Origin of the sequence: Xanthomonas sp. NCPPB 3005 (assembly GCF_041228095.2) — a bacterium.
In the GTDB taxonomy this organism is placed as follows: Bacteria; Pseudomonadota; Gammaproteobacteria; order Xanthomonadales; family Xanthomonadaceae; genus Xanthomonas_A; species Xanthomonas_A bonasiae.
On the sequence record NZ_CP166096.2, the window covers coordinates 111,931 to 169,481 of the forward strand.

Annotated in this window: 48 protein-coding genes (2 of these 48 only partly in view); 25 read left to right on the plus strand and 23 right to left on the minus strand. The window is 70.1% G+C overall.

The features are described 5' to 3' along the window. A protein-coding gene (locus AB8810_RS00545) for a sigma-70 family RNA polymerase sigma factor (protein WP_206258926.1) crosses the window boundary here: on the minus strand, positions 1-496 show its 5' portion. The gene continues 68 nt to the left of window position 1, outside the view; only the first 496 of its 564 coding nucleotides appear in the window; the start codon lies at positions 494-496; its stop codon lies beyond the left edge, outside the window. A gap of 498 nt (positions 497-994) precedes the next feature. Between AB8810_RS00545 and AB8810_RS00550 the strand changes: the two genes are divergently transcribed. The 7 genes from AB8810_RS00550 (at position 995) to AB8810_RS00580 (ending at position 5,353) form a co-directional block, all read left to right on the plus strand. Further along, on the plus strand, positions 995-1,282 hold the full coding sequence (locus tag AB8810_RS00550; protein ID WP_145704495.1) for a DUF2282 domain-containing protein: 288 nt from the start codon (positions 995-997) through the stop codon (positions 1,280-1,282). Between the two features lie 16 nt (positions 1,283-1,298). Next, entirely contained in the window at positions 1,299-2,141 is an 843-nt protein-coding gene (locus AB8810_RS00555; RefSeq protein ID WP_369915208.1) for a DUF692 family multinuclear iron-containing protein, read from the plus strand. Continuing rightward, the gene (locus AB8810_RS00560; protein ID WP_369915209.1) at positions 2,138-2,899 is read left to right on the plus strand and encodes a putative DNA-binding domain-containing protein; all 762 of its coding nucleotides are present in this window, start codon (positions 2,138-2,140) and stop codon (positions 2,897-2,899) included. The genes AB8810_RS00555 and AB8810_RS00560 overlap by 4 nt, the downstream gene beginning before the upstream one ends. Then, positions 2,896-3,354: a DoxX family protein gene (locus AB8810_RS00565; RefSeq protein ID WP_191826371.1), complete on the plus strand. Its 459-nt coding sequence runs from the start codon at positions 2,896-2,898 to the stop codon at positions 3,352-3,354. Before AB8810_RS00560 ends, AB8810_RS00565 begins: the two co-directional genes overlap by 4 nt. Positions 3,355-3,440: 86 nt before the next feature. After that, positions 3,441-3,716: a hypothetical protein gene (locus AB8810_RS00570; RefSeq protein ID WP_191826372.1), complete on the plus strand. Its 276-nt coding sequence runs from the start codon at positions 3,441-3,443 to the stop codon at positions 3,714-3,716. A 66-nt stretch (positions 3,717-3,782) separates the two neighbouring features. Beyond that, complete coding sequence (locus tag AB8810_RS00575; protein WP_206258928.1) at positions 3,783-4,619, plus strand: DUF692 domain-containing protein; 837 nt, start codon at positions 3,783-3,785, stop codon at positions 4,617-4,619. Beyond that, positions 4,616-5,353: a putative DNA-binding domain-containing protein gene (locus AB8810_RS00580; protein ID WP_369915210.1), complete on the plus strand. Its 738-nt coding sequence runs from the start codon at positions 4,616-4,618 to the stop codon at positions 5,351-5,353. The genes AB8810_RS00575 and AB8810_RS00580 overlap by 4 nt, the downstream gene beginning before the upstream one ends. A 40-nt stretch (positions 5,354-5,393) precedes the next feature. Here AB8810_RS00580 and AB8810_RS00585 read toward each other — a convergent pair whose 3' ends face one another. The 4 genes from AB8810_RS00585 to AB8810_RS00600 all read right to left on the minus strand — a co-directional run bounded on the left by AB8810_RS00585 (position 5,394) and on the right by AB8810_RS00600 (position 9,747). Continuing rightward, positions 5,394-6,410 (minus strand): TIGR00266 family protein, encoded by a 1,017-nt coding sequence (locus AB8810_RS00585; RefSeq protein WP_206258930.1) that lies wholly within the window; start codon positions 6,408-6,410, stop codon positions 5,394-5,396. A gap of 280 nt (positions 6,411-6,690) precedes the next feature. Beyond that, complete coding sequence (locus tag AB8810_RS00590; RefSeq protein ID WP_369915211.1) at positions 6,691-7,542, minus strand: phosphatase PAP2 family protein; 852 nt, start codon at positions 7,540-7,542, stop codon at positions 6,691-6,693. 366 nt (positions 7,543-7,908) lie between these two features. Next, positions 7,909-8,697: a rhomboid family intramembrane serine protease gene (locus tag AB8810_RS00595; protein WP_369915212.1), complete on the minus strand. Its 789-nt coding sequence runs from the start codon at positions 8,695-8,697 to the stop codon at positions 7,909-7,911. A 96-nt stretch (positions 8,698-8,793) separates the two neighbouring features. After that, positions 8,794-9,747 carry a TerC family protein gene (locus AB8810_RS00600; protein WP_206229771.1) on the minus strand — a complete coding sequence of 318 codons (954 nt, stop codon included), beginning with the start codon at positions 9,745-9,747 and terminating at the stop codon, positions 8,794-8,796. Positions 9,748-10,003: 256 nt separating this feature from the next. Between AB8810_RS00600 and AB8810_RS00605 the strand changes: the two genes are divergently transcribed. The 10 genes from AB8810_RS00605 (at position 10,004) to AB8810_RS00650 (ending at position 24,066) form a co-directional block, all read left to right on the plus strand. Next, complete coding sequence (locus tag AB8810_RS00605) at positions 10,004-11,185, plus strand: class I SAM-dependent rRNA methyltransferase (RefSeq protein ID WP_179570444.1); 1,182 nt, start codon at positions 10,004-10,006, stop codon at positions 11,183-11,185. 729 nt (positions 11,186-11,914) lie between these two features. Then, positions 11,915-15,082, plus strand: a complete 3,168-nt coding sequence (locus AB8810_RS00610) for a TonB-dependent receptor (RefSeq protein ID WP_191826379.1) — start codon at positions 11,915-11,917, stop codon at positions 15,080-15,082. 137 nt (positions 15,083-15,219) lie between these two features. Further along, positions 15,220-15,984 (plus strand): SapC family protein, encoded by a 765-nt coding sequence (locus AB8810_RS00615; RefSeq protein WP_369915214.1) that lies wholly within the window; start codon positions 15,220-15,222, stop codon positions 15,982-15,984. A 5-nt stretch (positions 15,985-15,989) separates the two neighbouring features. Continuing rightward, entirely contained in the window at positions 15,990-17,009 is a 1,020-nt protein-coding gene (locus tag AB8810_RS00620; protein ID WP_369915215.1) for a cupin-like domain-containing protein, read from the plus strand. Between the two features lie 69 nt (positions 17,010-17,078). Then, positions 17,079-18,602 (plus strand): tryptophan halogenase family protein, encoded by a 1,524-nt coding sequence (locus tag AB8810_RS00625; protein WP_369915216.1) that lies wholly within the window; start codon positions 17,079-17,081, stop codon positions 18,600-18,602. 284 nt (positions 18,603-18,886) lie between these two features. After that, entirely contained in the window at positions 18,887-19,342 is a 456-nt protein-coding gene (locus tag AB8810_RS00630) for a hypothetical protein (RefSeq protein WP_369915217.1), read from the plus strand. A 142-nt stretch (positions 19,343-19,484) separates the two neighbouring features. After that, positions 19,485-20,735, plus strand: coding sequence for a dipeptidase (locus AB8810_RS00635; protein ID WP_369915219.1), 1,251 nt, complete (start codon positions 19,485-19,487; stop codon positions 20,733-20,735). 160 nt (positions 20,736-20,895) lie between these two features. After that, positions 20,896-22,047, plus strand: a complete 1,152-nt coding sequence (locus AB8810_RS00640; protein ID WP_369915220.1) for a glycerate kinase — start codon at positions 20,896-20,898, stop codon at positions 22,045-22,047. A 217-nt stretch (positions 22,048-22,264) separates the two neighbouring features. After that, positions 22,265-22,669, plus strand: a complete 405-nt coding sequence (locus AB8810_RS00645; protein ID WP_179570456.1) for a DUF2628 domain-containing protein — start codon at positions 22,265-22,267, stop codon at positions 22,667-22,669. 185 nt (positions 22,670-22,854) lie between these two features. Next, positions 22,855-24,066 carry an MFS transporter gene (locus tag AB8810_RS00650; protein WP_191826386.1) on the plus strand — a complete coding sequence of 404 codons (1,212 nt, stop codon included), beginning with the start codon at positions 22,855-22,857 and terminating at the stop codon, positions 24,064-24,066. Positions 24,067-24,301: 235 nt separating this feature from the next. Here the strand turns inward: AB8810_RS00650 and AB8810_RS00655 are convergent, their stop codons facing one another. From AB8810_RS00655 to AB8810_RS00685, 7 genes are all read right to left on the minus strand, one after another. After that, positions 24,302-25,018 (minus strand): DUF6882 domain-containing protein, encoded by a 717-nt coding sequence (locus AB8810_RS00655; protein ID WP_369915221.1) that lies wholly within the window; start codon positions 25,016-25,018, stop codon positions 24,302-24,304. Then, entirely contained in the window at positions 25,015-26,439 is a 1,425-nt protein-coding gene (locus AB8810_RS00660; protein WP_191826388.1) for an amino acid permease, read from the minus strand. The genes AB8810_RS00655 and AB8810_RS00660 overlap by 4 nt, the downstream gene beginning before the upstream one ends. A gap of 146 nt (positions 26,440-26,585) precedes the next feature. Next, entirely contained in the window at positions 26,586-27,197 is a 612-nt protein-coding gene (locus AB8810_RS00665; RefSeq protein WP_369916720.1) for a response regulator transcription factor, read from the minus strand. A gap of 8 nt (positions 27,198-27,205) precedes the next feature. Next, entirely contained in the window at positions 27,206-28,279 is a 1,074-nt protein-coding gene (locus AB8810_RS00670) for a sensor histidine kinase (RefSeq protein WP_369915222.1), read from the minus strand. A 43-nt stretch (positions 28,280-28,322) separates the two neighbouring features. Continuing rightward, entirely contained in the window at positions 28,323-29,051 is a 729-nt protein-coding gene (locus tag AB8810_RS00675; RefSeq protein ID WP_235049181.1) for an MgtC/SapB family protein, read from the minus strand. Beyond that, positions 29,051-29,479, minus strand: coding sequence for a hypothetical protein (locus AB8810_RS00680; protein ID WP_369915223.1), 429 nt, complete (start codon positions 29,477-29,479; stop codon positions 29,051-29,053). The genes AB8810_RS00675 and AB8810_RS00680 overlap by 1 nt, the downstream gene beginning before the upstream one ends. A 476-nt stretch (positions 29,480-29,955) precedes the next feature. Further along, the gene (locus tag AB8810_RS00685; RefSeq protein ID WP_369915224.1) at positions 29,956-30,579 is read right to left on the minus strand and encodes a glutathione S-transferase family protein; all 624 of its coding nucleotides are present in this window, start codon (positions 30,577-30,579) and stop codon (positions 29,956-29,958) included. A 199-nt stretch (positions 30,580-30,778) separates the two neighbouring features. Between AB8810_RS00685 and rmuC the strand changes: the two genes are divergently transcribed. From rmuC to AB8810_RS00700, 3 genes are all read left to right on the plus strand, one after another. Then, positions 30,779-32,371 carry a DNA recombination protein RmuC gene (rmuC, locus tag AB8810_RS00690; protein WP_369915225.1) on the plus strand — a complete coding sequence of 531 codons (1,593 nt, stop codon included), beginning with the start codon at positions 30,779-30,781 and terminating at the stop codon, positions 32,369-32,371. Positions 32,372-32,598: 227 nt separating this feature from the next. Continuing rightward, complete coding sequence (locus tag AB8810_RS00695) at positions 32,599-32,988, plus strand: hypothetical protein (protein WP_369916721.1); 390 nt, start codon at positions 32,599-32,601, stop codon at positions 32,986-32,988. 240 nt (positions 32,989-33,228) lie between these two features. Continuing rightward, positions 33,229-33,774 carry a glutathione peroxidase gene (locus tag AB8810_RS00700; protein WP_369915226.1) on the plus strand — a complete coding sequence of 182 codons (546 nt, stop codon included), beginning with the start codon at positions 33,229-33,231 and terminating at the stop codon, positions 33,772-33,774. A 1,407-nt stretch (positions 33,775-35,181) separates the two neighbouring features. Here the strand turns inward: AB8810_RS00700 and AB8810_RS00705 are convergent. The 6 genes from AB8810_RS00705 to AB8810_RS00730 form a co-directional block, all read right to left on the minus strand. Then, positions 35,182-36,243, minus strand: coding sequence for an MlaA family lipoprotein (locus AB8810_RS00705; protein ID WP_369915227.1), 1,062 nt, complete (start codon positions 36,241-36,243; stop codon positions 35,182-35,184). Positions 36,244-36,247: 4 nt separating this feature from the next. Then, complete coding sequence (locus tag AB8810_RS00710; RefSeq protein ID WP_179570474.1) at positions 36,248-36,562, minus strand: lipid asymmetry maintenance protein MlaB; 315 nt, start codon at positions 36,560-36,562, stop codon at positions 36,248-36,250. Then, positions 36,552-37,217 carry a phospholipid-binding protein MlaC gene (locus AB8810_RS00715; RefSeq protein ID WP_179570475.1) on the minus strand — a complete coding sequence of 222 codons (666 nt, stop codon included), beginning with the start codon at positions 37,215-37,217 and terminating at the stop codon, positions 36,552-36,554. Before AB8810_RS00715 ends, AB8810_RS00710 begins: the two co-directional genes overlap by 11 nt. Next, positions 37,214-37,762 carry an outer membrane lipid asymmetry maintenance protein MlaD gene (mlaD, locus tag AB8810_RS00720; RefSeq protein ID WP_179570476.1) on the minus strand — a complete coding sequence of 183 codons (549 nt, stop codon included), beginning with the start codon at positions 37,760-37,762 and terminating at the stop codon, positions 37,214-37,216. The genes AB8810_RS00715 and mlaD overlap by 4 nt, the downstream gene beginning before the upstream one ends. Before the next feature lie 101 nt (positions 37,763-37,863). Next, positions 37,864-38,613, minus strand: coding sequence for an MlaE family lipid ABC transporter permease subunit (locus AB8810_RS00725; protein WP_003466288.1), 750 nt, complete (start codon positions 38,611-38,613; stop codon positions 37,864-37,866). Continuing rightward, positions 38,613-39,404, minus strand: a complete 792-nt coding sequence (locus AB8810_RS00730; RefSeq protein WP_179570478.1) for an ABC transporter ATP-binding protein — start codon at positions 39,402-39,404, stop codon at positions 38,613-38,615. The genes AB8810_RS00725 and AB8810_RS00730 overlap by 1 nt, the downstream gene beginning before the upstream one ends. Positions 39,405-39,809: 405 nt before the next feature. On the opposite strand from AB8810_RS00730, the gene AB8810_RS00735 reads away from it, so the two are divergent. After that, a complete protein-coding gene (locus AB8810_RS00735; protein WP_179570480.1) occupies positions 39,810-40,097 on the plus strand; it encodes a hypothetical protein in 288 nt (95 codons plus the stop codon). Here AB8810_RS00735 and AB8810_RS00740 read toward each other — a convergent pair. From AB8810_RS00740 to AB8810_RS00755, 4 genes are all read right to left on the minus strand, one after another. Beyond that, complete coding sequence (locus tag AB8810_RS00740) at positions 40,090-40,662, minus strand: N-acetyltransferase family protein (protein WP_369915228.1); 573 nt, start codon at positions 40,660-40,662, stop codon at positions 40,090-40,092. The two genes, AB8810_RS00735 and AB8810_RS00740, sit on opposite strands and share 8 nt — an antisense overlap. A gap of 7 nt (positions 40,663-40,669) precedes the next feature. After that, a complete protein-coding gene (locus tag AB8810_RS00745; protein ID WP_369915229.1) occupies positions 40,670-41,206 on the minus strand; it encodes a phage tail protein in 537 nt (178 codons plus the stop codon). A gap of 60 nt (positions 41,207-41,266) precedes the next feature. Continuing rightward, positions 41,267-41,794 carry a phage tail protein gene (locus AB8810_RS00750; RefSeq protein WP_369915230.1) on the minus strand — a complete coding sequence of 176 codons (528 nt, stop codon included), beginning with the start codon at positions 41,792-41,794 and terminating at the stop codon, positions 41,267-41,269. A gap of 72 nt (positions 41,795-41,866) precedes the next feature. Then, positions 41,867-42,412 (minus strand): phage tail protein, encoded by a 546-nt coding sequence (locus AB8810_RS00755; RefSeq protein WP_206229803.1) that lies wholly within the window; start codon positions 42,410-42,412, stop codon positions 41,867-41,869. Positions 42,413-42,676: 264 nt separating this feature from the next. On the opposite strand from AB8810_RS00755, the gene AB8810_RS00760 reads away from it, so the two are divergent. From AB8810_RS00760 to recD, 4 genes are all read left to right on the plus strand, one after another. Further along, entirely contained in the window at positions 42,677-47,437 is a 4,761-nt protein-coding gene (locus tag AB8810_RS00760; protein ID WP_369915231.1) for a putative Ig domain-containing protein, read from the plus strand. 468 nt (positions 47,438-47,905) lie between these two features. Further along, the gene (recC, locus tag AB8810_RS00765) at positions 47,906-51,319 is read left to right on the plus strand and encodes an exodeoxyribonuclease V subunit gamma (RefSeq protein WP_369915232.1); all 3,414 of its coding nucleotides are present in this window, start codon (positions 47,906-47,908) and stop codon (positions 51,317-51,319) included. Next, the gene (gene recB, locus AB8810_RS00770; protein ID WP_369915233.1) at positions 51,316-55,131 is read left to right on the plus strand and encodes an exodeoxyribonuclease V subunit beta; all 3,816 of its coding nucleotides are present in this window, start codon (positions 51,316-51,318) and stop codon (positions 55,129-55,131) included. Before recC ends, recB begins: the two co-directional genes overlap by 4 nt. Positions 55,132-55,312: 181 nt before the next feature. Further along, positions 55,313-57,340 (plus strand): exodeoxyribonuclease V subunit alpha, encoded by a 2,028-nt coding sequence (gene recD / locus AB8810_RS00775; RefSeq protein WP_369915234.1) that lies wholly within the window; start codon positions 55,313-55,315, stop codon positions 57,338-57,340. A gap of 74 nt (positions 57,341-57,414) precedes the next feature. Here the strand turns inward: recD and AB8810_RS00780 are convergent, their stop codons facing one another. Further along, on the minus strand, positions 57,415-57,551 hold the end of the coding sequence (locus AB8810_RS00780) for a type II toxin-antitoxin system RelE/ParE family toxin (RefSeq protein ID WP_369915235.1). It continues 172 nt past the right edge of the window; the window shows 137 of its 309 coding nt (coding positions 173-309); its start codon lies beyond the right edge, outside the window — the gene reads right to left on this strand; it ends in the stop codon at positions 57,415-57,417.

Consider the following 57,551-nt stretch of genomic DNA (forward strand, 5'->3'; position numbering starts at 1 on the left):
ATTCGGACATGCCGGTCAGCCTGGCGGTCTCGCTGACCGACAGGCCTTGCAGCTTCACGTGCACGATCGGCAGGCGGTGCCGGTCCGGCAATTGCTCCAGCAGCCGGCCGATCTCATGGCGGGCGTGCGCCGGAGCGTCGTCCGCATGCGCGAACAGGTCGTCGGCGGCATCCAGCGGCAGCTGCAGCGGACGCTTGCGCGCGTGCGCCCGGTAGAAGTCCAGCAGCTTGTACCGGGCGACCGCATATACCCACGCGGTCAACGGTTCGCTGCGGCGGTAGGTGTGGCGGCTGTTGTGGATGGCCAGCAGGGTCTCTTGCAAGATGTCCTCCACGTCATCGGGCGCGTGGGTCAGGCGTCGGCGCAGGAAGCCGCGCAAGTGGGCGCTGAGTTCGTCGAGGAAGGCGCGGTAGTCGCGCGCGTCGCCATCCAGGCCGGCCACGAACAACAGGCGCAGACGCACCTCCACCGCCTGCAGCGCGTCCAGGCGGCTCATCGCGCCACGCGGCCGGCGGCCGGGCGAGGGGCGCGGCGGGAACGGCGGAGGACGGACATGCGGCGTTCTCCAGGGCGGCCTGGCGGACGCCGGACAGGCAGGATACGACGGCGCTGTCCTGGCCGCAGGACCGGCCCCCCGTGCCCGCCCGTCATCGCTGCCGCCGCCAGGCAGCGCCAGGCGCCGCAGCCGGTCGTGCAAGGCGGGCAACGCACGCGCCCGCCGCCGCAATGGATCGCGCTGCAGGCGCAGCCCGTCCGTCCACGGCCGCCACCGGCGTCTGGCTGTTCACGGTTGCTTCCCCGTCTATGGTCATGTCAGCGGTAGTTCGCCGCATCCGCGGCGGCGGTTACAGCCGACGCCGCCTTCTTTCTTTTTCGCCCGCATCGGCGACCGGCTGTAACCGCGGCGGCGTTCGCCGCGAATGCAGAAGGGTTCCGGCCGCCGCGTGCACTCGCGGCCCGGTCCGTCCCTTCCCTTTTCCGCAGGAGCATTCCCATGAACGTACGCAACGCTGCAACGGCGGCCCTGACCCTGGCCGCTCTCGTCGCCGGAGCCGCGATGGCTCAGGGCGCCGATCCCGCTGCCCAGCCCAAGCCGATGGAGAAGTGCTACGGCATCGCCAAGGCCGGCCAGAACGATTGCAAGGCCGGCGCGGGGACCAGTTGCGCGGGCACGTCGAAGCGCGACTACCAAGGCAACGCCTGGAAGAACGTGCCGGCCGGCACCTGCGTCGGCATCAAGACGCCGAAGGGCCATGGCACGCTGACCCCGGTCGGCGCCTGAGCGCGGCGCCGCGGCCATGCAGCTCGGCGCCGGCATCGGCCTGAAGCCGCAGCACTACGCGCAGGCGCTGGATTGCACTGCGCCAGGGCTGTGGTTCGAGGTGCACCCGGAGAACTATCTGGTCCAGGGCGGGCCGCGGCTGGCCTGGCTCGAGGCGATCGCCGCGCGCCACCCGCTGTCGCTGCACGGCGTATCGCTGTCGCTGGCGGCCGATGTCGATCCGGACGCGCGGCACCTGCGCCGTCTGGCCGCGCTCGCCGAGCGGGTCCGGCCGTGGCAGGTGTCCGAGCACCTGGCCTGGTCGGTCTGGCGCGGCCGCTACCATCCGGACCTGTTGCCGGTACCGCGCAGCGCCGCGGCGCTGGCGCGCGTGGTGAGCAATGTCCAGCAGGCGCAGGAGGCGCTCGGCCGCCCCCTGGCGATCGAGAACCCGAGCCATTACCTGGCGCTGCCCGGGCACGCGTGGAGCGAACCGGAGTTCCTGGCCGAACTGGTGCGCCGCAGCGGCTGCCGGCTATTGCTGGACATCAACAATGTCCATGTCAGCGCGCACAACCTCGGTTTCGATGCCTACGCCTATCTGCACGCCTTCCCTGCCGATGCGGTGGTGGAAGTGCATGTGGCCGGCCATGCCGAGGATGCGGCGGACGAGCGGACCCTGCTGATCGATTCGCACGATGCGCCGGTGGACGACGCGGTCTGGGACCTGTACGCGCATTTCCTGGACCTCGCCGGGCCGCGGCCGACGTTGATCGAGCGCGATGGCGACGTGCCCGCGTTCGAGGCGCTGCTGTTGGAGCGCGATCGCGCGCAACGGCTGCTGGAGCGGGCCGCGACGCGTCGGCGGTGGGCGGCATGAATGCGTTGGCGCAGTTCCAGGACGGCTTCGCGCGCGCGCTGTACGGCGATGGCGACGCCGGCGGCCTGGCGGCGCAACCGGGATTCCGCATCTATCGCAACACCGTGCTGCGTGCCTGCATCGACGCGCTGCAGGCGAATTTTCCGAGCGTGCAGCGGCTGGTGGGCGCGGCATGGTTCGAGGAGGCGGCGCGTGCCTATGCCCGGCGCTGCCCACCTGACGATGTACGCCTTTTGAACTACGGCGGCGACTTCGATGCGTTTCTCGCCGCGCTTCCCGAGGCCGGGCAACTGCCCTACCTGCCGGGCGTGGCGCAACTGGATCGCAGCTGGCGCGAGGCGCATGTCGCGGCCGATGCCGCGGTACTCGATCCGCAGGCCGTGGCCGCCTTGCCGCGCGAACAACTGGCCGGCGCGCGCGTGGCCGTGCATCCGAGCGCGCGCTGGCATTGGTTCGAGGCGCTGCCGGTGTACGCGATCTGGTGCGCGCAGCGCGATGCGGCGCCCGTGCCCGAACTTGCGTGGCGCGGCGAAGGCGCGTTGCTGCTGCGGCACGGCGGCCAGGTGCATCGGCAGGCGCTGGGCCTGGGCGGTTGCGCGCTGCTGGAGGCCTGCCGCGGCGGCGCCACGCTGCAGGCCGCCGCAGCGCGGGCGCAGCAGGCCGAGCCGGCGCTGGCCTTGGCGGACACGTTCGCGACGCTGCTGCGCGCCGGCGCGTTTTCTTCCCTCGACCTTTCTTCCACGCAAGGAATTCCATGACGCCCCCTCTCGCATCTTCGGACCCGCGCGCAGCGTGGAATCGTCTCGCCGCCGCGCTGTCGCAGCGGGTCGGCCACTCCGCACTGGCCCTGCTGTTCCGGCTGTCGATCGCCGCGATCTTCTTCCTGTCCGGACGTACCAAGGTCAGCGGCGTGCTGACCATCACCGACAGCACCTATGCGCTGTTTCGCGAGGACTACCGCGTGCCGCTGCTTCCGCCGGAACTGGCCGCGCACCTGGCCACCTATGCGGAGCACCTGTTCCCGTTGCTGCTGGTGCTGGGCCTGTGCACGCGCCTGTCGGCGCTGGCATTGCTGGGCATGACCGCGGTGATCGAGATCTTCGTCTATCCCGATGCCTGGCCCACGCACCTGAGCTGGGCCGCGCTGTTGTCGTACCTGCTGGTGCGCGGCGCCGGCACGCTATCGCTGGACCGTGTGTTGCGCATCGCCTGACATGCGCAGCGCGCTGTAACCGCGGCGACGCTTGCGGCGAAGTACCCGCTGCCAATTCGGCATCTGTCCATCCCCGAGGAACGTCCATGATCGCTACCCGTACCGTCACCGGTTTCGCCGCCACCGCCGCCCTGCTCGCCGTCGCCGCCGCCAGCGTTCCCGCTACAGCCAGCGCCGCCGCCAAGGGCGATGCCAAGCTCGTCGCCTGCTATGGCATCAACAGCTGCAAGGGCCAGTCCGATTGCAAATCCGGCAGCCACGAGTGCAAGGGCCAGAACGCGTGCAAGGGCCAGGGCTTCAAGGACGTGACGGTGAAGCAGTGCACGTCGGCCGGCGGCTCGCTGACCGCACCCGCCGCCTGAGGCGACGCTCCTGTTCCGGCCGGCGCCGCGCGCCCGGCCGGGACGACGCACGAGACCTTGCGCCAGATGGACACGATCGCCCCTTTCCACGGCTTCGGGCTGGGCCTGCGCCCGCCGCACTATCCGCTCTATCTCGAGGAACCGCCCGCGCTGGATTTCGTCGAGGCGATCTCGGAGAACTTCATGGTCGCCGGCGGCCGGCCGCTGCACGTGCTGGACCGCGTGCGCGAGCGCTACCCGGTGGCGCTGCACGGCGTGTCCATGTCGCTGGGCTCGGCCGATGGACTCGATCGCGACTACCTGCTGCGGCTCAAGCGCCTCGCGCGGCGCGTGCGTCCGTTGTGGGTTTCCGATCATCTCAGTTGGAGCGCGGTCGGCGGGTTCAACGCGCACGATCTGCTGCCGCTGCCCTACGACGGCGAAGCGCTGGACGTCGTCTGCGCCAACATCGCCCACGCCCAGGACGTGCTGGAACGGCCGCTGCTGCTCGAGAATCCTTCCACTTACCTGGCCTTTTCGGGCGCCAGCATGAGCGAAGCGGACTTCTTGCGTGAGATATGCGCGCGGACAGGCTGCTATCTGCTGCTCGACGTCAACAACGTCTACGTCAGCGCCAGCAATCACGGTGCCGACCCGCAGGCCTATCTGGATGCGCTGCCCTGGGACCGCGTGCGCCAGGTGCACCTGGCCGGCCACAGCCAGGGCCGCGAGTTGCTGATCGATACCCACGACCAACCCGTCTGCGATCCGGTGTGGGCGCTGTACGCGGCGGTGTGCCGGCGTATCGGCGCGATGGCGACGATGATCGAGCGCGACGACCGGATTCCGCCGCTGCCCGAGTTGCTGGACGAGCTGCGGATCGCACGGCGCATCGCCGCCGACGCGGCACGCGCGGCCGCATGAGCCTGCTGGAGTTGCAGCGTCGCTTCTCGGGTTGGCTGCGCGATCCCGAGGCCGATGCGGACGCCTACCTGGATGCGCGTCAGCACCCGGGCCTGCGCGTGTATCGGCACGCTTACCGCGCGCAGCTCGGCGACGCGTTGCGCGACACCTACGCCACCACCCTGGCCTGGCTGGGCGAGGCCACGTTCGACGCGGCTGCGGCCGGCTACGTGGCGCGGCATCCTCCGTCTGCCTGGAACCTTGGCGCCTACGGCGATCGGTTCGGCGCGCACCTGGCCGTGTGCCATCCCGAGCGCCCGGAACTCGCCGACCTGGCCTGGCTCGACCTGGCCCTGCGCCGCGCCTTCGACGGGACCGACGCGACGCCGGTGACGCTGGCGTCACTGGCCGGCGTGGACTGGGAGCAGGCGCGCCTGCGCTTCGTGCCGACCCTGCGCCGCCGCCGCATGCGCAGTAACGCCGCGGCGATCTGGCTGGCCCTGTCGGAGGGGCGTGCGCCGCCCGCGGCGGTGCGCCTGCCCGAGGCGGTGACGCTCCGGGTCTGGCGCAAGGGCTTGTCGCCCTATTTCCAGAGCATGTCGCCGCTGGAGGCGTGCATGCTGCGCGATGCGCTCGCCGGGGTTCCGTTCGGAGTGTTGTGCCGGCACGCGCCTGGCGACGATCCGGCGGTGATCGGGCAGATGCTGGAGCAGTGGCTGCGCGACGAACTGCTGGAGGCGGTCGCACCGGCGTAAGTGGCGCACGCTTGCGCCGCCGCGACCGCGCCGGCACGGCTCAGAAGTTGTTGTCGCCGTCCAGCATCCGGCCCAGGCCGCCGAGCACCGAGCCTTCGCCGCGGTTCTGCCCGCCGCCCTGCGGCGCGGCGGCGAACATGCGTCCGGCCAGGCGCGAGAACGGCAGCGACTGCAGCCATACCTTGCCCGGGCCGGTCAGCGTGGCCAGGAACATGCCTTCGCCGCCGAAGAACATGCTCTTGATGCCGCTGACCGGGCGCACGTCCATGTCCACCGTGGAATGGAACGCGACCACGCAGCCGGTGTCCACGTCCAGGCGCTCGCCGGCGGCCAGCTCGCGCTCGACCACGCAGCCGCCGGCATGCACGAACACCCAGCCGTCGCCTTCCAGCTTCTGCATGATGAAGCCCTCGCCGCCGAACAGGCCGGTCATGATCTTGCGCTGGAAGTGGATGCCCAGCGACACGCCGCGCGCGCCGGCCAGGAAGCTGTCCTTCTGGCAGATCAGGCGGCCGCCGTGCTGGTCCAGCTTCATCGCCAGCACCGTGCCCGGATACGGCGCGGCGAAGGCGACCTTGGCCTTGCCCTGGCCCTGGTGGGTGAACACGGTGGTGAACAGGCTCTCGCCGGTGACCAGGCGCTTGCCGGCCGAGAACAGCTTGCCCATCAGCCCGCTGCCCTGACTGTTGGAGCCGTCGCCGAACACGGTGTCCATCTGCACCACGGCGTCCTTGAACATCAGCGCGCCAGCCTCGGCGACCGCGCTCTCGCCCGGATCCAGCTCGATCTCCACGAACTGCATCTCGTGGCCGACGATGCGGAAGTCGATGTCGTCGGCACGACCGCTGCTGCCGGGCGGGGGCGGCAGGCCCGGCGGCAGGCTGGCCGCGCTCGCCCCGCGCAGCTCGTCGATCTGGTTGGCCGGCTTCCAGCCGCTCTGGCCCTGGCGCCAGGCCATGGCGGTGGGGTTGTTGCGGGCGAAGGCGATGGCGTCGGCGTCGTCGAACGGGCCGGAGCGGGTCTGCTCGCTGCCGGTCAGGAAGTACCACTGGGTCATGGCTGCGGGTCCTTGGCGGAAATCTGCGGCGAGTCTAGCCCGCCGGCCCGGTCGGTTCGCATCTGCCCAAAGGCATGGGGCGGGATGTTCGCCGAATGTTTCATGTATGAGCAACGTCACTCGCGACGAAACGACGCGGCACGATCCCTGGATCGAAACGCGTCGCGGCTGAAGCCGCTCCTACAGAAAAGCGTGCCTGGATCGGTACAAGCGACACGCACGCTTTTGTAGGAGCGGCTTCAGCCGCGACCGGGCGCCAGGAATGCCCGCGACAGCACGCCTACAGCGCGCTTTCCGGCCGCACCTGCAGGGTCGTGGTTTCCGCGGCGCAGTCCTGGGCCGGCGTCAGGCCCTGCGCGCGCGCGTCCGCGATCTCCGTGCGCGCGCCCTCCAGATCGGCGCGGAACGCCGGGTCGGCATGCAGCCGGGCCACCGTCGCCGCGCCCATAAAGCGGCCGGCCAGCACGTCGCTCTGCCAATGCACGTTGCACACCAGCCGGCTTTCGCCGTAGTTGCGGCCGCGCGCGATCAAGGCGTCGGCGCGGTCGGGCGCGATCTCGCCGAGGATCAGCGCCCAGGCCCAGCCGATGGCGCTGTGCCCGGAGGGATAGGAGCCGCTGTGGCGCAACCCGTCCTCGTCGTCCGGGGTGCAGACCGGCAGCTGGTTGAGCATGAACGGGCGCAGCCGCCGGTAGTGGTTCTTGGCCGCCTTGGTCGCGGCGCTGGCATCGATGCGGCTGCGTTCCAGCAAGGTGTACAAGTGCGGAGTGCGCTGCGCATCGATCGGCACGCCCAGCGCGCAGGCGAACTGGCCGGCGCCGGCCGGGAAGCTCAGATCGGCGTCGCGCGCGGCCTGGTGCCAGCGCGCACTGCCGCGCAGCGTCAGCGCCTCGCGGTTCACCGCCTGGTCCAGCGCCTGCCCGGGCGAACCCTCGGCTGGCGGTGCCGGCAGCAGCTGCAGGCTGGCCGGGACCGCGGCAGCAGCGAGGTAGCCGATCGCCTTGCCCGACGCGGCCTGCTCCGGTGCCGGCGCCGCCGGCGCACGGGCGGGCGACGTGCTGCACCCGGCGAGCGCCAGCGCCAGCAGGGCGAGGGCGGCAGAACGGAAACGGAAGGCAGGGAACGCGGGCATGCGATCTCGGGCGGGCGAGGAGGGATCGTTCAGTGTACGGCCGGTGCCGTGGCGCAGCAGGCCGCCATGGGGCAGGCCGGAGTGCCTGGAGCGGTACTGCCTGCAGCAGTCAGGTCGATGCGTCCGGTGCGCGCGCGGCGGTGTCGGACCGGGGCGGCAGCAATCATGCCGAAACGGGCGGCCACCCTGTGGGAGCGACTTCAGTCGCGACGCATTGCCGGTAAGGCCCGTCGCTACTGAAGTCGCTCCTACAAAAGCGCGCGCCAACCGCAAATACCTGGACCGCATGTTGCAGCGCCGGGAAGCGCAGCAGGCAGGCAGCCGCTGTCGTGCTGCGTAGCGGGGGCCACGCCCGCGGCGGAGGCCTCAGCCCTCGTCGCGTTCCTGCCGCGGCGGGAAGCGCAACACCACCCCGCGCGGTACCGAGGGCGGTTGCCACAGCACCGGCACCTGCGCCGGCGGTGGCGGCTCCAACTCGTCGTTCAACGGCGCCAGCGTTTCCTCGTCCTCGTCTTCCCAGCTGTAGCGCTTGCGCGGCGGCAGCGGGTCGCGGTGGCGCAGCAGCAGCGCCGCGACCGCGCCGCCCAGCGCGCCGCCCAGGTGCGACTGCCAGGACACCCCGGCCTCGTGCGGCAGCACCGTCACCAGCATGCCGCCATAGAACAGGAACGCGATCATGCTGGCCGCGATCGCGGCGCGGTCGCGGCGCAGCAGCCCGAGCACGAACACCAGGAACAGCAGGCCGTGGGTGACGCCGCTGGCGCCCAGATGGTGGCTGCCGGGCTCGCCCAGCAGCCATGCGCCCAGGCCCGAGCCCAGCCACAGCAACGGCAGCGCGGCCAGGGTGGCGCGCGGGTACACGCTGCCGGCCAGGGTGCCCAGGATCAGCAGCGCGCCGGCATTGGCGGCCAGGTGTTCCAGCGACCCGTGCAGCAAGGGCGCGGTCAGCAGCCCGAGCAGGCCGCTGGCCTGCTGCGGTCCCACCGACCACGGCCGCCAGTCGAACAGGCCCTGGCTGGCGAACACCGCCACCAACACCGCGATCAGCGCGAGGCTGGCGTTGAAGGCGCGCAGGATCCGGGCCCGGTCGAAGCGGTCCTGCGCCTGCGCATCGTCGGCAGGCGGGGGCGGGGAGAGCGAAGGAGAGGTGTCCATGGTCCCTGGATGGCGGCGCCTGTCGTCCAAGGCAAGGCGCCGCCGGTGGGAGGGACTGGCCACGGCCGCGGGACAATCCCGCGGCCGTGGCGCGCCTCAGTGCGCCGGCTTGGCCGGGCGCAGCAGGCTCAGCGCCACCGTCGCGCCGATGATCAGCGCCACCGCCAGCAGCGACACCAGCACCGGGATCTTGTACAGGTCGATGATCAGCATCTTGGTGCCGATGAACACCAGCACGATCGCCAGCCCGTACGGCAGCAGGTGGAAGCGGTCGGCCATGCCCGCCAGCAGGAAGAACATCGCGCGCAGGCCCAGCACCGCGAACACGTTGGAGGTCAGCACCAGGAACGGGTCGGTGGTGATCGCGAAGATCGCCGGGATGCTGTCCACCGCGAAGATCACGTCGGTGATGGCGATCAGCATCAGCACCGCGAACAGCGGCGTGTACCAGCGCTTGCCTTCCTGGGTCACGCTCAGCGCGTTGCCGTGGTACTGCGGGGTCAGGCGCAGGTGCTTGCGCATGAAGCGCAGCACCGGGTTGGCTTCCAGGTCCGGTTCCTTGCCCGCCGAGAACCACATCTTGATGCCGGTCAGCAGCAGGAACGCGCCGAACACGTACAGCAGCCAGTGGAACTTGGTCAGCAGCACCGAGCCGGCGAAGATCATGACCGCGCGCAGCACGATCGCGCCGAGCACGCCGATCACCAGCACGCGCTGGCGCTGCTCCTCCGGCACCGCGAAGTAGCTCATGATCATCAGGAACACGAAGATGTTGTCGACCGCCAGCGACTTCTCCACCAGGTAGCCGGTCAGGAACTCCAGCCCGTACTGGTTACCGGTGGCCACGTCGATGGTCTCGCGCAGGTACCACCACAGCCCGGCGTTGAAGGCCAGCGCCAGCCCGATCCAGCCCAGGCTCCACCACAGCGCTTCCTTGAAGGTGACCTTGTGCGGACCGCCGTGGCGCATCAGCACCAGATCCGCCAGCAGCGCCGCGATCACCACGATCGCGAAACCGCTCCACAACCACACGTTGCCTATCGTTTGCATGGGGAATTCCCGTCAGTGAAGGTTGAACCTCGGGCCGCGGCGGCGAGGCGTCCTGGACGGAAACGATGGGGTTCGTTCCAGGGAATGCCTTCGCCACTGCGGCGAAGGTCTCGCTCGCAGCCGGTGGTCTGGCTGCCGTTGCACCGGAGCCTGCTGGCTCGAATTGACGGCGACAACGTTGGGAGCTACTCCCCTTCTGCGCCCATTCTTGCGGCTGGCGGCGGTGGCGTCAATCGGGGCGGATACAATGGCGTTCATGAATACTCCCCTGCCCGTAGTCCGCCTCAAGAACGCCTGGCGCTCCAGCCATCCGTGGATCTTCCAGAAACTCGTCGAAAAACCCGCCGCCAAGCCCAAGCCGGGCAGCCTCGTCGACGTGGTCGGGGTGGACGGGGAGTGGATCGGCCGCGGTTTCTACAATGGCCATTCGCGCATCGCCGTGCGCATCCTCGAGATCGATCGCGAGGTGCCGGTGGACGAAGCCTGGTTCGCCGGCAAGATCGCCGAGGCGGTGTCGCTGCGCCGTGACGTGCTCAAGCTGGACGCGGTGTCCGACGCCTGGCGCGTGGTGCATGCCGAAGGCGACGGCCTGTCCGGGCTGGTGGTGGACCGCTATGGCGACCTGCTGGTGGTGGAGTTCTTCAGCGCCGGCATGTTCCGCTACCGCGACTGGATCTACGCCGCGCTGCGCACCCAGTTCCCCGGCGCGCGCTTCTACAGCTTCGCCGAGGAGCACGTGCAGAAGCAGGAAAGCTTCGACTACCGCCCGGTGTCCAGCAGCGGCGAGCGCCCGGAGCCGGCGATCATCAGCGAATACGGCGTGCGTTTCCGCGCCGATCCGGCCGGTGCGCACAAGACCGGCTTCTTCGCCGACCAGCGCGAGAACCGGCAGTGGTTGAGCCAGCAGGTGGCCGGCAAGCGCGTGCTCGACCTGTGCTGCAACACCGGCGGCTTCGCCGTCTACGCCAAGGTGCGCGGCGCCGAGGAAGTGGTCGGCGTGGACATCGACGAGGACGTGATCGAGATCGCCAAGGGCAACGCCAAGCTCAACGACGTGCGGCTCAAGTTCGTGCAGGCCGACATCTTCCCGTACCTGCGCGATGCCGCGGTGCGCGGCGACCGCTACGACGTGGTGATCCTGGACCCGGCCAAGATGACCCGCGACCGCGACCAGGTGATCCCGGCGCTGAAAAAATACCTGGACATGAACAAGTTGGCGTTGGGGGTGGTCGCGCCCGGCGGCCTGTTCGCCACGTTCTCCTGCACCGGCCTGGTCGCCGAGCACGAGTTCCTGGACATGCTGCGCCGCGCCGCGTATTTCTCCGGCCGCACGATCCAGATCCTGAAGGTGGCCGGCGCCGGCGCCGACCACCCGTTCATGGCCCACGTGCAGGAATCGCGCTATCTGAAAGCGGTGTTCTGCCGCGTGCTGAACTGAGCCGCCGCGGCGCGCCGGCGTTCGCCGCGCGCCGCGAGATCGCGTTACCACGGACACGCCGGGCGGGTTGCCGACACGCCGCTGGCGTTGCTGCGGGCTGATCAGCGCCCGCACGGCTACGTGTACCGAGTCGGCCACGCCTTCACGCCACAGCGCGTACCGCGCTGCATCGCACGCATCACGCCATTGCCCACCCGGCAACGCGCCTGCGGCGCGCGGCGACGTGCGCAACGGCAACGGCACTCGTCCATCGCATACCGCGCGAATTGCGCAACGTCGGCACTGATAACGCTTACATCGTGGTCTGCATCCCAGCGGATGTACGCATAACGTAGCTTTGTTGCGCCGCACGGTGACAAACGCCGGCACGCGGGCTTAGGTTTGCGCCGTCGGGTGATAGCGCTATCACTCTCGGCCAGGTGCCGGGATCTGGTGCCGTCGCCTCACTCGCCGCGGCGGCAGCGCCGCACGGATTTCGATTCGGGTTTGCGTATCGGCATTCGCTGTAGCGGGCGGCTTGGTCAGCGTCCGGGTTGCAACGGGCAGCGATGGCGCCCGGCGCCCTTCGGGGGAAGGCGCGATCCATCCATCGATCGAGAAGTAGGGGGATCACATGCAGGCATGCAGCGATGCGTGTCACGTACCAGGGACCGCTTCGACGTAGGCATGCGCCGCGTCGTACGCCGCAGACGGCGTTGCCCGTCCGACTCCAGCACCGAGGACATTCTGATGCGTCAGCAGTTGAAGAAGTTCCGCTCCAAGGCCATGTTCACCTTCGTCGGCGGGGTGCTGGTGATCAATCCGGCGTTCGCCCAGCAGGCGCCGCAGACCCAGGCGCAGACCCAGACCAGCCAGCAGCAGTCCTCTCCTGACGCGACCACGCTGGACACGGTCAGCGTCACCGGCATCCGCAACAGCCTCAACCAGTCGATGGGGATCAAGCGCGACAACGCCGGCGTGGTCGATGCGATCAGCGCCGAGGACATCGGCAAGTTTCCCGACACCAACCTGGCCGAATCGCTGCAGCGCATCACCGGCATCTCGATCGAGCGCCGCGACGGCGAAGGCGCGCAGGTCACCGCGCGCGGCTTCGGCCCGCAGTTCAATGCGGTCACCCTCAACGGCCGGGTGATCCCCGGTGCCGACGCGTTCGGCGCGCCGGGCGCGGTGCCCAGCGGTGGCGTGGACGGCGGCACCCGCGCCTTCAACTTCGCCCAGCTCGCCTCCGAGGCGATCACCGGCATCGAGGTGTACAAGACCAGCCGCGCCAATGCGCCCAGCGGCGGCATCGGCGCCACCATCAACATCCTCACCGACCGCCCGTTCAACCACAAAGGCCTGGTCGCCAGCGCCGGCGCCAAGGCCGCGTACGACGACTCGCAGCCGTTCGACAACAAGGTCACGCCGGAAGTGTCCGGCATCTTCAGCTACACCAACCCGGACAAGACCTGGGGCATCGGCCTGAGCGGCAGCTACCAGAAGCGCCGCGGCGGATCGGTGCAGGCGACCGAGAACGCCTGGAACATCCAGCCCTGGACCGGCACCGATCCGGCGCTGCGCCCGGACGCCAACGTGCAGAACGCGCCGGCGATCGGCCAGCTCTACGGCATGCCCAACGACCTGCGCTACGCCTTCTCCGACTTCGAGCGCGAGCGGCTCAATGGGCAGGCGGTGGTGCAGTTCGCGCCGACCGACAGCCTGACCCTGACCCTGGACTACACCTACTCGAGCAACGAGATCACCGAGAATCGTGGCGAGCAGGGCATCTGGCTACAGCGCGCCAACAGCTTCACCGACCTGGTGTTCGACACCGGGCAGGCGGTGGCCACGCCGGTGTACCTGCGCGACGTGCCCAACGGTGCCAAGGACTTCGGCATGGAGCAGCAGCGCAGCATGCAGAAGTACAAGCTCGGCTCGCTGGGCTTCAACGCCGACTGGCAGGCCACGGACCGCCTGCGGCTGACCTTCGATGCGCACAACTCCAAGACCCAGAGCCTGCCCAACGATCCGGTCACCGGCGGCAGCGCCACCTATTTCAGCCTGGCCGGCACCAACAATTGCACCGGCGGCACCCAGTGCGGCGGCCAGTGGGCGCAGGAACTCTTTTTCAACAACGGCCTGCCGATCGGCGCGCGCACCTGGTACCCGACCGCGGCCGATTCCATCGCCGGCACCAACGGCCTGGTCAACCAGGATTTCTCCCCGGCCGAACTCGGTTCGCAGGTGCTGCGCATCTACTACCAGAGTCAGGTGACGGAGGTGAAGGAAGGGCGCGTCGACGGCCAGTTCGACTTCGACAACGGCCGCTTCCAGTTCGGCGTCAACAGCGCCAAGACCACGATGAACCGGCGCATCAGCGACACCTATTCGACGCTGGGCGACTGGGGCGTGGCCAATGCCGGCAACGAGCCGGGCATGCTGGCGCTGCTGCAGCCGGTCGGCATCACCGGTCTGTTCGAGGACTTCAACGCCAACGGCGCCGCGCCGGGGGCCTGGCGCGGCAACGCCGACCAGCTGGCGTTGTGGGCGGGCAACGCCTATGGCGCGACCACGCGCTACAACCCGCAGTTCAGTTCCGACAACCAGGTCGAGGAGAAGACCCGCGCCGCCTACATGCAGCTGGAGTTCGACGGCGAGCTCGGCGGCATGACCACCAATACCCGCATCGGCGTGCGCTACGAGAAGACCGACGTGATCTCCTCCTCGGAGGTGGCCACCCCGGTCGCGCTGGAATGGCAGGCCAACAACGACTTCCAGCTGCTGCGCTCCGACGAGGTGCAGCTGTTCAGCGAGAAGCACAGCTACAGCTACGTGCTGCCGAACCTGGACTTCAGCATCAACCTCACCGACTCGCTGAAAGCCCGCGCTTCGTTCGGGCAGAGCATCGCGCGTGCGCCGTACAACAACCTGGTGGTCGGCTCGACCCCGGGCACGCCGGGCGGCTCGATCCTGATCAACCCCTCCACGCGCGCGTCCGGCAGCACCGAGAACCCGAGCCTGGACCCGCTGGAATCCAACAACCTGGACCTGGCGCTGGAGTGGTACTTCGCCGACGCCAGCTACGTGTCGCTGACGTTCTGGGACAAGCGCGTGTCCAACTTCATCGGCACCAGCGTCACCCGCGAAACCATGTACGGCCTGCGCGACCCCACCTCCGGGCCGGATGCGCAGGCGGCGCTGGCCTTCCTGCAGAGCGGTGCCTGCGCCGCGCAGGTCGGCGCCGCCGGCAACGACGTGGCGGCGGCCTGCTCGGCCAACGACACCTCGCTGTTCTCGGCGATGGCGCTGCTGCGCAACGCCGCGGCCACTGGCGGACTGGGCGCCTACAACGGCAGCTCGGCGCAGACCCTGGCGCTGGAGAACGCCTACGACCTGGTCGGCGAGGCGGACGATCCGCTGTACGAATTCGACGTGTCGCGCCCGGTCAACCAGAACAAGGCCAAGATCCACGGCTGGGAACTGGGCGGGCAGTACTTCCTCGGCGACACCGGCTTCGGCGTCTACGCCAACTACACCCTGGTCAAGGGCGACGTCGGCTTCGACAACACGGTGCTGGACCGCGACCAGTTCGCGCTGCTCGGCCTCAGCGACACCGCCAACGTCATGCTGATGTACGAGAAGTACGGCTGGAGCGCGCGCCTGGCCTGGAACTGGCGCGACGAGTATCTGATCGCGGCCAACCAGAACGGCTCCAACCGCAACCCGTACTACGTCGAGCCTTACCAGCAGTTGGACCTGAGCGTCAGCTACGCGATCACCGACAACCTGTCGATCGGCTTCGAGGCGATCAACATCACCAGCGAGGACGTGCGCTGGCACGGCCGCTCGGAGAAGCAGGTGATCAAGGTGCTGGACCAGAGCCCGCGCTACACCCTGGGCGTGCGCTACAACTTCTGAGCCCGGCAGGCCGCGCGCGGCGCACGCCGCGTGCGGCAACGGCGCCCACGCCGCAGCGCGTCTTGCGGGCGCGGCGCTTTGCTGCAATGGTCGCGTGGCGCCCCACCCAGTTCCGCCACCGATCCGCCGGAGTCCAGATGGCCCGATACGAATTGCTCAACAACGTGGCCCACCAGGACCTGCGCGTGATCCTGCGCTTCGGCCCGGAGTTCGGCGACGCCACCGGCGTGGTACAGGCGTTCCCGACCGAATACGCCGAGTTGCAGCGCGAGTATCCGATCCTGCTGCGCAAGGATCCGGACGGCGGCGGTTTCCAGTCGGTGGCGCTGCTGGGCTTCGAGCAGCAGGAAAACCTGTTCCTGCAGGATGCGCGCTGGAATGCGGCGTACCTGCCGGGCATCGTCGCCAAGGGGCCGTTCCTGATCGGATTCCAGGAGCAGCACGAGGACGGCGTGCTGCGTCGCGAACCGGTGATCCACGTCGATCTGGACCACCCCCGGGTGAGTTTCGACGAAGGCGAACGGGTGTTCCTGCCGCAAGGCGGCAACAGCCCGTATCTGGAGCACATCATCACCGTGCTGCGCGGCATCCGCGACGGCGTGGAAGGCGGCGACGCCATGTTCGCCGCCTTCGATGCGCTGGGCCTGATCCAGCCGCTGCGCATCGACGTGCAGCTCGGGCAGGAACACAACGTGCATCTGGCCGGGCTGTACGGCATCGACCGCGAACGGCTGGCGGCGCTGGATGCGGCGTCGCTGCATGGGCTGCACCGCGCCGGGTATCTGGAAGGGGTCTATCTGCTGCTGGCGTCGCTGCACAACATGCGCCGGCTGATGGCCGAGAAGCAGCGCCGCCTGCAGCACGTCGGCGTGGATGCGGTCGCCTCCGGGCAGGCCGCCTGAGCGGCGTGGACGCGTTGGCGGCGATTGCCGAGCGCAGCGATTGCCTGGCCGGCGCAGTGCCGCTGGCCGACCTGCTCGCCGCCGGCGAACCGGTGGTGTTGCGTGGCGTGGCGCGCGACTGGGCGCTGGTCCAGGCCGGCCTGCGCGGCACGCGCGAGGCCATGGACCTGTTGCGCGGGCACAGCAACGGCCGCGCGCTGCAGTACTCCTACGGCGCGCCGGAGATCGCCGGCCGGCCGTTCTACAACGACGACTTCACCGCGTTGAACTTCGAAGTGCGGCGCAGCGACCTGCACGGCCTGCTGGAGGCGATCGCCGCGCACCTGGACGATCCGCGGCCGCCGGCCTACTACCTGGCCTCGCTGCCGGTGGACGACAGCCTGCCTGGATTCCGCGACGGCAACGATGTGGACTTCGCCGCGCATGGCATGCAGGTGCGGCCGAGCATCTGGATCGGCAACCGCATCACCGCGTCCTGCCACTACGACGCGCCGAACAACCTGGCCTGCTGCGCGGTCGGCCGGCGCCGCTTCACCGTGTTCCCGCCGGAGCAGATCGGCAATCTCTATCCCGGCCCGCTGGAGCCGACCCCGGGCGGGCAGGCGATCAGCGTGGTGGATTTCGCCGCGCCCGATGTCGCGCGCTACCCGCGCTTTCGCGACGCGCTGGCGCACGCCCGCAGCGCGGTGCTGGAACCCGGCGACGCGCTGTTCCTGCCCAGCCTGTGGTGGCATCACGTGGAGGGGCTGGAGCCGTTCAACGTGCTGGTCAACTACTGGTGGAGCAGCGCGCCGGCCCATCTGCCGGCGCCGATGCAGGCGCTGTATCACGCGCTGTGGGCGCTCCGCGACCGGCCCGAGGCGGAGAAGGCGGCGTGGCGGGAGATCTTCGACTACTACGTGTTCGGCCCGGCCGAGCGCGCCGGCGCGCATCTGCCGGCGCCGGCGCGGCAGCTGCTCGGCCCGATCGACGACACCCAGGCGCGGCAGCTGCGCGCGATGCTGCTGGCCAAGCTCAACCGCTGACCACGGACCCATCCAGGGCCGCGCGCCGCCGCGCGCGCCACCATTCATCACTTCAGGAGAGACGACGCAATGGCCCAGATACGCAAGGTGGTGATCGCGGGCGGCGGCACGGCGGGCTGGATCGCGGCCTGCGCGCTGGCGCACCAGTTCCGCGAGCTGCTGGACATCACCCTGATCGAGTCCGAACAGATCGGCACGGTCGGCGTCGGCGAATCCACGGTGCCGCCGATCCGCAGCTTCCACCGTTTCCTGCAGATCGACGAGCAGGAGTTCCTGCGCAGCGTGGCGGGCACCTTCAAGCTCTCCATTTCCTTCGAGAACTGGCCACGGCACGGCGAGCGCTACATCCACCCGTTCGGCCTCACCGGGCAAAGCACCCTGGTCTGCGCGTTCCACCATTTCTGGCTGGAGGCGCAGCGGCGCGGGATGGTCTCCGACCTGGGCGACTACTGCCTGGAAACCGTGGCCTCGCGTGTGGACCGCTTCGCGCTGCAACAGTCGCCGCCGGTCAACTACGCCTACCACCTCGATGCCGGGCTGTACGCGCGCCTGCTGCGCCGCCACGCCGAGCGCCACGGCCTCAAGCGCGTGGAGGGCAAGATCCAGCAGGTGCGGCAGCACGCCGAGAGCGGCTTCCTCGAGGCGCTGCTGCTGGAAGACGGCACGCTGATCGAAGGCGACCTGTTCATCGACTGCACCGGCTTCCGCGGCCTGCTGATCGAGCAGACCCTGCACACCGGCTACGAAGACTGGAAGCAGTGGCTGCCGTGCGATCGCGCGGTGGCGGTGCAGACCGAGGCGGTGACGGCGCCGGTGCCGTACACCCGCGCCATCGCCCATGCCGCCGGCTGGCGCTGGCATATCCCGTTGCAGCATCGCGTCGGCTGCGGGCTGGTGTTCTCCAGCGCGCACCTGTCCGACGACGAAGCGCGCGCCAAGCTGTTGCACGACGCCGCCGCGCCGCCGATCAAGGAACCGTGGCTGGTGCCGTTCCGCACCGGCCGCCGGCTCAAGGCCTGGAACAAGAACGTGGTTTCCTTGGGCCTGGCCAGCGGCTTCATCGAACCGCTGGAATCCACCAGCATCCACCTGACCATCGCCGCGGTGATGCGGCTGATCACGCTGTTCCCCACCGACGGCATCGCCCCGTCGATGGCGGACATCTACAACGACGTCAGTCGCGCCGAGATGGAACACGTGCGTGATTTCATCATCCTGCACTACCACGCCAACCAGCGCGACGAACCGATGTGGCGGGCCTGCCGCGAGATGACATTGCCCGACTCGCTGCAGCAGCGGCTGCGCGCCTGGCGCGAGCGCGCGCACGCCTGGCAGGGCAGCGACGAACTGTTCCGGGTGGATTCGTGGATCCACGTGCTGCTCGGCCAGGGCATCGTGCCGGCGCAGCACCACCTGCTGGCGCGCGCGTTGCCGGACCAGCAGCTGCAGCAGTTCCTCGACACGATCCGCCAGCCCATCGACCGCGCGGTGGCGCAGATGCCGTCGCAGCAGGATTTCATCGCGCGCTATTGCCAGGCCGGGCCGGAGGTGTGGGCGGGACGGGCCACTGTTGCGGCGCCGGCATCGGCATGACACGTGGCGGAGTGCGCACCGGTGCGCAGGTCGCGCCGGTTGCGTCAGGCAAGCGCGGGATCGGTCGGTAGCGACACAAGCGTTGCCTGGCCTTTCCGTGCAGTGCACTCACACGCTGCCTGCAGACTGGTGTGCCCGACCCGCGGGCGCTACGCTTTCTCTGCGTGCGCGGCCGGGATAGCGTCCTGCGCGCCCATCCGCGCACCGTTCGCTGCAGCGACGATCCCCGCGAGGCTGCCGTGCATACACCAACGTCAACTGCTTGCCCCGATCCGGCAGCGCCGTTGCGCTACCCGTCCGGCTATCCGCCGACCGGCGCGCGCGAGCGATTCTTCATCGGCGTCAGGTGGCTCGGCCCGGATCTGTCGTTCTTCGGTCGACTCCGCGCCCAGCAGAAGGCGCGCAGTGCCGCGTTGCTGGATCTGTGGGGCGGCGGAGCGCGGCAGCGGGTGGCGTGCACGATCAGCGCGATTCTGGCGCGGAGGTTGCGTTGGCACGGTCCTTATTTCCTGCCAGACGACGCGTTCGCCGTCGTCTGCGGCGGACCGCGCTTCGGTGCGCTCGACATCGAGTACGACGCCGAGGACGCGATTGGCGAAATCGAGGCGCGGTTCGGGATCGCGATGCCTGCCTGTTTCTGGGAGGGGACGACGACGCAGACCCTGGGCGAGGTGGTCGACGCGCTGCTGGCAGCGGGGGCGCTGCCTGGCGGCGCCTGTACGCCGCATGCGTCTGGCTGACCGCATCGCCCGCAGTAGCCCGGCCGATCGCATCGGGCGACATGCGCGCCATCCCGACGCCCGCACCTACCCGCCGTGGCGCGGCCGGGCGCGCGCGGCATGGCTATCATCGAATCGTCGCCCCGTTCGAGAGTTCCTGCGCATGAACCTGCACGCCCTGTGTCTTTCCGTGTCGTTGGCGCTGACCGCAGCGCTGCCGGCGCATGCCGTCGACTTCACCAAGGCGGAACTGGCGCGCGCCACCGCGCTGCAGCAGCGTCTGCTGACGCTGGATTCGCATCTGGATACGCCGGCCAATTTCGAGCGCGGCGATTTCGACATGATGGCCGCGCACGCCGGCAATCGCCTGGCGCAGGTGGACTATCCGCGCATGGTGGCCGGCGCGCTGGACGGCGGCTTCTGGGCGATCTACACCGGCCAGGGCGACCGCAGCGCGCAGGCGCACCTGGACGATCGCGACGCCGGGCTGCAGCGCCTGATGGCGATCCACGCGCTGCTCGCGGCGCACCCGCAGCAGTTCGGCATGGCCACCACGCCGGCCGATGCGGCGCGGATCAAGGCCGCCGGCAAGCGCGTGGTGTACCTGAGCATGGAGAACGCCAGCCCGCTGGTCGCCGATCCCACGCTGCTGCGCTTCTACTACGCGCAAGGCCTGCGGCTGATGAGCACGGCGCATTTCCTCAACAACGAGTTCGCCGATTCGGCCACCGATCCGAAGGGACCGGAATGGCATGGCTTGAGTCCTGCCGGGCGGGCGCTGGTGCAGCAGGCGCAGAAGCTGGGCATCGTCATCGACCAGTCGCATGCCTCCGATGCGGTGTTCGACCAGCTGATCGCGTTGTCACCGGTGCCGATCCTGCTCTCGCACAGCGGCGCGCGCGCGGTGCATGCGCATCCGCGCAACATCGACGACGCGCGGCTGAAGGTGCTGGCCGCGCATGGCGGGGTGATCCAGATGAATTCCTACGGCGGTTACCTGATCGACAACGGCGCCAGCCCCGAGCGCAAGGCGGCCGAGCAGGCACTGATCGCCAAATACGGCGGCTGGGAGCATCTGCAACTGGCAGACGGACCCAAGCTCGGCGAAGAGATGAAGGCGCTGGATGCCAAATATCCGGTGCGGCAGGCGACGCTGGACGACTTCTTCGCGCACCTGGACCACGTGCTGGCGCTGATCGGCCCCGAGCACGTGGGCATCGGCATGGACTGGGACGGCGGTGGCGGGGTGGTCGGCATGGAGGACGTGTCCGATCTGCCCAAGATCACCGCCTGGCTGTTGCGCAAGGGCTACAGCGAGCAGCAGATCGCCGCCATCTGGGGCGGCAACGTGCTGCGGGTGATGCAGCAGGCGCAGGAGTGGGCGGCGGCGCAGGCGCGCGCCGGGTCTTCCTGAGACCTTGTGCCGGCGCGGCCGTCTCGCGCGATTGCGCCTGGCCGTGGCGCTTGGCCTGGCGCCCGCCGAGGGCTGACGGCCGGCCTAGCCCGGTCGCCGGAGTGCGCGGTTCCGCGCGCGCCGAACCGGTGCTGTCGCATCGGCTAGCATCGGGGCGACCATGAAGATCGTCATCGCCCCGGATTCGTTCAAGGAAAGCCTGTCGGCGCTGGAGGCGGCCACGCAGATCGAGACGGGGTTTCGCGCCGTGTTCCCGGCGTGGACCTACCTCAAGGTGCCGGTCGCCGACGGCGGCGAGGGCACGGTCGCGGCGCTGGTCGCGGCCAGCGGCGGCCGCATCGTCGGCCGCACGGTGACCGGGCCGCTGGGGGAGCCGGTCGAGGCCTTCTTCGGCATCGCCGGCGATGGCCGCACCGCCGTCGTCGAAATGGCCGCGGCGAGCGGGCTGGCGCTGCTGCCGCCGGCGCGGCGCGACCCGCTGGCCGCCACCAGCTACGGCGTCGGCGAGCTGCTCCTGGCGGCGCTGGATGCTGGCGCGCGCAAGCTCATCGTCGGGGTCGGCGGTAGCGCCAGCAACGACGGCGGTGCCGGCATGGCACAGGCGCTGGGCGTGCGTCTGCTCGACGCGCAGGGCCATGCGCTGGATCCCGGCGTGGGCGGTGGTGCACTGGCGAGGCTGGCGCGGATCGATGCCAGCGGCCTGGATCCGCGCTTGCGACAGTGCGTGATCGAGGTCGCCTGCGATGTCGACAATCCGCTGACCGGGCCGGCGGGCGCCTCGGCGGTGTTCGGGCCGCAGAAGGGCGCCACGCCGGCGCTGGTCGCCCAGCTCGACGCCAACCTGCAGCACTACGCCACGGTGATCGAAGCCGACCTCGGCATCGCGCTCGCCGGGTTGCCCGGCGGCGGCGCCGGCGGCGGCCTGGGCGCGGCGCTGGTCGCCTTTCTGGGCGCGCGGCTGCGCCCGGGCGCGGACATCGTCGCCGAGGCGCTGGGGCTGGACGCGCTGGTGGCCGACGCCGACCTGGTGATCACCGGCGAAGGCCGCCTGGACAGCCAGAGCGTCCACGGCAAGACGCCGCTCGGCGTGGCCCGCATCGCCAGACGCCACGGCAAGCCGGTGGTCGCGATCGCCGGCGGGTTGGGCGTCGGCGCCGAGCTTCTGCACGCGCACGGCGTCGACGCTATGTTCGGCGCGGTGCAGCGCGCCTGCACGCTGGAGCAGGCGCTGGCCGAGGCCGCGGCGAACCTGCGGCTGGCGGCCAGGAACGTGGCCGAGGCGATCAGGATCGGGCGCGGCCTGGGACGCTGACCGAGCGTGGCGTCGCACGCATGCGGCGTCTGCCGCGTCCGCAGGCCGGGTTCCTGACGCGTACCGGCCCGATATCCATGGGGGCCTGACTCCCGTGCGGCCTACTGCATCGACCCACCATACGCACCACAATGGTGCCAATCTGTGCCGAGGATGGTGCGTAGCGGGCCTATTCAGCTACAATGTAAACGATTACAAGAAAAGGAATTGCCTCTCCATGAGTACCCAGAACCTCCCCGAACGCGCGCCGCTCAGCCCCAAATGGCAGTTCCGCTTCGACTTCTTCGACCGCCACGGCGGGCCGGCCTCGCCCGGCTTCAAGCCGGCGTTCAAGGCGCTGCCGTCGTTCGGCGACCGCCTGAAGATCAACATGAACTTCTTCGCGTTCTTCTTCGGCTGGATCTACTTCTTCATCCTCGGCCTGTGGCGCAAGGCGATCGTGCTGATCGGCATCTCGCTGCTGATCGGCGTGCTGTCGTTCTTCCTGCCGAAGATGGTCGTCAACGGCCTGGGCGTGGCCTATTCGGTGCTGGTCGGCATGATCGCCAACTACGCCTACTACCTGGAAGTGAAGAAGGGCAGCACCAGCTGGAACCCCTTCGAAGGCATGCGCTGGTGGTAACCCGCTCGCGCCGCGCCGGCTGAGTCCGCGCGGCGCGCGCCCAGGGCATGCCGCCGCTTCCCCGCGCAGATCGCGCGGGGGCTGGGCACACGCCCTGGCCACGACGCAACGCTGTGTCGTGGCGGGACGGCTTGAGTCTGCCGGCGTCGGCGCCTACCGTGGCGCCTTCGCTGCCAGGCTCCCCCATGTCCCCACACGCTTCCCAGGCCGATGCGGCACCCGCCGGCCTGTCCTCCGGCCTGATCGCGCTGTTCGCCGCCGCCTGCGGCCTGGCGGTGGCCAACATCTATTTCTCGCAACCGCTGATCGGCATCATCGCGCCGGAACTGCGCCTGCACGCGGGCCTGGCCGGGCTGATCGTGGCGCTGACCCAGCTCGGCTATGGCGCCGGCCTGCTGTTGCTGGTGCCGCTGGCCGACGTGGCCGAGAACCGGCGCCTGGCGATCCTGCTGCTGGGCGGGGTGGTGCTGGGCCTGCTCGGCATCGGCCTGTCGCAGTCGGCGGCCGGGTTCCTGATCGGCTCGTTCGTGGTCGGCGTGTGCGCGGTGGCCACGCAGATCCTGGTGCCGTTCGCCTCGCACCTGGCGCCGGAGGCCAGCCGCGGCCGCGTGGTCGGCACGGTGATGGGCGGGCTGCTGGCCGGGATCATGCTGGCGCGGCCGTTCTCCAGCTTCGTCGCCGCCAGTCTGGGCTGGCGCGCGGTGTTCTTCCTGTCCGCCGGCATGATGCTGCTGTTGATGGCGGTGCTGCGCTGGCGCCTGCCGCAGCGCCGGCCCGCGCAGCGCGCGTCCTACGCCGCGGTGCTGGCCTCGCTGCCGCGCCTGTACGCCGCCACCCCGCTGCTGCGCCGGCGCGCGTTCTACCAAGGCATGATGTTCGCTGCGTTCAACGTGTTCTGGACCGGCTCGCCGCTGTTGCTGGCGCAGTCCTTCGGCATGGACCAGCGGCACATCGCGCTGTTCGCGCTGGCCGGCGCCGCCGGCGCCCTGGTCGCGCCGCTGGCCGGGCGCATGGCGGACCGCGGCTGGACCCGCCCGGCCACCGGCTGGGCGCTGGCCGCCGCGGCGCTGTCGTTCGGCATCGGCGCCTGGGCCGCGCACGCGCATGCGCTGCTGTGGCTGGTGATCGCCGCGCTGGTGCTGGATGCGGCGGTACAGGTGTGCCAGGTGCTGAGCCTGCGCAGCATCTACATGCTGGCCCCGGAGCAGCGTGGCCGCCTCAACGGCCTGTTCATGACCTCGGTGTTCGTGTGCGGCGCCGCCGGGTCGTTGCTGGCCGCGGCGGTCTTCGCCTATGCCGGCTGGCCGGGGCTGTCGTTGCTCGGCGCCGGCTTCGGCACGGCCGCGCTGCTGTTCTACTTCAGCGAATTCAGGCGCGCGGTGGTGCCGGCGCGTTGAGTGCGCTTCTGCCTGGATCGGGTGACGCGCGCATCCGTTCCAAGGCACGCATTTATGGCAACCGGCAGGACCCGGCGCCGCACGATTTGTCCCTTCTCCCGTTGGAAGCAGGCCCCGCAGGGGCGGACGAGGGTACGGGCGCAGCCTCGTGCATCCACACTCGGCGAGACGCTTTCGCGCCGGACCCTCACCCCAACCCCTCTCCCGAGGGGAGAGGGGCGATGCGTGGCGGTCGTTATTTTTTCCAGAACTGCCATTTCGGCGCCGGCTTGCTCGCCGCCGTGGGGGTTGATGGCGGGGCGAGGCTGCCTTGCAATTGGGTCAGGCGATCCAGCGCATCGAAGCCAAGCGTGATCCGGCTGCCGCCGCGCGTGGCGACGGTCTGCCCGGGTTCGCGCTGCAGCGCATAGCCCTGGTCGTCGAGGAAGCCTTCGGTCATCGCGCGGTGGTCGAGCGGGAACTGCGCGACCAATTGTCCGAGCAGGCGGAGTACGCGCGGATCGTCGCACGGCGCGAACACCGCGGCGGGGACGTCGTCGAGCAGGAAGAACAGCGCACCGCCGCGGTACGGGCCACGGTAGTAGCAACGCGCGCTCAGCGCGGCGGCGAGCAGGGCAATCGTATGGCCTTCGTCGTCCAGCGGCAGCGACGCCGTGGCCAGTTCGGCCGGACCGTCGCGCTCGCCACGCTCGCGCAGCGCGTTCGCCGCGACCAGCAGGTTCTCCGGCAGGTTGCTGGCGGTGTTGGCCCAGGCCCACAGCCAACTGGCGCTGTCCTCGGCGGCGCTGCCCAGCAGCTGCACCGGGAAGTGCAGGTCGTCGCCGAAGTGCGCAATGCCCTCGGCCAGATCCAGGCGCCAGCCGCGTTCGCCGAGCAGGTCGGCCAGCGCCATCTGCCGGGCGAAGGCGCTGCCGATATGGCGCGCCAGCAGGGCCTGGAAGGCCGGCGTCACGGTCGCGGTTCCCCGCGCTGCAACAGGCTGTGACGGCGCCCGTAGAGCAGGTAGGCGACCACGCCGATCCCGTTCCACAACGCGAACCACTTCTGCGTGGTGTGCGGCAGGCTCCAGAACAGGTACAGGCAGCCGCCGATCGCCAGCGGTGCCACCACCCACGCCAGCGGCGTGCGGAACTTGCGCACCCGGTCGGGCTCGCGCACGCGCAGCACCAGCAGGCACGCGGCCACCGCGATGAACGCGGCCAGGGTGCCGGCGTTGGCCAGCGCGGCGATCTCGTCCAGCCGCGCCACGCCGGCCAGCGCCGCGACCAAAATCGCGGTGAACAGCGTGGTCGCCACCGGCGTGCCGGTGCGCGCGCTGACCTTGGACAGGCCGCGCGGCAGCAGCCCGTCGCGCGACATCACGAAGAAGATCCGGCTCTGCCCGTACAGGAACGCCAGCAGCACCGTCGGCAATGCGATCACCGCGGCCGCGGCGATCAGCGTCGCCGCCTTGCCCTGGCCGAGTTCGCGCAGGATCAGCGCCAGCGGTTCGGCGCTCTGGCCGAACACCGTGTAGCTCATCGCGCCGACCGCGGACAGCGCCACCAGCACGTAGATCAGGGTGCAGCCGACCATCGAGCCGAGGATGCCGATTGCCAGGTCGCGCTCGGGCTTCTTGGTTTCCTCGGCCGCGGTGGAGATCGCGTCGAAGCCGTAGAAGGCGAAGAAGATGATCGCCGCGGCCGCCATCACCCCGCGCTCGACGCCGTCGGCGCCCATCGATTTGGCGAAGCCGAACGGCATGAACGGCTCCATCCGCGCGCTGTCGAAATGCGGCAGCGCGATCACCACGAACACGGTCAGGGCGACGATCTTCACCGCCACCAGCACCGCGTTGACCGTGGCGCTGGCCTGGGTGCCGAGCATCAGCATGCCGGCGACCACAAAGGTGATCAGCACCGCTGGCAGGTTGACCACGCCGCCAGCGTGCGGCCCGGCGGTCAGCCACAGCGGCAGGTCCACGCCTAGGCCCTTGAGGAAGCCGACCGCATAGCCCGACCAGCCCACCGCCACCGTGCTGACCACCAGCGAGTACTCCAGGATCAGGCTCCAGCCGACCACCCAGGCGATGCTCTCGCCCAGCGCGATGTAGCTGTAGGTGTAGGCGCTGCCGGCGGCCGGCATCAGCGTCGCCATCTCCGCGTAGGCCAGCGCGGCGCAGGCGCAGATCGCCCCGGCCACCGCGAACGACAGCAGCACCGCCGGCCCGGCCAGGTGCGCGCCGACCCCGATCAGGGTGTAGATGCCGGTGCCGACGATCGCGCCGATGCCCAGCGCCACCAGGTGCGGCCAGCTCAGCGTGGGCACCAGCCGGCGCCCGGCTTCGTGGACGGTGACCAGATCGAGCGACTTGCGCCGGAACAGGAACGACATGCGGGCCTCGGGGAGCGACAGGACAAGCCCGCGAGTGTCGCCGAATGCGGTGCAGCAATGCTACGCCCGGCCGCCTTGCCCGCCGGCGGGTCGGTGGCGAACGCCGCTGGCATCGCGATGCGCGGCCACCGTCGCCGTCGCGCTCGCTACAACCCGATCCGCTCGGCCAGCCGCACCAGTTCGGCGAGCGAGCCGGCCTTCATCTTGCGCATCGCCTGGCCGCGCCGCACCTTCACCGTGATCTCGCTGAGCTGCAGCCGCGCGGCCACCTGCTTGTTCAACAGCCCCTGCACCACCAGCCGGGTCACCTCCTGCTCGCCCGCGGTCAGCGTCGCCCAGCGGCCGCGCAGCTCGGCCAGCACCGCCTCGCGCTGGCGGCGCTCGCGGTCGCGGGCGATGCCGTGCTGGATCGCGTCGAGCAGGTCCTGGTCGCGGAACGGCTTGGTCAGGAATTCGATCGCGCCGTTCTTCATCGCTTCCACGCTCATCGCGATGTCGCCGTGGCCGGTGATGAAGATGGTCGGCAGATTCAGCCCGGCCTCCAGCAGCTGCCGGTGGAATTCCATGCCGCTCTGCCCGGGCATGCGGATGTCCAGCACCATGCAACTGGGCGCATCGGCCAGCGCGTGCAGCAGGAACTCGCGGCTGGACCCGAACGCGTGCACCTGCAGGTCCACCGAGGCGAACAGGTCTTCCAGCGCCGCGCGGATCGAGGCATCGTCGTCGATCAGATACACCACCGGGCGTTGTTCGGACAGCGGCAGGTTCATGGGCGTGCTCCTGGTTTCGCGATCGGCAGGCACACGCCGAACACCGCGCCGCAGGGGTTGCGCGGCGCGGCCCAGATGCGCCCGCCGCTGGCTTCGACGATGCTGCGGCTGATGCTCAGGCCGATCCCGATGCCGTCGGGCTTGGTGGTCCAGAACGCATCGAACAGGCGCGCCTGCGTCTCGGCCGACAGGCCGACGCCGGCATCGGCCACGGTCAGCCGCACCGAACCCGCCTCCTCCTGCGCGGTGCCGACCCAGAGCGATCGCGCATCGGCCGGCGTGTGCGCCATCGCCTCCATCGCGTTCAACAACAGATTCACCGCCACCTGCTGGATCTGCACCCGATCGGCCAGCACCGGCGGCAGCGTCGGTGCCAGTTCCACCCGCACCGCGATGGCGTTGCGTTCCAGCTCGCCGCGCGACAGCGCCAGCACGTCCAGCACCGCGGCGTTGAGGTCGAACGCGCTCTTGCGCGGCGCCTCGCCCTTGCTGAGGCTGCGGATCCGCGCGATCACCTCGCTGGCGCGATTGGCGTCGTCGAGAATCCGCTGCAATGCCGCCTGCGCCCGCTCCAGGTTCGGCGGCTGCTGGCCGAGCCAGCGCTGGCAGGCATTGCCGCTGGTGACGATGGCGGCCAGCGGCTGGTTGACCTCGTGCGCGATCGAGGCGGTCAGGCTGCCCAGGCTGCGCGCGCGCGCCAGGCGCAGCAGCTGCGCCTGCGCGGCGTGCGCGGCCGCCTTGGCGCGCTCCATCTGCACCGCGATGGACGTGGTCACCGCCACCACCACGATGCTGATCGCCGAGTTGATCACGCCCACCCGGTACGCGCCGGCGGAGCTGAGCTGGAAGCTGATCACGATCAGCACGATGCAGGCGCCCGCGAGCAGCAGCATGCCCGTGCGGGTGAGCAACCGCACCGCGAACAGGATCACCACCGTGTAGAACAACGCGGCGGCCACCCCGTAGTCGGTCAGCGTATCGGCGGCGAAGATCGCGCCCAGCGCCAGCAGCAGCGCCGCCAGCGCGAGCAGGCGGCGATGCGGCGAGGGCGAGGTGAAGCAGCGGGTCATCGGCGTCATGGCGGTGGGCGAATGCGGGCGCGGGGCCGAGCGATCAGCCTTCGGCCCCGGCGTTCCAGAACGCCTGTTGTACACCGGGTTCGCCTTCCAGGTGCTGGATCACCGTATCCAGCTCTTCGGCGCGCACCGCGGTCGCGTACAGCGTCGCGGCGATCTCCACGTCGTGCTGGCCGAACGGATGCTGGTCCACCTCGCGGGCCGGGTAGTGGGCGGCTTCCAGCAGCTCGATCAGCCGTTCGCGCACCTCGCCGTGCACGCCGCGGGCGCAGATCACGTAGAACACGTAGGTCGCCTCGATCGAGGATTCCTCCAGCGGCCGGCGGTTGATCCGGTTCACCACCGGGCGCAGCAAGGTGTTGCTGAGCAGCACGAACACCGCCGCCAGCACCGCTTCGGCGACCAGCCCGGCGCCGGCGCAGGCGCCGACCGCGCCCGACCCCCACAGCGTGGCCGCGGTGTTCAGGCCGGTGACGTTGGCGCCTTCCTTCATGATCGCGCCGGCACCGAGGAAGCCGATGCCGGAGACCACGTAGGCCACCACCTGCACCGCGCCCTGGGTGCCGCCATGGATCTCGAACAGGCGGTCGCCGAGCGAGACGAAGATGGCCGCGCCGACCGCGACCAGGGTATTGGTGCGCAGGCCGGCGGTGCGCTGCCGCACCTGCCGCTCGAAGCCGATGACCGCGCCCAGCGCGAAGGCGGTGGACAGGCTCACCAGGGTGTCGAGCAGCGAGGCGAGATTGAACAGGCGCAGCGCTTCCATCAGCGTGGCGACCGGTGGCGGAGCGGATGGGGCATGGCAATGCCTGCGGAGATGTCGGGCGACAGGGACCGGGCATGATGCGGCAGATGCGTGGCAATCGCGCGTCGCAGCGCCGCCGCCGAATCCGACCACCAGCCCAGCGCCCGCTGCCGCCAGCCCGGCAGCCCCGCCATGGCGGGACCGGGCTGGCGCAGGCGCCGCCGCGCCGACCGCGACAGCCGCACCAGCACGCGGATGCGGTCCTCGCCGGGCAGCAGCGACAGCGCATCGGCGAGCACGCGCCCGGGGAAGCCGGACAAGGCCTTGGCAAACGCGCGCACGCCATGGGCGGCGAGCAGCTGGCACAGGATATCGGCGCGGTGCATGGCCACCGCGGCGCGCAGGGCGCGGTGCAGGGTGCGTTGGAAACGGGACGTGTACAGCAGCATGAGAACCTCCTTCCGGCGCGCTGCCGGAAGGGACGCCTCACCCTTGCGGATGGGCGGACGTCTCCGGGGCGGGACCGGGCAAGCGGGAAAAGGACAGCGCAGGCGGGAGCGTGGCGATGGCGCCACGCGGATGCGGGTCGGGGTCCATGGCGGTCTCCTGATGAGGGCGGACGTGCGCGGTTGCGGCGTCGGCGGCGGACGCAGGCGTTGCGGGCGTGGACGCGGCGGCGGCATTGGCGCTGCGACAAGACACGGCGTCCGCACGCCGCCAACGCGGGCGAAAGTGGGGACGCACGAGGTCTTGCCGCGGTGGCCGAGCTGCAGCTTCGCGACGCGGCAAAGCTTGGCATACGTGGCCTGGCGACGGCCACCGCGCATGCGGCGCTTTTCCATGGCCATGCGCATCGCCCGCCTATACCAACGTATCGCCATGGGCAAAGGCAGCGCCGCGGCGGCACGCGCTGCGCGAGGAACGGCTACGGCATGCCGTTGCGGCCGTGCGCCAGAAAGCCCGGGCGTGCCGACAGGCGTTCGTAGTACGCCGCCACCGCCGGCAGCGGCGGCCGCTGCATCGGCGTGGCCATCCAGCGCTGGGTGGACAGCCCGAGCACGATGTCGGCCAGGGTGAAGTCCGCGCCCGCCGCATAGGCGCCGGTGCGCTGCAGCTGCGCGTCGAGAATGCCCATGTGCCGGTGCCAGCCGGCCATGCCCTGCGCCAGCGCCTGCGCATCGCGATGCGCTGGGCTGTCGCGGACCAGCGCCATGAACGCGTAGCGCCAGGCGTTATTGAGTTCGGTGGCCTGCCAGTCCATCCACTGCTCGACCGTTGCCCGCGCCTGCGGCGCGGTCGGCAGCAGGTCCGCACGCTGCTGGCGCGCCGCCAGGTAGCGGCAGATGCTGTTGGACTCCCACAGCACGAAGTCGCCGTCGCGCAGCACCGGCACCAGCGCGTTCGGGTTCAATGCGCGGAACGCCGGCGTGTCCACCGCGGCGAAGCCGGTACCGTAGGGCAGCTGCTCGATCTGCAGATCCAGTTCCGCGCACAGCCACAGCACCTTGCGCACGTTGATCGAGGACGATTTGCCGTAGAGGGTGAGCATGGAAATCCGGGCCAGATTGGAGCGATCGAGCCTGCATCAGTACGTCGCCCTGTGCAATGCAGCCGCAGCGCGGTCGCCGGGATGGCGCGGACCGTGGCGCGCCTGGCTTGCACCATCGGCAGGCCCTCCGCGCAGGCACGGCAGTGCGAAGGTCGCCGCATGGCGCAGCGCCTGAGACGCGGCCGGCTACACTGGCGGCATGCAAACCGATCCCCATTTCCTGATCCTGGCCGGCCTGCTGTGCGCCGTGCTCGTGCTGCTGCTGGCGTTGTTGCTGCGCCGGACCAATCACACGGCGCTGGAGCAGGCCCTGCGCGAGGAACAGCGCGGCGGCCGCGGCGAACTGCGCGAGCAGCTCGACAGCCTGGCGCGGCAGCAGGATGCGCGCAGCGAAGGCTTCGCCCGCCATCTCGCCGACCTGTCCACCCGCACCGACCAGCGCCTGGACCTGCTGCGCGAGGCGCTGACCGAAGACGCCCGCCGCGGCCGGGTCGAGGCCGGCGAGGCGCAGCAACGCGTGGCCGAACTGCTCAACCAGCGCCTGGTCGAAATGCGCAGCCAGCTCGACGCCTTCGGCCAGCAGCAGGACGCGCGCATGCTGCAGTTCGGCCAGCAGCAGAGCGAGCTGATCGCGCGCATCGACGCGCACCTGGCCGCGCTGCGCGAGACCCTGGTCGAGGACGCGCGCAAGGGCCGCCTGGAAGGCGCCGAGTCGCAGCAGCGCTTCGCCGACACGCTCGGCCAGCGGCTCAACGAACTGATCCAGCGCAACGAGCAGCGCATCGGCGAGATGCGCAGCACCCTGGAAGAGCGCTTGAAGGAACTGCAGGCCGACAACGCGGCCAAGCTCGAGCAGATGCGCGGCACCGTCGACGAGAAGCTGCAGACCACCCTCAACACGCGCCTGGACGCCTCGTTCAAGCTGGTCTCCGAACGGCTCGAGCAGGTCCAGCGCGGGCTGGGCGAGATGCAGCAGCTGGCCACCGGCGTCGGCGATCTCAAGCGCGTGCTGAGCAACGTCAAGAACCGTGGCGGCTGGGGCGAAGTGCAGCTGGAGAACATCCTCGAGCAGACCCTGACCCAGGAGCAGTACGCGCGCGGCGTGCGGGTGCGCCCGGAGCGCAACGAGGCGGTCGATTTCGCGGTGCGCCTGCCCGGCCGCGGCCACGAGGACACGCCGGTATGGCTGCCGATCGATGCCAAGTTCCCGCGCGAGGACTACGAGCGGCTGCTCGACGCGCAGGAACAGGGCGATGCGGACCAGGTGCTGGCGATGGGCGCGCAGCTGGAGCGCGCGATCCGGGTGCAGGCCAAGTCGATCAGCGACAAGTACATCGCGCCGCCGCACACCACCGATTTCGCGGTGATGTTCCTGCCCACCGAGGGCCTGTACGCCGAAACCCTGCGCCGGCCGGGCCTGGCCGACCTGCTGCAGCGCGAGCACCGCATCGTCATCGCCGGTCCCACCACCGTCACCGCGCTGCTCAACAGCCTGCAGATGGGTTTCCGCACGCTGGCCATCGAGAAGCGCTCCAGCGAAGTGTGGGGCGTGCTGGCCGCGGTCAAGAGCGAGTTCGGCAAGTTCGCCGGCATCCTGGAAAAGGCCGAGAAGCAGATCAGCACCGTCGGCAAGAGCCTGGGCGATGCCAGCCGCAAGACCCGCACCATCGAGCGCCGCCTGCGCGGGGTGGAGACGCTGGCCGATGCGCAGTTCACGCCGTTGCTCGATCTCGAGTTGCCCATCGCCGATGCCGAGGCGGACGAGGATCCGGCGCGCGACGAGCAGGAATAGCCGGTATCGGGCACGCCACGCACCTCGCCGCGCTGCGCGGCGCGGCGCGTGGCGCAGCGGCTGGCCTATGTGCCGCGCGCTGCTTCGAGTTGCCCATCGCCGATACCGGCGACGACGATCTCACGCGCCAGGACAAGAAAGCGGCGCGATCGCGCACGCCCATGCACCCGCTCGCCACAGGCGCATTGCGATACTGCGCGCCGAAACCTGGCCGAATGGAGACGCCGATGTCGATGCGATGGTGCATGCCCCTGTTGTCCTGCCTGTTGCTGGCTGCCTGTAGCAGCGGTCCACGCCCGCAGGCGACCCCCGCGGCATCCGCGCCGCAGGCGGGCGGCGATGGCGCCGCTGCGGCCGACGCCGCGGCGTGCACGGCACAGGGCGGCAGCCTGCGCCCGCTCGGCCGGCGCGGACTGCTCAAGTGCGTGATCCCGTTCGCCGATGCCGGCAAGACGTGCAGCGACAAGAGCCAGTGCCACGGCGACTGCCTGGCGGTCACGCCGGTGCCCACCGGCGCCGCCGCGCAGGGCGTATGCCAGCGCGACATCAGCGAGAACTACGGCTGCCGGCAGGCCGTGCAAGGCGGCGTGGGCGGATCGCAGGTCTGCATCGACTGAGGGCGGCGCGCGCTCCAGCGCCGAGCGGGGCGCGCTGGGTCTGCCGTCACCAACCCGCAGGGCCGCTCCTGCGCGCGGGGCAGCGTCATGACCGGCGTGGACGCACGCGCGCTCCTGCCCCGTGCACGGACAGGAGCGGCGCGGTTTGCCCGGATGAAGCACACGCCCAGGCCGCGGCGCGATAGCCGCTGCGCGGCCAGGCGCCTATGCTTGCGCTCCATCTTGCTGCAGGAGTTGCACGTGAACCAATCGATCTACGACATCCCGTTGACCACCATCGATGGCCAGCCCGCATCCCTGGCCGCGCATCGCGGCAAGGTGCTGCTGGTCGTCAACGTCGCCTCCAAGTGCGGCCTGACCAAGCAGTACGAAGGGCTGGAAGCGCTGTACCGCGAAAAGCACGCCGCCGGACTGGACGTGCTCGGTTTCCCGGCCAACGACTTCAAGGGCCAGGAGCCGGGCAGCGAGGCGGAGATCCAGCAGTTCTGTCAGCTCACCTACGACGTGACCTTCCCGATGTTCGCCAAGATCGCGGTCACCGGCGAGGCCACGCATCCGCTGTACCGCGCGCTGATCCAGGCGCAGCCGCACACCGAGGGCGAAGGCCCGATGCGCGAGAAGCTGGTCGGCTATGGCATCGAGCCCAATCCGGCGCCGGGCGTGCTGTGGAACTTCGAGAAGTTCCTGATCGGCCGCGATGGCCAGGTGCTGGGCCGCTTCGCCCCGGACGTGACCGCCGAGGACCCGCGCCTGCGCACGGCGCTCGAGGCGGCGCTGGCCGCCTAAACGCCCGCGGTGTCCGCAGCCTGCTGGATGCCGCAGGCGCTGCTGGCTATCCGGATGCACTGCAGGAGGGGCTTCAGCTCCGGCAATTCGCCGAGCGCGTAACGATTCCTGGCTCCGTTCGTCGCGGCTGAAGCCGCTCCTACAGGAGCGCGGCTGGCTTGCCGAGTGCACGATAGGAGGGATGCTGGTTATCGGCTCCGGGATCGATGGAGGTCGGAGCTGCTTCCATGCGTTCATCGCTTCGGAAGGCCGAACGCATTCGGAGTCGTCTCACGGCGGCCGTCAGGGCATTACAGCCAGCGATCTGATGCGAAGGCGTCCCGATGGTCGCCGCGATGGCGCTCAGTCTGCTGCGGTTCTTGCCGGCACTTTCGCCGCCGCCGTCTTTGCTTCTGCCTTTGCAGTTGCAGTTGCAGTTGCAGTTGCTTTGGCTATTGCTGTTGCTGTTGCTTTTGACTTGCCGGGTTCCCTTCCGCAGCGGCGGATGGACCGGGGAAAAACCCCGAAGGGGCGGCGCACATGGATGTGCGCCGTTCGCGGCAGGGGCAGGATGCCCCTTCCGCGAATCCCCGGTGCATCCGCGGACCCGGAGCGCGCAGCGCGGAGGGCGCAAGGCAGGGCGCGCTTTCTTTTGGTTACTTTTCTTTGCGCGAGCAAAGAAAAGTGACCCGCCCCAGGGCGGAAGCCTTTGCTTCGGCGTTTGTTTTTGTAGGAGCGGCTTCAGCCGCGACTGGTTCTATCAGGAAGGCGTCGCGGCTGAAGCAGCTCCTACAAGGATTCTTCCACCGCACAGTAAGAGCAGCAGCAACAGCTTTCGCCTTACGGCGGGTCACTTTTCTTTGCTTGTGCAAAGAAAAGTAACCAAAAGAGGCGCTTTACCACAGCCGAAGGCTGGTCAAGCACCCCCCGCAGCGCGCCTTCCGCGCTGCGCGCTCCAGGTCCGCAGGCCCGACGGGCATTTTTCGATGGCACTTGTCCGCTACGCGGCCAAGCCCGGGGCAGGCGCCTCGCGGCGCCTGCCCGTTCGCCGGGGCGAAGCAGTGCTTCGCCTTTATCCGGCTCACCCATGTGCCAACGAAAAACGTCGCGCATCCTGCGCGCCGCCCTTCGGGTATTCGCCCGCCGGACCTGCCGCGCTGAGGGGACCCGGTAGATCAAAAGCAGAGCAACAGCAACAGCAACAGCAGGAGCAACAGCAGGAGCAACAGCAGGAGCAACAGCAGGAGCAACAGCAAGTACGTTGGGGTGCGGGACATTCGTCGTGCCCATCGCGTGCTGCGCTACGTGGCGTGCACCAATAACCGCTTGCGAGCGTGATGTTCCTACCTTGGCGGTGGCAGGAAAAATCCAGCCACAAAAAACCCGGCCGAAGCCGGGTTTCTTCAGGGTCGCCCGAATCGGCGCGACTCAGCGGCTGCCGCCGCGCCATTCCGGGATCGGCATCGCGTCCACCGGGACGGTCGGATTGGTCTCTTCCTCGCGCAGATAGTCGGGCAGGTCGTTGTCCTGGCGCTTGTTGTGGCTGCGCAGGTCGCCTTCGATCTGGTAGGCACGGCGCTGCATCCACGCGTCGCGGGTCAGCTGGTACTCGTCCGGCGCGTTGTCGCGCATGCTGTCCAGCGACAGCAACTGCGCGCGCGTATCCACCAACTGCAGGCCCTGCAGACCGATGCGCACCGTGTCTTCCTCGATCTGCCGCAGCGGCGACAGCGGCGCGTCGCCGGCCAGGCCGAACACGTCGCGGACCGTGCGCGGCCCGAACAGCGGCAACTCCACGTAACGCGAACGGCGCCAGCCCCAGGCGCCCAGGGTCTGGCCGAAGTCCTCGCTGCGCCGCGGCAGCTTGGCGTCGCTGGCCGGGTCGAAGATGCCGCCGATGCCCAGCGTACTGTTCATCACGAACCGGCCCAGAGTCTGCCCGGCCTGCAGCGGACGGCCCTGCAGCAACTGATTGACCATGGTCAGCGGCGAACTGAGGTTGTCGAAGAAGTTGGTGACGCCCAGCCGCACCGGCCGCGGCACCACGTTGACGTAGGCGCGCGCCAGCGGCCGCGCCACGGTGCGGTCGACCACGTTGTTGAACTTGTGCACCTTGCGGTTGAACTTCTCCCACGGATCGTAGCTCTGCGGCACGGCGACGCCGGCCGGCAGGGTCGGATCGGCCACCGGGTTGTACGGGTCGCCGCCGTACAGCGCGGCGTAGTCGTCTTCGGCCGTGGTGGCTGCGCCAGCGGTCGGCGGCACGCTCGCCGGTGCGGCCAGCGTGTCGCCGGCGACGGCGGCCGGCGCGGCCTGCGCATCGGCCGCTGGCGCCGCGTCCATGGCGCCGCTATCGGCCACGGCGGCGTCGGCCGGCGTGGCCTGCACCGCGGTCGCGGCCGGCGGCGGCGGGGAACGCTTGGGGGCGCCGGCGCAGGCGCCCAGGGCGGCGGCCAGGGTCAGGGAAGTGAGGATACGCAGCACGTTCATGGGGTCAGCTCGCCGCCAGGGGAGATTGGAAATCCAGGGTCGGCGCCAGCCGGTAGGCGGCGCTCAATTCGGTCAGGCCGGCCGGGGCGCCATGGATGGCGACCTCGGCCTGGCCCTGCGCACGCAGGCGTGCGGCCAGTTCGGCGAGCAGCGCCAGGCCGGCGCTGTCCACCTGCGCCACCTCGCGCAGGTCCAGCGCGCGCGCGCCGGCCAGCAGCGGCAGCGCCGCCGGCCACAGCGCGGTGGCCGCGGCGCGGTCGAGCACGCCGCTCAGCGCGAGCGTGTCGCCGTCGCGACGCAGGCGTGGCTCACTTGCCACTGTTGCTCGCCGGTGCCACCTGCAGCGCGCCGTTGCGCAGATCGGCCGCGACCTGCGGGATCGACTTGGTGCGCAGCGGCGTGTCGAACTGGTTGCGGAAGGTCTGCACGTACGACACGCCTTCCACCATCACGTCGAAGATCTTCCAGCTGCCGCCGACGTTGCGCACCAGGTAATCGACCGGGATCGGGTCGCCGCCGCTGCGCAGCAGTTCGGTGGAGACCTTGGCGCCGCGGCCGCCCGGCAGCGGGGTTTCCGACTTCACCCGCACCTGCGGCTTGCCTTCGAAGGTCAGCAGCGAGGTGCCGTAGCGCTGCATCAGGTTGTCGGCCATCGCGTCGGCGAACAGCTTGACGTCGGCATCGGAGGCGCCGCGGCCGTGCACGCCGAGCACCAGGCGCGCGGCGTAGTCGCGGTCGAAGGACTTGTTCATCTCGCTGTCGATGAACTGCTTGAGCGCGGCGTTGTTGTTCTTGAACTCGGCGCGGCGCTGTTCCAGCGTGGTCAGGATGCGGGTGCTGTTGTCGAGCACGACCTTGCTGGCCGAACCCTGCTGGGCGGCGGCAGCGGCAGGCGCGGCCTGGGCCAGCGCGATGGCGGGTGCGGCGACGGCCAGGGCGGCGGCGAGAGCGGCGGAAAGCAGTTTGTTGGTCATGGCTTGGGTTCCGTTTCCGTAGAGGGAGTGGCGGTGTTCGCGGAGGATGCGGCAGCGGGCGTCGCGCCGGCGTTACCGCCGCTGCTGCTGCCGCCGCCGAACATGTACTTGCCGACCAGCTGGATCAGGTCCACCGCCGGCTGGGTGAAGGCGATCTCCTGGCCGGGCTTGAGCGTGTCGGGGTCGCCGCCGGGCTGCAGGCCGACATAGCTCTCGCCGAGCAGGCCGCTGGTCAGGATCCCGGCCGAGGTGTCCGCCGGCAGGTCCTTGTAGCGGTCGTCGATGGCCAGGGTCACCACCGAGTCGAACTTGGCCGGGTCCAGCTCGATCTTGGCCACCTGGCCGATGATCACCCCGCCGATCTTCACCGGCGCCTGCTGGCGCAGCTGGCCGATCTGCGAGAAACGGGCGGTCAGCTCGTAGCGCCCGCCGCCGAAACCCCACTGGCGGTTGGTGGAAGCGAGCGCCAGCACCAGCAGCGAGGCCAGGCCCAGCAGCAGGAAGGCGCCGACGGCGAACTCGAGACGGGGACCACGGATAGCCATAACGTGTCTACCTTGTTGATTCATCTGGGCCGCGGCGACAGTGCCGCGGCCGGTGTTGCGCAAGCGCCCGCCGGCGAGGGCGGACGGTGGCGCGCGGTCCCTTACTGGAACAGCAGCGCCGACAGGACGAAATTGAACATCAGCACCAGCAGCGAGGCGTTCACCACCGCGCGGGTGGTGGCCACCGAGGTGCCCTCGATGGTCGGCTCGGCGTGGAAGCCCACATACGAGGCCACCAGCGCCGCGGTGCCGCCGAACACCGCCGACTTCAGCATCGCCACGCCGAAGTCGTCCCAGAAATCCACGCTGCTCGACAGCGCCGACCAGAACGTGCCCTTGTCCAGGCCCAGCACGTGCACCGCTTCGAAGTAACTGGCGCTGATCGCCAGCGAGCAGAAGATGCCGGTCAGCAGCGGCACGGTCAGCACCGCCGCCCAGAAGCGCGGCGCCACCGCCTTGGCCACCGGGTCGATCGCCATCAGCTCCAGCGCCTTGATCTGATCGGTGGCGCGCATCAGCCCCAGTTCGGCGGCGATCGAGCTGCCGGCGCGGCCGATGAACAGCAGCGCGGTCAGCACCGGCGCCAGTTCGCGGTACAGCGACAGCCCCAGCAGCGTGGACAGCGCATCGGAGGCGCCGTAGGTCTGCAGCGTGCGGTAGCCCTGCAGGGTCAGCACCAGGCCGACGAAGGCGCCGCCGACGGCGATGATCGGCAGCGAGCGCGCGCCGACCTTGTAGATCTCGCGGACCAGTTCGGCCAGGAAATCGCGGGTCGGCAGCGAACCGCGCAGCACGGTGATCGAGAACAGCCCGGCGCGGCCCAGCGCACGGATCGAGGCGACGGCGCCCATCAGGCGGCACTCCGCGGGCGCGCCGGCGCATCGAACGGGATCGGGCCGTCCGGGCGGCCGTGCAGGAACTGCTGCAGCAGCGGATCGGCGCTGGCCTGCAACGCGTCCGGGGTGCCGGCGAAGACCACGCCGCCATTGGCGATGGCCACCGCCTGGTCGCAGATCGGCAGGGTCTCGTGGACGTGGTGGCTGACGATGATGCTGGTCAGGCCCAGGGTGTCGTTGAGGCGCTGGATCAGGCTCATGATCACCCCGGAGGCGATCGGGTCCAGGCCGGTCAGCGGTTCGTCGTAGATCATCAGCGGCGGGTCCAGGGCCAGCGCGCGGGCCAGCGCCACGCGCCGCGCCATGCCGCCGGACAGCTCGCGCGGCCAGGCGTCGGCGGCGGCGAGCAGGCCCACTGCATGCAGCTTCAGCGCCACCAGCCGTTGCAGCACCGGCTCGGGCAAGCGGGTGTGGGCGCGCAGCGGCAGCGCCACGTTCTCGGCCACGCTCAGGTCGGTGAGCAGGCCGTTGCCCTGCAGCAGCACGCCGATGCTCTTGCGCGTCTCGCGCAGCGCGCGGCTGCCGCGCGGCAAGGGCTGGCCGAAGACCTCGACCGTGCCTGCGACCGGCACCAGCTCGCCGGTCAGCGCCGCCAACAGGGTCGACTTGCCGCTGCCCGACGGGCCGAGCACGGCGGTGATGCTGCCGCGCGGCACCGCCAGCGAGACATCGCGCAGGATCGCGCGGCCGCCACGGTCGATGCGCACGCCCGACAGCTGCACCACATTGGATTCGGAAGACGCCATCGCGGCCTTTAACGAAAAATCAACACAGGATTGAACCAGTCCGCTGAACTTAACCGAACTGGGCCGTGCAGTATTGTCGCATCCGTGAAGCCCGTGTGCGCGTGGTCCGGGGATGCCGTACATGCAACAGCGTGTATTGGGCCTGGGGCTGTCCGGTTTGCCGGTGCGGGTGACACAGCGCCGGCGGCTCCGCCGCGGGTGTCCGCAGGCCTTGCGATCCCGCGTCGCGGCAGGAACCGCATGGCCGTCGCCGCCGCCGCTGCGCGCGGTCCGGTGCCGCTCAAGCGAGGCCGCCTCCATCGCCGAATCGCTGGATCCGGGGGCCGTCGCGGTGCCGGTCTTGTGCGCAGTGCCGGGTCGCGCCACGATGCAGGGCGGCGATGGCGCCGCGACAGGGAGTCGTGCATGGAATTGCTGACGTTGGAACATTTCGCCGGGAGCGTGAACGAGACCTTCGCGGCGGAGTTGAACGAGGGCGAGATTTCGTTCGTGCTGGTCGAAGCCCGGCCCCTGCCGATCAAGACGGCCGCGCCGCGCGCGCCGTTCTCGCTGCTGTTCCGCAATACCTCCTCGTTCCTGTTCCCGCAGCAGACCTACCGGATGCGGCACGCGCGGCTGGGCGAACTGGGGATCTTCCTGGTGCCGGTGGCGCGCGAACGCGACGGCTTCCTGTACCAGGCGGTCTTCAACTGAGCGCCGGCGCCGCGCAGGCGGCGCGCCAATGCATCTCCAGGTGGGTGTCGCTGGCGTCGCCGGCGACGAAGCCCAGTCGCGCATACAGGCGCTGCGCGTCGGGATTGGCATGCAGCACGTGCAGCGACAGCGCGCATCCGGCCGCGGCCGCCAGCGCTTGCGCCTGCGCGATCAGCGCCGTGCCCACGCCTTGCCCGCGGCAGGCCGGCAACAGGCTGATGTCGACCAGCACGTGTTGCGCCGCGCCGCGCTGCAGGTAGAGCCGGCCCAGCGGCGCCTGCGCGGTTTCCACGATCAGGAAGTCGGCGTCGGCGAAGTGGCGCAGGTAGTGCGCGTGCTGCAGCGCGAACTGCTGGTCGAGGAATGCGCGCTTGGCCGTTTCCGGCCATGGCACTGCCGCCAGCTCCGCGCTGCGGGTGCTGGCGTACAGGTCGCGCAGCCAGGGCAGGTCCGCCGCCCGCGCCGGTCGCAGACCGAGGCCACGCGCTTGCAACGCCGCCGACGGGGCGAAGGAAACAGCGCGGTCCGGAAAGTCCCGCGCCTGCGCGGCGGCGCTAGCGCTCATCAGCTGCTCAGTTGAACGCGGGGTAGTTGCCCTGCAGCGCGATGCAGAAGTTCACTGCCAGATACGGCTGCCGGTTTTCGTGCGCCTGGCCGGTGCCGGTGGGCAACAGCATGGCCGGGGAAAATTGCTTGTCCGGCGCGACCGCCAGGAACGGACGCTCGGTATTCACGTTCAGTGATGAGAGGGCGACACCGTTGGCCGGTGTGCCGGTCTTCTTGGTCGCGTCCGGTTGCGAGAACGCGTTGACGCCGTGCTGGTGTAGCGGGATCTGCGTGCTCAGCAGGCTTTCCGAGGCGGAGCCGAAGTTGCTGCCCAGCGTGTGCGGGGTCAGCCCCGGCCCAGCGCCCTGCTGGCAGCCGGCGCGCGCGGAGAAGTTGGGCAACTGGAAGGTGCTGCTGCCGTTGCCGCCATAGGCCACGCCGAGCAGGGAGTACAGCGTGGTGTTCTGCGTGATCGGTAGCGTGGCGCCATTGCAGAACGCCCAGCCGTAGGGGTTGTAGTCGAAGCCGAACAGCTGGATTTCGCCGATATAGGGTTCGGTCATGAGCGGATTCCTCCGATGGAGCGGATGCGTGCCGCAGCCATGTCGGCGCGGCGCAGGGGGTCAGGCCTGTTGCGGGAAGATGCCGGTGGTGGCGATGCAGTACTGCACCGTCAGCGTCGGCATGATGTTGTCGTGCGGCTGGTTGCCGCCGGTGAACGAGGTGCTCTGCCCGGACATTGCCAGCGTGGTGGAGCCGGTGGTGTCGCTTGCGTAGAACAGGCTGCCGTTGACCGTGCCCGGCAGCAGACCGGCTGGCGCGGTGGCGGTCGCTGCCGCGGTGGTGGCCTGGGCGGTGTGCGTGTGCGCCGGCATCTGCAGGTCGGTCAACGTCACCGTCTCGGTGCCGGCGCGCTGGGCGAGTAAGTAGTTGCTCAGGCCCGGTCCCTGGCCCTGGTGGATCGGCAAGCGGCCGCGCAGATCAGGCACGCCGAACGTGCTGGTGCCGTTGCCGCCGTAAACGGTGCCGAGCAGGACGTACAACGGTTCGTATTCGGAGATCTGCAACAGCGAGCCGTCGCATGCCTGCCAGCCCTGGGGAGTGCGGCCGAAGCCGAACATGCGGATTTCGCCGATGAAGGGAGTGCCCATGAAATTCTTCCTGGTCGATGAGGCGCCATGCGCAAGGCTGCGTGCGCTGCGCGCGCCCGGATGCGGATGCGCCTAGCTGCGCGAAGGGAAGATGCCGGACAGCGCGATGCAGAAATTGATCGTGGTGTACGGCTGCAGGTTCGGATGCGCCTGGCTGCCGCCGCTGTTGGCGACCGTGGACTGCGACAGCGGCACCATTGCGCCGGGCGCGGCATACAACGCATGCGGGGTCCCGGTATTCATGCTGTTGTTCGCGAACAGGCGGCCGGTCGGCGTGCGGTTGTCGCCATTGGCGCTGCTGCAATCCATCAGATGGGTATGCGCGGGAAGGTTGTCGACCACCAGCGTTACCGTCTCCGCACCGGCGGCCTGGCCCATCGGCATTGCAGGCGGCTGCCAACTCGGATCGGCCGAGGGCCCGTAGCCCATCGGTGTGCGCCCGCGCATGTCCGGCAATGCGAAATTGGTCTTGCCGTCGCCGCCGAAGCGCGTGCTGAGCAGACTGAACAGGGCCTGGTTCTGATTGATCGGCAGCAATTGCCCGTTGCACTGCGCAAAATACTTCGGCGCAAACGCGAAACCGGTCAGCATGATCTGACCGATGAAGAACTCGCTCATGCGGATCTCCCCCCGGAGTTGGTAACGCCAGACCTCGTGTCTGACGCGAGAATACTTAAGCACGACGCTGGCGACATGCAAGCGACGATTTCGCTGAACCAGACAGACATGACGCATTTGTTGCTTTACGTGGCGGATCGCTTGTTGTTTCAATAGCCGCGCAACGCGCGTGCCGATCCTTGCTGGATCGATATTCCGCGTCGTCCGAGGCACCAGGATGGCTGCCAGCGCCCATGGGGTGGCGCGTTTTGGGGGAATCGAAATATGTCTACGAATTGCACCGCGTTGGGCGGCGTGCGCCCGCTGTTGCGTTGGATGCTGGGGTTGTTGCTGCTGGCGACATCTCACGTCGCGCTGGCGGCCTATTGCACAAGCCCTAAAAGCGCCACCATCAACTCCGGTAGCTCGGTGACCTTCGATGTCAGCGACTGCGACGGTCCTTCCAATACCGGTATGACCGATGACGGCGTGCCGCCTGCGCATGGCAGCTACGTCCTCAGCGGACAGTCTGGTCCGGGCACGCAAACGGTGACCTATACCAACAATGGCGACGGTGCGACCTCGGACTCGTTCTACCTGCTGGACGAGGACAACAACCAGGTCGTCTTCAACATCACCATCAATCCTGCGATCAGCGCCAGCATCGCGGTTTCGCCGTCCAGCGCCAATGAAGACAGCGGCACCGTCTTCACCTACACGGTGACCCTGAGCCAGACCAGCAGCTCGGCGACCACGGTGAACCTAACCCGCAGCGGCACCGCCACCAGCGGCACCGACTACACGGGTGCGGTGACCAGCGTCGTGGTCCCCGCCAATACCGCTTCGGTCAGCTTCAATGTCACCCCGGTCGCCGACACCACGGTGGAGGCCGACGAGACGGTCGTGTTCAATGTGGCCAGCGGCAGCGGTTATGGCATCGGCAATCCGTCCAGCGCGACCGCGACCATCCTCAACGACGACCTGCCCACCGCGTCGATCACGGTGTCCCCCTCCAGCGTATCCGAGGACGGCGCCACCAATCTCACCTACACCGTCAGCCTCGACCAGGCCGCGCAGAGCGCGGTGTCGGTCGCCTTCAGCGTCGGCGGCACCGCCACCTCGGGTACCGACTACGCGGCCGTGAGTTCGCCGCTGGTGATCGCCGCCGGCCAGACCAGCGGCACCATCACCATCAATCCCACCCTCGACACCACCGTCGAACCCGACGAGACGGTAGTGATCAGCCTCAATGCCGGAACCGGTTACACGGTCGGTTCGCCGTCCAGTGCCACTGGCACCATCACCAACGACGATCAGCCTGTGCTGAACATCAACAACGTGTCGGTGAACGAGGGCAATGCCGGCACCACCAATGCCACCTTCACCGTCTCGCTCGACCAGCCGGCTGGCGCCGGCGGCGTCAGCTTCGACATCGCCACCGCCGACGGCACCGCCACCGCGGGCGTGGACTACGTCGCCGCCAGCCTGACCGGGCAGACCATCCCCGCCGGCAGCAGCAGCGCCACCTTCACCGTGCTGGTCAACGGCGACACGCTCAACGAACCGAGCGAGACCTTCTTCGTCAACGTCAGCAACGTCACCGGCGCCACCGTCGCCGATGCGCAGGGCCAGGGCACGATCGTCAACGACGATGCGCAGCCGTCGCTGTCGATCGACGACGTCAGCGTGAACGAAGGCAACAGCGGCACCACCACCGCCACCTTCACGGTGAGCCTGAGCGCGGCCAGCGGCCAGACCGTCTCGGTCAACTTCGCCACCGCCGACGGTACCGCCACCGCGGGCAGCGACTACGTCGCGCGCTCCGGCACGCTGACCTTCGCGCCGGGCGTCACCGCGCAGGGCGTGGCCATCACCGTCAACGGCGACACCGCGGTCGAACCCAACGAAACCTTCAACGTCGGCCTGTCCGGCGCCAGCAACGCGAGCATCGCCCGCGCCACCGGCACCGGCACCATCCTCAACGACGATGCGGTGGTGACGGTCAGTCCGGCATCGCTGCCGGCGGCGACCGCAGGCAGCGCCTACAGCCAGACCCTGAGCGCCAGCGGCGGCACTGCGCCGTACAGCTTCGCCGTCAGCGCCGGTACGTTGCCGGTCGGAGTGCAGTTGAGCCCGGGCGGCGTGCTATCCGGCACCCCGACGTCCAGCGGCAGCTTCAACTTCACCGCGACCGCCACCGACAGCGGCGGCAGCCCCACCAGCGGCAGCCGCGCCTACACGCTGACCGTGGCCAGCCCGACGATCACCCTGCCGGCCACCACCCTGGCGGGCGGCACCGCCGGCCAGGCGTATACGGCCGCGATCAACCCGGCGACCGGCGGCATCGCGCCGTACACCTACACGCTCAGCGCCGGCGCGTTGCCGGCCGGCGTCACCGTCAACAGCGCGACCGGTGCGCTCAGCGGCACGCCCACCGTGGCCGGCAATTTCAACTTCAGCCTGACCGCGACCGACAGCACTACCGGCACCGCCGGGCAGGCGAGCCAGAGCTACAGCCTGAGCATCGTGTCGCCGACGCTGGCCATCGCGCCGCCGACCTTGCCGGCCGGCGCCATCGGCACGGCCTACAGCCAGACCCTGAGCACCAGCGGCGGCACCGCGCCGTACGGCTACGTGATCAGCGCCGGTGTAGCGCCGACGGGCCTGACCCTGACCACGGGCGGCGTGCTGTCCGGCACCCCGACCGTGGCCGGCAACTTCGCCTTCACCGTCAGCGTCACCGACGCGCACGGCTTCGGCGCCGCGCAGGCCTATACGTTGTCGATCGCCTCGCCGACGCTGACCATCGCGCCGCCGACACTGCCGGCCGGTACCGCCGGCAGCGCCTACAGCCAGACGCTGAGCGCCAGCGGCGGCACCGCGCCGTACACCTTCGTCGTCAGCGCCGGCGCGTTGCCGGCCGGGTTGACCCTGACCACGGGCGGCGCGCTGTCCGGCACCCCGACCGTGGCCGGCAGCTTCGCGTTCACCGTGACCGCGACCGACAGCACGGCCGGCGTGGCCGCGCAGGTGAGCTACGCCTACACCTTGAGCATCGCCTCGCCGACGCTGGTCATCGCGCCGCCGACGCTGGCCGCTGGCACGGTGGGCACCGGCTACAGCCAGACCCTGAGCGCCAGTGGCGGCACTGCGCCGTACAGCTACAGCGTCAGCGCCGGCACGCTGCCGGCCGGCCTCACCCTGACCGCCGCCGGCGTGCTCGCGGGCACGCCGACCGCCGCCGGCAACGCCGCCTTCACCGTCAGCGCGACCGACGCGCATGGCTTCGGCGCCGCGCAGGCCTACACCCTGGCGATCGCTGCGGCGGTGCCGGCACCGGTGGCGGTGAACGACACTGGCGGTACGCTGGTCGATACCGCGCTGACGCTGGCGGTGACCGGCAACGACACCGGCAGCATCGACACGATCGCGGTGACCACCGCGCCGACCCACGGCACCGCGGTGGTCAGTGGCGTGCAGTTGGTCTACACGCCGGCGGCCGGCTATGTCGGCGCCGACACCCTGAGCTATACCGCCACCGGCGCCGGCGGCACGTCGGCGCCGGCCTCGGTCACCATCACCGTCAATGCGCGCCCGGTTGCGGTCTCGGCGACGGCGCAGGCGGTACCCGGCGAAGCGCAAGCGGTCGACCTGACCCGCAACGCGACCGGCGGGCCATTCGTGGCCGCCGCGCTGGTGGCGATCATGCCGGCCAATGCCGGTAGCGCGACCATCACCCGCAGCGGCGGCGCGGCGGCGGCGGGCGTTCCGACCGCGGCGGCGGCCGATGGCCCCAGCTTCGTGATGACCTTCACCCCGAACCCGGCGTTCTCCGGCCAGGCGACGGTGCGCTTCACCCTGTCCAACGCCTACGCGACGTCGGCCGAAGCGGCCATCGTGTTCGTGGTCGCGCCGCGTCCGGATCCGAGCCTGGATGCGGAAGTGCGCGGCCTGATCGATGCGCAGGCCGAATCGACCCGGCGCTTCGCCAAGGCGCAGATCGACAACTTCCAGCGCCGGCTGGAGGCGACCCATCGCGGCGATCGCGGCTTCGACAACAACCTGAGCTTCCAGTCCACCTCGCGGTCGCATTGCCGCGAAGCCGAGCGTGGTATGGGCGCACAGCCGTGCAGCCAGCCGACCTGGGATGCGGATACCGACACCGGCGATGCGGCGGCGCCGCCGTCGACCGGCAAGACCGCGGTCAACGGCGAACTCGGCGTGTGGATGGGCGGTGCGATCCGCTCCGGCAGCCTGGACAAGAAGAGCCAGCGTGCCGGCGTGGACTTCCAGACCGACGGCCTGAGCATGGGCGCCGACTATCGTGCGTCGGATGCGTTGGCGCTGGGTGCGGGCGTGGGCTGGGGCCGCGACGACAGCGACGTCGGCAACAACGGCAGCCGCAGCAAGGCCACCGCGTACACGCTGGCGCTGTACGCCAGCTTCCACCCGGGCCGGCATTTCTTCTTCGACACGTTGGTCGGCTACCAGCTGCTGTCCTACGACCTGCGCCGCTACGTGACCGGCAACGGCGAACTGGCCGAAGGCCGCCGCGACGGCAGCCAGTGGATCGGCTCGGTATCCACCGGCGCCGACCTGCAGCATGGCGATTGGCAGATTACGCCGTATGCCCGCGTGGACATGGCCCGCGCCACGCTGGACGCGTACAGCGAAGCGGCGATGGCGCCGTACGCGCTGCATTACGCGGACATGGACGTGTCCACCACCACCGGCAACCTCGGCCTGCGCCTGGAGTGGCGTCGCGAGATGAGCTGGGGTCAGTTCACCCCGCAGCTGCGCGTGGAATACCAGCGCGACTTCCAGGGCCGCGGCGACGCCACGCTGAGCTATGCCGACATCGTCGACGCTGGCCTGCTGTACCGCACCGGGCTGAGCGTGTTCGATCGCAACCGGCTGATGCTGGGGCTGGGCGCGGTGTTCACCACCGAGCAGGGCCTGTCCACCCGCGTCGAATACCGCGGCGTCACCGACGGCGACAGCGGCAACGACCAGACCTGGATGTTCAACGTCGAGAAGAAGTACTGACCTATAGCCCCTCTCCCGTCGGGAGAGGGGTTGGGGTGAGGGTCCGGCGCGGAGCGACTCGCGGAGTTTGGGTGCACGAGGCTGCGCCCGTACCCTCATCCGCCCCTGCGGGGCACCTTCTCCCGAGGGGAGAAGGGAACAGCGCTAGCCCCTCTCCCATCGGGAGAGGGGTTGGGGTGAGGGTCCGGCGCGGAGCGACTCGCGGAGTTTGGGTACACGAGGCTGCGCCCGTACCCTCATCCGCCCCTTCGGGGCACCTTCTCCCGAGGGGAGAAGGGAACAGCCGACTAGCCCCTCTCCTCCCGGGAGAGGGGTTGGGGTGAGGGTCCGGCGCGAAAGCGTCTCGCGGACTCGGGCGCACAAGGCAGCGCCCGCCTGAGCTCCACTTACGACTACGGCTATCAGCCAACCCGCATCTCGCATCCCGCAACGACGCCACACCCGCGCATCCGGCACAATGCCGCACGCATGCACGCCCCTTCCGCGCCCGATTTCCGCCTGTACCCGTCCAACGCGCTGGATACCCTGGCCGCCCTGCTCGCCGAGGAACTGCGCCGGCCGGTGCCGGAGCAGCCCCTGCTGGCGCCGGAGGTAGTGCTGATCCCGCAGGTGGCGATGCGCCGTTGGCTGCAGTCCACCCTGGCCGCCGCGCACGGCGTCGCCGCGAACCTGGAATTCCTCACCCCCGGCGAATTCGTCGCGCGCGCGCTGGACGCCAACCTCGGCGCGGCCGCCGACGATCTGGACATGGCCACCACGCAGTGGCGGCTGTACGCGGCGTTGCAGGCCGATCTCGGCAGCGACGCGGCGCTGGCACCGCTGGCCGGCTACCTGGCCGACGGCGACGTGCTCAAGCCCTGGGCGCTGGCCGGCGAACTGGGCAACGTGTTCGAGAAATACCAGGCCTGGCGCCGCGACTGGCTGCTGCGCTGGGAAGGCGGCGCCGACGCCGACGACCCGCAGGCGCGCTTGTGGCGCAGGATCGCCAGCGGCCGCCAGTACCGCGCACGCCGCATCGGCCAGTACCTGGACCGCTATGCGCGACCCGACGGCCCGCTGCCGCAGGGCCTGCCGAAACGGCTGTTCGCCTTCGCCATCCTCAATATCTCGCCCGACGTGCTGCGCGTGCTCGCCACCCAGGCGCGCGTGGGCACGCTGCATTTCTACCTGCCCACGCCGACCCAGGGCTACTGGGGCGACCTGCAGACGCTGTGGCAGCGCCGCCGCGAGGACGGCGCCGTCGATCTGTTCGCCGCGCAGGTGCAGGAAAACCCGCTGCTGCAGGCCTGGGGCGCGGCCGGGCGCGATTTCATGGCGCTGGTCGGCGATTACGAAGTGGTGCACCCGCTGGCCGAGATCGCGGTCTACGCCGACCCGCTGGCCTCCGGCCAGCGCCCGCTCGCCGGCGGCGGCCTCGGCGACAGCCTGCTGCGGCGCATGCAGAGCGACCTGTTCCACCGCCGCGCGCCCGCCGTGCCGCCACCGTTGCCGCAGGTGGACCTGGCCGATCCCAGCCTGCAGATCCACGCCTGCCATACCCGCCTGCGCGAACTGCAGGTGCTGCACGACCAGCTGCGCGCGCTGCTCGACGACCCGCGCTTCGACCCGCCGCTGCAGCCGCGCGAGATCGCGGTGCTGTCGCCGGACATCGATCCCTACGTGCCGTACCTGGACGCGGTGTTCGGCGGCCACGGCCGCGACGACGCGCTGCCGTATGCGCTGGCCGACGCCAGCCCGCTGGCCAGCGAGCCGCTGGCCGAAGTGTTCCTGAGCCTGCTCGGCCTGCCGTTGTCGCGCTTCGGCCTGCACGAGATCCTCGACCTGCTGGCCAGCGCGCCGATCGCCGAGGCTGCCGGGCTGGACGAGACCGGGCTGGAGCGCCTGCGCGGCTGGCTGCACGCCGCCGGCGTGCGCTGGGGCCTGGATGCGGCGCACCGGTTCCACCACCAGGCGCCCGCCGACGACGCCTACACCTGGCGCTTCGCGCTGGACCGGCTGCTGCTCGGCCACGCCAGCGGCGCCGAGGACGATATCGCCGGCGTCGCGCCATGGCCGCAGTTGGAAGGCAGCGCGCTGGTGGCGCTGGATACGCTGCTGCGGCTGCTGCGCGTGCTGGACCGTCACCAGGCCATGCTGGCCGAGCCGATGGCCCCGGCCGACTGGCGCGAATGCCTGCTCGGCCTGCTCGATGCGTTGATCCCGCAGGCGCCGTCGGCGCCACGTGCGCAACGCGCGCTGGACCGGCTGCGCAGCGTGATCGACCAATTCGCCCGCGACGCCGCGCGCGCCGAATACGCCGGCAAGGTGCCGGCCGAGGTGGTGCGCGCGCATTTCGCCGCGGTGCTGGGCGAATCGGACACGCGCGCGCCGCTGCTCACCGGCGGCATCAGCTTCGGCCGCATGGTGCCGATGCGGCTGCTGCCGTTCCGCGTCATCTGCCTGCTCGGCATGAACGATGGCGACTTCCCGCGCCGCGACCCGGCCGCCGGGCTCAACCGCCTCACCGCCGAGCTGGGCAGCGCGCGCCGCCGCCACGGCGACCGCTCCACTCGCGAAGACGACCGCTTCCTGTTCCTGCAACTGTTCGCCTCGGCCCAGGACGTGTTCTACCTCAGCTATCTCGGCGCCGATGCGCGCGACGGCAGTGTGCGCGAGCCGTCGGTGCTGGTCAGCGAACTGCTGGCCAGCGCCGCGCAGTACCACGCCGACCCGAAGGCCAGCGAAACCCTCGTGGTGCGCCACCCGCTGCAACCGTTCGCCGCCGCCGCGTTCGGCGCGCTCGGCGAGGACGGCGCCGATCCGCGCCGCTTCAGCTATCGCCGGCAGTGGCGACCGGCGGTGGACAGCCTGGCCGGACAGCGCCAGGCGCTGCTGCCGTGGGTCGCCGCGGCATTGCCCGCGGATGACATGGCCGTGCCGACCAGCGTTTCGATCGACGACCTGCGCCGCCTGTTCGCCGATCCGGCCGGGCAGTTCCTGCGCCATCGCCTGGGCATGCGCCTGCCCGACCCGGCCGGCGAGGACAGCGATCTGGAACCGTTGCTGGCGCCGGGCAGCGGGCTGGAGCAACACGACTTGCAGCAACAGGTGCTGGAGGCGGTGCTGAGCGGCGCCACCGATGCGCTGTACGCCCGCCTGCGCGCGCGCGCGCTGCTGCCGTCCGGGCCGCTGGGCCGGCGCCTGCTCGACGAACGCCTGCGCCAGCTGCGCCCGTACGCGGAAGCGTTCGCGCAGTGGCGTGGCGACGCGCCGGCGCAATCGCAGCGGCTGCAGCTGCACCTCGACGGCGTCGACCTGCACGGTCGCCTGCTCGGCTGGTACGTCAACGGCGTGGGCCGAGTGCAGGTCGGTGCGATCGGCGGCCGCGCCGCGATCCGCCACGGCCTGGAATGGCTGCTGCTGCGCGCCGCCGGCGAGCGCGCACCGTTCGTGCGTTTCTTCGAAGACGACGACGGCCTCGGCCCGCATCCGATGGACGCGACCGCGGCCGAACCGCTGCCGCCAGCGCAGGCGCAGGCAGCGCTGGCCGACCTGCTGCGGCTGTATCGGCAGGGCCTGCAGGCGCCGCTGGCGTTCGCGCCTTACAGCAGCTGGAAGTATTACCAGGCCGCGCGCAACGACGACCTCGACAAGGCGATCAAGGACGCCGCCGCGCAATGGCAGGCCAGCTTCGGCTGGAGCGAAGCGGCCACGCCGGAACTGCGCCTGGTGCACCGCGGCCGCGACCCGTTCGCCGATGCGCAGCGCTTCGCCGACTTCGCCACCACCAGCCACACGCTGTACTCCCTGCTGGAACGCGGCAGCGCCGACAGCGCGCTCGATCCGGCGCGGCTGGCCGAAAGCTGGCGGCAGTGGCGCGGCGCGCAGGAGGACGCCGAATGAGCGCCCCCGCCCACGACCCGTACCTGACCCTGCCGCTGCACGGCGTGCGCCTGATCGAGGCCAGCGCCGGCACCGGCAAGACCTTCACCCTGGCCACCCTGTTCACCCGGCTGGTGGTCGAGCGCGGGCTGCGCATCGGCCAGATCCTGGCGGTCACCTTCACCGAAGCCGCCACCCAGGAACTGCGCCGGCGCATCCGCGAGCGCCTGGCGCTCGCGGCGACGCTGGTGCCCGACGCTGCCCCGCTTCCTGTAGGAGCGGCTTCAGCCGCGACAGAGAGCATGGACGACCTGTCGCCGTCCCGGAGCGCAGACACCCCGTCGCGGCTGAAGCCGCTCCTGCAGGAAGCGCCGGACGCCGTTCTCACCCGCGGGATCCTCGACGCGCACCTGGCCGCCAGCGACGAAACCCCCGCCGCCCTGCGCCGCCGCCTGCAACAAGCGGTGGAGGAAATCGACCTCGCCGCCATCTTCACCATCCACGGCTTCTGCGCGCGTGTCCTGCGCGAGCACGCACTGGAGAGCGGCCAGACCTTCGCCGCGCCGGAACTGCTGGCCAACGACCGCGATCTGCTCGGCGAAGTCGCCGCCGACCTGTGGCGCCAGCGCGCCGCCGACGCGGCGATGGCCGACGACCTGGTCGCGCTATGGCCGGGCGGCCCGGACACGCTGGCAAGCGACCTGCGCGAGCTGGTGCGGCATCCGCAAATGCTGCCTGCAGCAACGGCGTCATCTTTGCCCGATCCGTCCGCAGCCCGAGATGCTGCCGCGCACGCGCTTGTCGCGGCTCTGCACGAACATGGCGACCAAGCCTACGACGCAATCGCCGCTGCATTCGACAACAAGGTGTTCGACGGCCGCCGTGCGCGCCGCCCCAGTTTTGATAAAGCTTTCGAGCAGTTGTGGCATGGCAGTGCGGAGGCGGACTGGGTGTTGGACGAACGCGGTCATCTCGACAAGCTGTTGCCGTCCCGGTTACGTGAGTTCTGCAAAGAAGGCATGCACGACCACATGCCGCACTCGCCGCTGTTCGATGCATTGGGTGCCTGGCAACAGGCCGATGCACAGCTGCGACAGTGGCAATTGCAGCGCCGCATCCAGCTGTTGCACGCGCTGCGCAACGACGCAGTCGTGCGCTTGGCCATGCTCAAGCGCCAGCGCCGCGTGCAGACCTACGACGATCTGGTCGACGGTGTCGCGCACGCCCTGCACGGCGCTCAGGCCGAGGCGCTAGCGCGGCGGCTGCGCGCGCAATACGCCATCGCGCTGGTGGACGAATTCCAGGACACCGACGACCGCCAGTGGGCGATCTTCGCCAACGTGTTTGGCGACGGCGTGCTGGCACGTGAGGCCGGGCTGGAACCTGCGCTGTTTCTGATCGGTGACCCCAAGCAGGCTATTTACGGCTTCCGCGGCGGCGATGTGCGGACCTATCTGGCCGCGTCGATCACCGCCGAGATGGCTCCGTCGCTGAACCAAAACTTCCGCTCGCGCCCTACGCTGTTGGCTGCACTCGACGCGTTGTATGCGCAGGCCGGCTATGTGCAGGCCTTCCACACCGACGGCATCGCCTTCCATCCCGTGCAGCCAGGCGGTATGCGCAGCGATTTCGAGTTGCAGCGCGACGGTGTCACCGCACCGGCGCTGACCGTGTGGCGTGCGCCGGCCCCGCCCGAAGCACTACCAGCTGCTACGACATCCAAGAAAAAGCCTCCGAGCAGAACCGTCTGGAAATCGGGACTCTCACAGGAGATGTGCACCGACGCCTGTGTATCTGCAATCCATGGTTGGCTGGCTGCTGGCCGCGCCGGCAATGCAACTATTGGGGGTCGTCCAGTGCAGGCTGGTGACGTTGCGGTGCTAGTTCGTGAGCACAAGCAAGCCACCCGCATCCAGCAGGCGCTGGGCGCGGTCGGCATTCCCGCGGTGGCCGCCGGCAGGCAGAGCCTGTTCGCCACCGACGAAGCGCTGGAACTGCTGACCCTGCTGCAGGCGCTGCTCGACCCGGGCGACGACAGCCGCCTGCGCGCGGCGCTGGCGACGGTGCTGATCGGCGAAGACGCCGCCGCGATCGCCGCACTCGAACACAACGGCGACCGCCACCGCAGCTGGCAGCAACAGGCGCTGGACTGGCGCGAACGCTGGCAGCGCGGCGGGCCGCTGGCACTGATCGGCGACCTCGGCGCCGCGCACGCACAGCGCCTGCTGGCGCTGGTCGATGGCGAGCGCCGCCTGACCAACTACCTGCAGCTGGCCGAAACCCTGCAGGAAGCCGACTCCCGCGCGCTCGGCCCGCACGGCCTGGTCGATTGGCTGTCGCGGCGCATCGCCAATGCCGACGACAACGACGAGACCCAGCAGCTGCGCCTGGAATCGGACGCGCGCCGGGTGCAGATCGTGACCCTGCACAAGAGCAAGGGCCTGGAATATCCGCTGGTGTTCCTGCCCTACATCGGCATCGGCCGCAGCGACCGCGGCGCCGGCCGCCACTGCGTCGTGCACGCGCCGCCGCTCGGCCGCCAGCTGCACTGGAACACGGGCAAGGACGACCCGGCCTGGAGCGCCGCCGAGGCCGCGTGGAAACAGGAACAGCGCGCCGAGGACGCGCGCCTGCTCTACGTCGGCCTGACCCGCGCCGAGCACGCGCTGTGGATCGCCACCGGCCCCTTCCACCAGCACGAGCGCACCGCGCTGGCGGCGATGGTCGGCGACCTGGACGCGTTGCAGGCCGCCGCAGGCGAGGGCGCCATCGCCATCGACACCACGCCGCCGCCGGCCACCCTGCCGCGCCTGCCGCTGGCCGACGAAATCCAGGTACCGCCGGCGCGCGTGCCGCAGCGGCATGTCGTGCCGGAGTGGTGGGTGTACAGCTTCACCCAGCTGGCCAATGCCGATGCCGGCGCCGCCGCCGACCCGATGGCCAGCGCCACCGTGGTCGGCAGCGGCGGCAGCGACGAGCCGTCCACCAGCGAGGCGGTCGCGACGACGCTGGACGTGGAAGCGTTCGACCGCCGCTTCACCGGCAACCGTTTCGGCGTGGCCATGCACGACGTGTTCGAACGCTGCGACTTCGCCGCCTGGCGCGACTGGCATCCCGGCCAGCCGGCGCCGGACGGGCAGACCGTGGCACTGCTCGAAGCCCTGCAACGCGGCGGCTACGCCCAGGACGAACTGGAGGATGGCGCGGCCATGCTCACCGCCCTGGTCGGCCACACCCTGACCGTCGCCCTGCCCGAAGGCACCCGCCTCGCCGCGGTGCCCGAACCGCAGCGCCGCAACGAAATGGAATTCCACTTCGCCATGCGGCCCACCCGGGTCGATGCGCTGCTGGCGCTGCTGCACCGCTTCGGCGTGGTCGGCGAGCGCCAGGCGTTCGGCGCGCGCCAGCGCCTGGAAGGCCTGATGACCGGCCTGATCGATCTCACCTACCAGCACGACGGGCGCTGGTACGTGCTCGACTACAAATCCAACCGCCTGCCCAGCTACGACGCCGACGCGTTGGCGCGGGCGATGGCGCACAGCGAATACGAACTGCAGGCGCTGATCTACACCGTCGCGCTGCATCGCTGGCTGCGTTTCCGTCTGGGCGAAACGTACGACTACGCCCGCGACTTCGGCGGCGTGCGCTACCTGTTCTGTCGCGGCCTGGATGCCACCCATGACCCCTCGCCGGGCGTCCACGCCTGGCGTTTCGACCCCGCCCTGGTCGCGTCCGTCGACGCCCTCTTCGCCGGCGCCCCGCTTGAGCCCCTCTCCCCCCGGGAGAGGGGTTGGGGTGAGGGTACGTCAGCCCACGGAACCCCCACCCCGTGAACCAGCCCAACCTACTGGCCGCCCTCCAACGCAGCGGCATGCTACGAACGCTTGACCACGCCTTCGCCCAGAGCCAGTTCGAAGCCGCGGACACTCAGTCCGCCGGCGCCGCGCTCGAGCCCCTCTCCCCCCGGGAGAGGGGTTGGGGTGAGGGTACGTCCGCCCACGGAGCGCCCACCCCGTGAACCAACCCAACCTCCTGGCCGCCCTGCACCGCAGCGGCACCCTGCGCACGCTCGACCACGCCTTCGCCCAAACCCTGAGCCGCCTGGACGCAGAAACCCCCGACCTGGTCCTGTCCGCCGCCGCCCTGGCCTCCCTGGCCGTCGCCAGCGGCCACGCCGGCCTGGATCCCGCCCACGCCAACGTCCTGCTCGACCAACGCGACGGCCCGCCGCCGCAACTCCCGGATCCCACCGACTGGCAACGCGCCCTCGCCGCCTCGCGCTGGATCGCCCAGCCCGCGCCGGAGGAGCCGGCGGCCGCCGACTGCCCGCTGGTCCTGGAACACGGTCTGCTCTACCTACGCCGCTACCGCGAATACGAGCGCCGCCTCGCGCAAGGCTTGCGCCGCCTCGCCGCGCAACCGCTGCCGGCCTTCGACGTCGCTACGCTCGCTCCGCTGTTCGCGCAGCTGTTTCCAAACGCAGCCGCTTCCCCTCTCCTCCCGGCGACCGAAGGAAGTCCCCGTGGAAGAGAGGGTGCCCAAAGGGCGGGTGAGGGTACGTCCGCCCCCGACCACCCCACCGACCGCCAAGCCCAAGCCGCCGCACTCGCCCTGCGCCGCGCCCTGCTGCTGGTCACCGGCGGCCCCGGCACCGGCAAGACCACCACCATCGCGCGCCTGCTGCTGCTGCGCATCGCGCAGGCACAGGCCAGCGCGGCCACCGCCCCGCGCATCGCCCTGGCCGCCCCCACCGGCCGCGCCGCCGAGCGCATGGCCGAAAGCCTGCGCGCGGCGGTGACACGCGCGCTCGACCACGGCATCGACCCGGCCCTGGCCGCCGCGCTACCCGCCGGCGCCAGCACCCTGCACCGCCTGCTCGGCGTCATCCCCGACCTGCCGCGCTTCCGCCACGACGCCGACAACCCGCTGCCGTTCGACCTGATCGTGGTCGATGAAGCCTCGATGGTCGACCTGCCGCTGATGTGCAAACTGGTCGAAGCCGTCGCCGACGGCACCCAACTGATCCTGCTCGGCGACGCCGACCAGCTACCTTCGGTCGAAGCCGGCGACGTGCTCGCCGCCATCCTGCAGGCCGCCGGCCCCGGCGACGCCCTGCAGCCGGACGACGCGCAAGCGCTGCACCCGCTGCTCGGCCATACCCCCAGCGACACGCACAGCGGCGGCCTCGCCGGCCACCGCGTGCACCTGCTGCGCGGCTACCGCCAGGCGCAAGGCTTCGCCCTCGCGCCGCTGGCCGATGCCGTACGCGCCGGCGACGCCGACACCGCGCTCGCCCTATTGCGCAGCGGCGAACTGGCCGGCGTGCACTTCCACGAAGACAGCGAGGACCCGCTCGCCACCCGCCGCGACGCCCTGCTCGCGCACTGGCGTGCCCTGGCCGACGCCGAAGATCCGGCCGCCGCCCTGCGCGACGCCGCCCGCCTGCGCCTGCTCACCGCCGTGCGCGCCGGCGCACAGGGCGCACGCGGCCTCAACGCCCGCATCGAACAACTGCTGGCCGACAGCGGCGCCGGCGCGCGCCGCCTCGGCGCCGCCTCGCCCTGGTTCCACGGCCGCCTGCTGCTGATCACCGAGAACAGCTACCGCCACGGCCTGTTCAACGGCGACGTCGGCATTTGTTTGAGAGATGCGCAAGGCGCCCTGGTGGCCTGGTTCGAAGGCGAGGGCGACGGCCAGGTCCGCGGCTTCCACCCCGCCGCGCTGCCCGCGCACGAAAGCGCCTTCGCCATGACTGTGCACAAGGCGCAGGGCAGCGAGTTCGACGACGTCTGGCTGCAACTGCCCACCCGCGACGCCCGCGTGCTCAGCCGCGAACTGGTCTACACCGGCATCACCCGCGCGCGGCAGAGCCTGCACCTGGCCGCCAGCGAGGCTGTGTTGCGTGGCGCGCTGGCAAGGCATGCCGCGAGGATCTCGGGATTGGCGTGGCGCTTGGGTGGGGTGGAACAGGTTTCTGCACCGCCGTCGTCAACACTTCAAACAGAAGGCCAGCCGTTCCCCCTCCAAGGCGCATTGTTCTAACCTATTCGGACGAGCCACAACGTTGATCTGATCCGCGTGCCGCAAGCGTTATGGAAACACTCTCATCGCACAGATCAGCCGGCTTCCCACGGCGGACGGGGCATCAGCGACAGGTCGCGCGCGCCATGCACGATGGCGAGAATTTCGACAACTGCCGCGTGCGAGCGATAGATGATGCGGTAATTCTGGAAAAGCAACTCGCGCACTGCAG

What these genes read in the sequence shown, in the direction of transcription:
- AB8810_RS00590 (WP_369915211.1), bottom strand. Translation starts at nt 7,542, where the DNA reads ATGCCCGCGTTCCCTGCCTTCCGTTTCCGTTCTGCCGCCCTCGCCCTG.
- AB8810_RS00605 (WP_179570444.1), top strand. Translation starts at nt 10,004, where the DNA reads ATGAATACTCCCCTGCCCGTAGTCCGCCTCAAGAACGCCTGGCGCTCC.
- AB8810_RS00550 (WP_145704495.1), top strand. Translation starts at nt 995, where the DNA reads ATGAACGTACGCAACGCTGCAACGGCGGCCCTGACCCTGGCCGCTCTC.
- AB8810_RS00725 (WP_003466288.1), bottom strand. Translation starts at nt 38,613, where the DNA reads ATGGGCGCCGTCGCCTCGATCCGTGCGCTGGGCCGCGCCGGGCTGTTC.
- AB8810_RS00625 (WP_369915216.1), top strand. Translation starts at nt 17,079, where the DNA reads ATGGCCCAGATACGCAAGGTGGTGATCGCGGGCGGCGGCACGGCGGGC.
- AB8810_RS00755 (WP_206229803.1), bottom strand. Translation starts at nt 42,412, where the DNA reads ATGAGCGAGTTCTTCATCGGTCAGATCATGCTGACCGGTTTCGCGTTT.
- AB8810_RS00640 (WP_369915220.1), top strand. Translation starts at nt 20,896, where the DNA reads ATGAAGATCGTCATCGCCCCGGATTCGTTCAAGGAAAGCCTGTCGGCG.
- AB8810_RS00585 (WP_206258930.1), bottom strand. Translation starts at nt 6,410, where the DNA reads ATGACCCAGTGGTACTTCCTGACCGGCAGCGAGCAGACCCGCTCCGGC.
- mlaD (WP_179570476.1), bottom strand. Translation starts at nt 37,762, where the DNA reads ATGGCTATCCGTGGTCCCCGTCTCGAGTTCGCCGTCGGCGCCTTCCTG.
- AB8810_RS00715 (WP_179570475.1), bottom strand. Translation starts at nt 37,217, where the DNA reads ATGACCAACAAACTGCTTTCCGCCGCTCTCGCCGCCGCCCTGGCCGTC.
- AB8810_RS00580 (WP_369915210.1), top strand. Translation starts at nt 4,616, where the DNA reads ATGAGCCTGCTGGAGTTGCAGCGTCGCTTCTCGGGTTGGCTGCGCGAT.
- AB8810_RS00705 (WP_369915227.1), bottom strand. Translation starts at nt 36,243, where the DNA reads ATGAACGTGCTGCGTATCCTCACTTCCCTGACCCTGGCCGCCGCCCTG.
- AB8810_RS00645 (WP_179570456.1), top strand. Translation starts at nt 22,265, where the DNA reads ATGAGTACCCAGAACCTCCCCGAACGCGCGCCGCTCAGCCCCAAATGG.
- AB8810_RS00610 (WP_191826379.1), top strand. Translation starts at nt 11,915, where the DNA reads ATGCGTCAGCAGTTGAAGAAGTTCCGCTCCAAGGCCATGTTCACCTTC.
- AB8810_RS00675 (WP_235049181.1), bottom strand. Translation starts at nt 29,051, where the DNA reads ATGGAAGCGCTGCGCCTGTTCAATCTCGCCTCGCTGCTCGACACCCTG.
- AB8810_RS00560 (WP_369915209.1), top strand. Translation starts at nt 2,138, where the DNA reads ATGAATGCGTTGGCGCAGTTCCAGGACGGCTTCGCGCGCGCGCTGTAC.
- AB8810_RS00615 (WP_369915214.1), top strand. Translation starts at nt 15,220, where the DNA reads ATGGCCCGATACGAATTGCTCAACAACGTGGCCCACCAGGACCTGCGC.
- AB8810_RS00595 (WP_369915212.1), bottom strand. Translation starts at nt 8,697, where the DNA reads ATGGACACCTCTCCTTCGCTCTCCCCGCCCCCGCCTGCCGACGATGCG.
- AB8810_RS00760 (WP_369915231.1), top strand. Translation starts at nt 42,677, where the DNA reads ATGTCTACGAATTGCACCGCGTTGGGCGGCGTGCGCCCGCTGTTGCGT.
- AB8810_RS00745 (WP_369915229.1), bottom strand. Translation starts at nt 41,206, where the DNA reads ATGACCGAACCCTATATCGGCGAAATCCAGCTGTTCGGCTTCGACTAC.
- AB8810_RS00600 (WP_206229771.1), bottom strand. Translation starts at nt 9,747, where the DNA reads ATGCAAACGATAGGCAACGTGTGGTTGTGGAGCGGTTTCGCGATCGTG.
- AB8810_RS00575 (WP_206258928.1), top strand. Translation starts at nt 3,783, where the DNA reads ATGGACACGATCGCCCCTTTCCACGGCTTCGGGCTGGGCCTGCGCCCG.
- AB8810_RS00670 (WP_369915222.1), bottom strand. Translation starts at nt 28,279, where the DNA reads ATGACCCGCTGCTTCACCTCGCCCTCGCCGCATCGCCGCCTGCTCGCG.
- AB8810_RS00555 (WP_369915208.1), top strand. Translation starts at nt 1,299, where the DNA reads ATGCAGCTCGGCGCCGGCATCGGCCTGAAGCCGCAGCACTACGCGCAG.
- AB8810_RS00730 (WP_179570478.1), bottom strand. Translation starts at nt 39,404, where the DNA reads ATGGCGTCTTCCGAATCCAATGTGGTGCAGCTGTCGGGCGTGCGCATC.
- AB8810_RS00660 (WP_191826388.1), bottom strand. Translation starts at nt 26,439, where the DNA reads ATGTCGTTCCTGTTCCGGCGCAAGTCGCTCGATCTGGTCACCGTCCAC.
- AB8810_RS00635 (WP_369915219.1), top strand. Translation starts at nt 19,485, where the DNA reads ATGAACCTGCACGCCCTGTGTCTTTCCGTGTCGTTGGCGCTGACCGCA.
- AB8810_RS00680 (WP_369915223.1), bottom strand. Translation starts at nt 29,479, where the DNA reads ATGCTGCTGTACACGTCCCGTTTCCAACGCACCCTGCACCGCGCCCTG.
- rmuC (WP_369915225.1), top strand. Translation starts at nt 30,779, where the DNA reads ATGCAAACCGATCCCCATTTCCTGATCCTGGCCGGCCTGCTGTGCGCC.
- AB8810_RS00685 (WP_369915224.1), bottom strand. Translation starts at nt 30,579, where the DNA reads ATGCTCACCCTCTACGGCAAATCGTCCTCGATCAACGTGCGCAAGGTG.
- AB8810_RS00565 (WP_191826371.1), top strand. Translation starts at nt 2,896, where the DNA reads ATGACGCCCCCTCTCGCATCTTCGGACCCGCGCGCAGCGTGGAATCGT.
- recB (WP_369915233.1), top strand. Translation starts at nt 51,316, where the DNA reads ATGAGCGCCCCCGCCCACGACCCGTACCTGACCCTGCCGCTGCACGGC.
- AB8810_RS00740 (WP_369915228.1), bottom strand. Translation starts at nt 40,662, where the DNA reads ATGAGCGCTAGCGCCGCCGCGCAGGCGCGGGACTTTCCGGACCGCGCT.
- AB8810_RS00735 (WP_179570480.1), top strand. Translation starts at nt 39,810, where the DNA reads ATGGAATTGCTGACGTTGGAACATTTCGCCGGGAGCGTGAACGAGACC.
- AB8810_RS00750 (WP_369915230.1), bottom strand. Translation starts at nt 41,794, where the DNA reads ATGGGCACTCCCTTCATCGGCGAAATCCGCATGTTCGGCTTCGGCCGC.
- AB8810_RS00570 (WP_191826372.1), top strand. Translation starts at nt 3,441, where the DNA reads ATGATCGCTACCCGTACCGTCACCGGTTTCGCCGCCACCGCCGCCCTG.
- recC (WP_369915232.1), top strand. Translation starts at nt 47,906, where the DNA reads ATGCACGCCCCTTCCGCGCCCGATTTCCGCCTGTACCCGTCCAACGCG.
- AB8810_RS00695 (WP_369916721.1), top strand. Translation starts at nt 32,599, where the DNA reads ATGTCGATGCGATGGTGCATGCCCCTGTTGTCCTGCCTGTTGCTGGCT.
- AB8810_RS00650 (WP_191826386.1), top strand. Translation starts at nt 22,855, where the DNA reads ATGTCCCCACACGCTTCCCAGGCCGATGCGGCACCCGCCGGCCTGTCC.